Annotated in this window: 54 protein-coding genes and 1 pseudogene (2 of these 55 only partly in view); 21 read left to right on the plus strand and 34 right to left on the minus strand. The window is 63.0% G+C overall.

Translation table 11 applies throughout. The annotated features are described in order from the left end of the window. Positions 1-726: the 5' portion of a lysine-2,3-aminomutase-like protein gene (locus CQ12_RS11680; protein WP_057835452.1), read on the minus strand. It extends 366 nt beyond the left edge of the window; only the first 726 of its 1,092 coding nucleotides appear in the window; its start codon is at positions 724-726; its stop codon lies beyond the left edge, outside the window. After that, positions 723-1,775, minus strand: coding sequence for an EF-P lysine aminoacylase EpmA (epmA, locus tag CQ12_RS11685; protein WP_057835453.1), 1,053 nt, complete (start codon positions 1,773-1,775; stop codon positions 723-725). Before epmA ends, CQ12_RS11680 begins: the two co-directional genes overlap by 4 nt. A gap of 252 nt (positions 1,776-2,027) precedes the next feature. On the opposite strand from epmA, the gene CQ12_RS11695 reads away from it, so the two are divergent. The 4 genes from CQ12_RS11695 to CQ12_RS11710 all read left to right on the plus strand — a co-directional run bounded on the left by CQ12_RS11695 (position 2,028) and on the right by CQ12_RS11710 (position 6,321). Beyond that, complete coding sequence (locus tag CQ12_RS11695) at positions 2,028-2,729, plus strand: hypothetical protein (protein ID WP_057835455.1); 702 nt, start codon at positions 2,028-2,030, stop codon at positions 2,727-2,729. Positions 2,730-2,894: 165 nt separating this feature from the next. After that, complete coding sequence (gene efp, locus CQ12_RS11700; protein ID WP_057835516.1) at positions 2,895-3,461, plus strand: elongation factor P; 567 nt, start codon at positions 2,895-2,897, stop codon at positions 3,459-3,461. A gap of 44 nt (positions 3,462-3,505) precedes the next feature. Further along, positions 3,506-5,092, plus strand: a complete 1,587-nt coding sequence (locus CQ12_RS11705; RefSeq protein ID WP_057835456.1) for a M23 family metallopeptidase — start codon at positions 3,506-3,508, stop codon at positions 5,090-5,092. 92 nt (positions 5,093-5,184) lie between these two features. Further along, positions 5,185-6,321 (plus strand): phage exclusion protein Lit family protein, encoded by a 1,137-nt coding sequence (locus tag CQ12_RS11710; protein ID WP_157088152.1) that lies wholly within the window; start codon positions 5,185-5,187, stop codon positions 6,319-6,321. A gap of 28 nt (positions 6,322-6,349) precedes the next feature. Here CQ12_RS11710 and CQ12_RS11715 read toward each other — a convergent pair whose 3' ends face one another. Continuing rightward, positions 6,350-6,829: a carboxymuconolactone decarboxylase family protein gene (locus CQ12_RS11715; RefSeq protein WP_057835458.1), complete on the minus strand. Its 480-nt coding sequence runs from the start codon at positions 6,827-6,829 to the stop codon at positions 6,350-6,352. A gap of 50 nt (positions 6,830-6,879) precedes the next feature. On the opposite strand from CQ12_RS11715, the gene CQ12_RS11720 reads away from it, so the two are divergent. From CQ12_RS11720 to CQ12_RS11730, 3 genes are all read left to right on the plus strand, one after another. Further along, positions 6,880-7,461 (plus strand): MarR family winged helix-turn-helix transcriptional regulator, encoded by a 582-nt coding sequence (locus tag CQ12_RS11720; protein ID WP_083519241.1) that lies wholly within the window; start codon positions 6,880-6,882, stop codon positions 7,459-7,461. Between the two features lie 67 nt (positions 7,462-7,528). Then, positions 7,529-8,761 (plus strand): lytic murein transglycosylase, encoded by a 1,233-nt coding sequence (locus tag CQ12_RS11725; protein WP_057835459.1) that lies wholly within the window; start codon positions 7,529-7,531, stop codon positions 8,759-8,761. 128 nt (positions 8,762-8,889) lie between these two features. Next, the gene (locus CQ12_RS11730) at positions 8,890-9,615 is read left to right on the plus strand and encodes a CPBP family intramembrane glutamic endopeptidase (protein ID WP_198164127.1); all 726 of its coding nucleotides are present in this window, start codon (positions 8,890-8,892) and stop codon (positions 9,613-9,615) included. Between the two features lie 198 nt (positions 9,616-9,813). On the opposite strand, the gene CQ12_RS11735 is transcribed toward CQ12_RS11730, so the two are convergent. Next, positions 9,814-10,503, minus strand: a complete 690-nt coding sequence (locus CQ12_RS11735) for an FMN-dependent NADH-azoreductase (RefSeq protein ID WP_057835461.1) — start codon at positions 10,501-10,503, stop codon at positions 9,814-9,816. Positions 10,504-10,612: 109 nt separating this feature from the next. Here CQ12_RS11735 and CQ12_RS11740 point away from each other — a divergent pair. Continuing rightward, a pseudogene (locus CQ12_RS11740) lies at positions 10,613-11,502 on the plus strand (LysR substrate-binding domain-containing protein). A 33-nt stretch (positions 11,503-11,535) separates the two neighbouring features. On the opposite strand, the gene CQ12_RS11745 reads toward CQ12_RS11740, so the two are convergent. Then, on the minus strand, positions 11,536-12,345 hold the full coding sequence (locus CQ12_RS11745) for an SDR family NAD(P)-dependent oxidoreductase (RefSeq protein ID WP_057835462.1): 810 nt from the start codon (positions 12,343-12,345) through the stop codon (positions 11,536-11,538). Between the two features lie 33 nt (positions 12,346-12,378). Then, complete coding sequence (gene recJ, locus CQ12_RS11750; RefSeq protein WP_057835463.1) at positions 12,379-14,220, minus strand: single-stranded-DNA-specific exonuclease RecJ; 1,842 nt, start codon at positions 14,218-14,220, stop codon at positions 12,379-12,381. A gap of 314 nt (positions 14,221-14,534) precedes the next feature. Here recJ and CQ12_RS11755 point away from each other — a divergent pair, with 314 nt between their 5' ends. Next, positions 14,535-15,629 (plus strand): methyl-accepting chemotaxis protein, encoded by a 1,095-nt coding sequence (locus CQ12_RS11755; RefSeq protein ID WP_057835464.1) that lies wholly within the window; start codon positions 14,535-14,537, stop codon positions 15,627-15,629. Positions 15,630-15,751: 122 nt separating this feature from the next. Here CQ12_RS11755 and CQ12_RS11760 read toward each other — a convergent pair whose 3' ends face one another. The 5 genes from CQ12_RS11760 to CQ12_RS11780 form a co-directional block, all read right to left on the minus strand. Beyond that, positions 15,752-16,471: a haloacid dehalogenase type II gene (locus CQ12_RS11760; protein ID WP_057835465.1), complete on the minus strand. Its 720-nt coding sequence runs from the start codon at positions 16,469-16,471 to the stop codon at positions 15,752-15,754. Between the two features lie 122 nt (positions 16,472-16,593). Next, positions 16,594-17,592 carry a class II fructose-bisphosphatase gene (glpX, locus tag CQ12_RS11765; protein WP_057835466.1) on the minus strand — a complete coding sequence of 333 codons (999 nt, stop codon included), beginning with the start codon at positions 17,590-17,592 and terminating at the stop codon, positions 16,594-16,596. 78 nt (positions 17,593-17,670) lie between these two features. Next, a complete protein-coding gene (locus CQ12_RS11770) occupies positions 17,671-18,990 on the minus strand; it encodes a homoserine dehydrogenase (RefSeq protein WP_057835467.1) in 1,320 nt (439 codons plus the stop codon). A 27-nt stretch (positions 18,991-19,017) separates the two neighbouring features. Further along, positions 19,018-20,238: an LL-diaminopimelate aminotransferase gene (locus CQ12_RS11775; RefSeq protein WP_057835468.1), complete on the minus strand. Its 1,221-nt coding sequence runs from the start codon at positions 20,236-20,238 to the stop codon at positions 19,018-19,020. Positions 20,239-20,503: 265 nt separating this feature from the next. After that, the gene (locus CQ12_RS11780) at positions 20,504-20,797 is read right to left on the minus strand and encodes a hypothetical protein (RefSeq protein WP_057835469.1); all 294 of its coding nucleotides are present in this window, start codon (positions 20,795-20,797) and stop codon (positions 20,504-20,506) included. A 286-nt stretch (positions 20,798-21,083) separates the two neighbouring features. On the opposite strand from CQ12_RS11780, the gene CQ12_RS11785 reads away from it, so the two are divergent. From CQ12_RS11785 to CQ12_RS11795, 3 genes are all read left to right on the plus strand, one after another. Beyond that, complete coding sequence (locus CQ12_RS11785) at positions 21,084-22,889, plus strand: PHA/PHB synthase family protein (protein ID WP_057835470.1); 1,806 nt, start codon at positions 21,084-21,086, stop codon at positions 22,887-22,889. 70 nt (positions 22,890-22,959) lie between these two features. Continuing rightward, the gene (locus CQ12_RS11790; RefSeq protein ID WP_057835471.1) at positions 22,960-23,358 is read left to right on the plus strand and encodes an MAPEG family protein; all 399 of its coding nucleotides are present in this window, start codon (positions 22,960-22,962) and stop codon (positions 23,356-23,358) included. A gap of 55 nt (positions 23,359-23,413) precedes the next feature. Continuing rightward, positions 23,414-24,472 (plus strand): DMT family transporter, encoded by a 1,059-nt coding sequence (locus CQ12_RS11795; RefSeq protein ID WP_057835472.1) that lies wholly within the window; start codon positions 23,414-23,416, stop codon positions 24,470-24,472. 132 nt (positions 24,473-24,604) lie between these two features. Here CQ12_RS11795 and CQ12_RS11800 read toward each other — a convergent pair whose 3' ends face one another. The 8 genes from CQ12_RS11800 to CQ12_RS11835 form a co-directional block, all read right to left on the minus strand. Beyond that, a complete protein-coding gene (locus tag CQ12_RS11800) occupies positions 24,605-26,011 on the minus strand; it encodes an outer membrane protein (RefSeq protein ID WP_057835518.1) in 1,407 nt (468 codons plus the stop codon). Positions 26,012-26,200: 189 nt separating this feature from the next. Continuing rightward, a complete protein-coding gene (locus tag CQ12_RS11805) occupies positions 26,201-26,794 on the minus strand; it encodes a class I SAM-dependent methyltransferase (RefSeq protein ID WP_057835473.1) in 594 nt (197 codons plus the stop codon). Positions 26,795-26,808: 14 nt separating this feature from the next. Then, a complete protein-coding gene (gene argC / locus CQ12_RS11810) occupies positions 26,809-27,861 on the minus strand; it encodes an N-acetyl-gamma-glutamyl-phosphate reductase (RefSeq protein ID WP_057835474.1) in 1,053 nt (350 codons plus the stop codon). Between the two features lie 12 nt (positions 27,862-27,873). Continuing rightward, positions 27,874-28,866 (minus strand): N-acetyl-gamma-glutamyl-phosphate reductase, encoded by a 993-nt coding sequence (gene argC / locus CQ12_RS11815; protein ID WP_057835475.1) that lies wholly within the window; start codon positions 28,864-28,866, stop codon positions 27,874-27,876. After that, positions 28,863-29,531: an FMN-binding negative transcriptional regulator gene (locus CQ12_RS11820; protein ID WP_057835476.1), complete on the minus strand. Its 669-nt coding sequence runs from the start codon at positions 29,529-29,531 to the stop codon at positions 28,863-28,865. The genes argC (CQ12_RS11815) and CQ12_RS11820 overlap by 4 nt, the downstream gene beginning before the upstream one ends. Positions 29,532-29,848: 317 nt before the next feature. Then, on the minus strand, positions 29,849-30,838 hold the full coding sequence (locus CQ12_RS11825; RefSeq protein ID WP_057835477.1) for an MBL fold metallo-hydrolase: 990 nt from the start codon (positions 30,836-30,838) through the stop codon (positions 29,849-29,851). Positions 30,839-31,201: 363 nt separating this feature from the next. Then, a complete protein-coding gene (locus CQ12_RS11830) occupies positions 31,202-31,732 on the minus strand; it encodes a DedA family protein (protein WP_057835478.1) in 531 nt (176 codons plus the stop codon). A 180-nt stretch (positions 31,733-31,912) separates the two neighbouring features. After that, positions 31,913-32,356, minus strand: coding sequence for a PEGA domain-containing protein (locus tag CQ12_RS11835; protein ID WP_083519244.1), 444 nt, complete (start codon positions 32,354-32,356; stop codon positions 31,913-31,915). 219 nt (positions 32,357-32,575) lie between these two features. On the opposite strand from CQ12_RS11835, the gene parE reads away from it, so the two are divergent. Both parE and CQ12_RS11845 read left to right on the plus strand, forming a co-directional pair. Then, a complete protein-coding gene (parE, locus tag CQ12_RS11840) occupies positions 32,576-34,627 on the plus strand; it encodes a DNA topoisomerase IV subunit B (RefSeq protein WP_057835479.1) in 2,052 nt (683 codons plus the stop codon). A gap of 230 nt (positions 34,628-34,857) precedes the next feature. Next, on the plus strand, positions 34,858-35,658 hold the full coding sequence (locus CQ12_RS11845; RefSeq protein ID WP_057835480.1) for an outer membrane protein: 801 nt from the start codon (positions 34,858-34,860) through the stop codon (positions 35,656-35,658). Between the two features lie 19 nt (positions 35,659-35,677). On the opposite strand, the gene CQ12_RS11850 is transcribed toward CQ12_RS11845, so the two are convergent. Both CQ12_RS11850 and CQ12_RS44995 read right to left on the minus strand, forming a co-directional pair. Then, positions 35,678-36,043, minus strand: coding sequence for a hypothetical protein (locus CQ12_RS11850; RefSeq protein ID WP_157088153.1), 366 nt, complete (start codon positions 36,041-36,043; stop codon positions 35,678-35,680). After that, positions 35,992-36,174, minus strand: coding sequence for a hypothetical protein (locus CQ12_RS44995; RefSeq protein WP_057835482.1), 183 nt, complete (start codon positions 36,172-36,174; stop codon positions 35,992-35,994). Before CQ12_RS44995 ends, CQ12_RS11850 begins: the two co-directional genes overlap by 52 nt. A 171-nt stretch (positions 36,175-36,345) precedes the next feature. Here CQ12_RS44995 and CQ12_RS11860 point away from each other — a divergent pair, with 171 nt between their 5' ends. The 3 genes from CQ12_RS11860 to CQ12_RS11870 all read left to right on the plus strand — a co-directional run bounded on the left by CQ12_RS11860 (position 36,346) and on the right by CQ12_RS11870 (position 38,928). Beyond that, a complete protein-coding gene (locus tag CQ12_RS11860) occupies positions 36,346-36,531 on the plus strand; it encodes a hypothetical protein (protein WP_057835483.1) in 186 nt (61 codons plus the stop codon). Positions 36,532-36,647: 116 nt separating this feature from the next. Continuing rightward, complete coding sequence (locus CQ12_RS11865; RefSeq protein WP_057835484.1) at positions 36,648-37,418, plus strand: SDR family NAD(P)-dependent oxidoreductase; 771 nt, start codon at positions 36,648-36,650, stop codon at positions 37,416-37,418. Positions 37,419-38,199: 781 nt separating this feature from the next. Further along, a complete protein-coding gene (locus tag CQ12_RS11870) occupies positions 38,200-38,928 on the plus strand; it encodes an outer membrane protein (RefSeq protein WP_057835485.1) in 729 nt (242 codons plus the stop codon). Between the two features lie 102 nt (positions 38,929-39,030). Here CQ12_RS11870 and CQ12_RS11875 read toward each other — a convergent pair whose 3' ends face one another. From CQ12_RS11875 to CQ12_RS11885, 3 genes are all read right to left on the minus strand, one after another. Next, complete coding sequence (locus tag CQ12_RS11875) at positions 39,031-40,242, minus strand: FAD-dependent oxidoreductase (protein ID WP_157088154.1); 1,212 nt, start codon at positions 40,240-40,242, stop codon at positions 39,031-39,033. A 97-nt stretch (positions 40,243-40,339) separates the two neighbouring features. Further along, the gene (locus CQ12_RS11880; RefSeq protein WP_063799723.1) at positions 40,340-41,656 is read right to left on the minus strand and encodes an O-antigen ligase family protein; all 1,317 of its coding nucleotides are present in this window, start codon (positions 41,654-41,656) and stop codon (positions 40,340-40,342) included. A gap of 486 nt (positions 41,657-42,142) precedes the next feature. Beyond that, a complete protein-coding gene (locus CQ12_RS11885; protein WP_057835487.1) occupies positions 42,143-43,642 on the minus strand; it encodes a caspase family protein in 1,500 nt (499 codons plus the stop codon). Positions 43,643-44,026: 384 nt separating this feature from the next. Between CQ12_RS11885 and CQ12_RS11890 the strand changes: the two genes are divergently transcribed. Continuing rightward, complete coding sequence (locus CQ12_RS11890; protein WP_057835488.1) at positions 44,027-45,511, plus strand: DEAD/DEAH box helicase; 1,485 nt, start codon at positions 44,027-44,029, stop codon at positions 45,509-45,511. 131 nt (positions 45,512-45,642) lie between these two features. Further along, a complete protein-coding gene (locus CQ12_RS11895; RefSeq protein ID WP_057835489.1) occupies positions 45,643-46,710 on the plus strand; it encodes a GGDEF domain-containing protein in 1,068 nt (355 codons plus the stop codon). A 133-nt stretch (positions 46,711-46,843) separates the two neighbouring features. Here CQ12_RS11895 and CQ12_RS11900 read toward each other — a convergent pair whose 3' ends face one another. After that, on the minus strand, positions 46,844-47,326 hold the full coding sequence (locus CQ12_RS11900; protein WP_057835490.1) for a TfoX/Sxy family protein: 483 nt from the start codon (positions 47,324-47,326) through the stop codon (positions 46,844-46,846). Positions 47,327-47,526: 200 nt separating this feature from the next. Between CQ12_RS11900 and CQ12_RS11905 the strand changes: the two genes are divergently transcribed. Continuing rightward, a complete protein-coding gene (locus tag CQ12_RS11905; protein ID WP_057835491.1) occupies positions 47,527-47,964 on the plus strand; it encodes a hypothetical protein in 438 nt (145 codons plus the stop codon). A gap of 65 nt (positions 47,965-48,029) precedes the next feature. On the opposite strand, the gene CQ12_RS11910 is transcribed toward CQ12_RS11905, so the two are convergent. The 9 genes from CQ12_RS11910 to CQ12_RS11950 form a co-directional block, all read right to left on the minus strand. Then, the gene (locus CQ12_RS11910) at positions 48,030-48,422 is read right to left on the minus strand and encodes a HesB/IscA family protein (protein ID WP_057835492.1); all 393 of its coding nucleotides are present in this window, start codon (positions 48,420-48,422) and stop codon (positions 48,030-48,032) included. A 129-nt stretch (positions 48,423-48,551) separates the two neighbouring features. Further along, positions 48,552-48,965 (minus strand): VOC family protein, encoded by a 414-nt coding sequence (locus tag CQ12_RS11915; protein WP_057835493.1) that lies wholly within the window; start codon positions 48,963-48,965, stop codon positions 48,552-48,554. 9 nt (positions 48,966-48,974) lie between these two features. Beyond that, on the minus strand, positions 48,975-49,346 hold the full coding sequence (locus CQ12_RS11920; protein ID WP_057835494.1) for an SUF system Fe-S cluster assembly protein: 372 nt from the start codon (positions 49,344-49,346) through the stop codon (positions 48,975-48,977). Continuing rightward, positions 49,343-50,590: a cysteine desulfurase gene (locus tag CQ12_RS11925; RefSeq protein WP_057835495.1), complete on the minus strand. Its 1,248-nt coding sequence runs from the start codon at positions 50,588-50,590 to the stop codon at positions 49,343-49,345. The genes CQ12_RS11920 and CQ12_RS11925 overlap by 4 nt, the downstream gene beginning before the upstream one ends. Then, a complete protein-coding gene (sufD, locus tag CQ12_RS11930) occupies positions 50,587-51,912 on the minus strand; it encodes a Fe-S cluster assembly protein SufD (RefSeq protein WP_057835496.1) in 1,326 nt (441 codons plus the stop codon). The genes CQ12_RS11925 and sufD overlap by 4 nt, the downstream gene beginning before the upstream one ends. 17 nt (positions 51,913-51,929) lie before the next feature. Then, a complete protein-coding gene (gene sufC / locus CQ12_RS11935; protein WP_057835497.1) occupies positions 51,930-52,685 on the minus strand; it encodes a Fe-S cluster assembly ATPase SufC in 756 nt (251 codons plus the stop codon). A gap of 16 nt (positions 52,686-52,701) precedes the next feature. After that, entirely contained in the window at positions 52,702-52,905 is a 204-nt protein-coding gene (locus CQ12_RS11940) for a hypothetical protein (protein WP_057835498.1), read from the minus strand. A gap of 5 nt (positions 52,906-52,910) precedes the next feature. Then, positions 52,911-54,407 carry a Fe-S cluster assembly protein SufB gene (gene sufB / locus CQ12_RS11945; protein WP_057835499.1) on the minus strand — a complete coding sequence of 499 codons (1,497 nt, stop codon included), beginning with the start codon at positions 54,405-54,407 and terminating at the stop codon, positions 52,911-52,913. Positions 54,408-54,491: 84 nt separating this feature from the next. Then, positions 54,492-55,646, minus strand: coding sequence for a cysteine desulfurase family protein (locus CQ12_RS11950; protein ID WP_057835500.1), 1,155 nt, complete (start codon positions 55,644-55,646; stop codon positions 54,492-54,494). 262 nt (positions 55,647-55,908) lie between these two features. Between CQ12_RS11950 and CQ12_RS11955 the strand changes: the two genes are divergently transcribed. Further along, on the plus strand, positions 55,909-56,376 hold the 5' portion of the coding sequence (locus CQ12_RS11955; RefSeq protein WP_025589847.1) for an alpha/beta hydrolase. It continues 180 nt past the right edge of the window; the window shows 468 of its 648 coding nt (coding positions 1-468); its start codon is at positions 55,909-55,911; its stop codon lies beyond the right edge, outside the window.

Genomic DNA, 56,376 nt, shown 5'->3' on the forward strand with positions numbered 1-56,376 from the left:
CACCAGCGGAATGCCGGCGTCAGCGAGCCGCGCACAGGCGATTCGCGCCTCGCCCGATAGTTCGCGCGGATGATTGGCGTGAACGGCGATCCAGGTCGTCGCGCCATCAACTTTCAACGCCCTGATCATGTCGCCATCGATACGCGCAGGCGCCGCCACCGGCACGCGGGTGTGGATGCGAACAATTTTAACGTGATCGATGGCGGCGAGGTCAGCCATGATTTCGGCCAGCCGGCGCGGCGACAGCATCAAGGGGTCGCCGCCGGTCAGGATGACTTCCCAGATTTCCGTGTGCTCGCGAATATAGTCCAGCGCGTCGCGATAGGCCGCGTCCGACAGCGCGGTTGCCTTGCCCGGCCCAACCATCTCGCGGCGGAAGCAGAAGCGGCAATACACCGCGCAGACATGCACCAGCTTGAACAGCACGCGGTCGGGATAGCGATGGACGATGCCGCTGACCGGCGAATGCGCATCGTCGCCGATCGGATCGGCATTTTCGCCCGGCGCGCTCACCAGTTCGAGCGCGCTCGGGACGAACTGCCGCGCGATCGGATCATCCGGATTCTCCGTGTCGATCAGGTTGGCGAGTTCGGGCGTCACGGCAATCGCATAGCGCGCGGCGACGCGTTCGAGGTCGGTGAGATCAGCCGCTTTCGCCAGCCCGCGCTCGACGAGATCGGCGGGCTGCCGCAGCGTTGCCGACAATTTCGGATCGATCCTGTTCATGTCTCTCCTGAAGGCGGCGTCCACACCACCTGGTCCACCCGCAGCGCGCCGCTGGCCAGCATCACCAGCCGGTCGAAACCGAGTGCGACGCCGCTCGATGGCGGCATCTCGGCAACGGCTGCGAGAAAATCCTCGTCCAGCGGATAGCGCTCGCCGTAGCGCCGCTGCTTCTCGTCCATGGCTGCGGCGAAACGGCGGCGCTGTTCGTCGGCATCGGTCAGTTCGCCAAATCCATTGGCGAGTTCAACGCCGCAGGCATAGATCTCAAAACGTTCGGCGACGCGCGGATCGGCCGCTTTCGTCCGTGCAAGGGCGGCCTCCGGCGCCGGATATTCGAACAACACGGTCAAACGCCCCTGCCCCAGGTTCGGTTCGACATGTTCGACCAGCACCTTGCTGAAGATGTCCGACCAGGTGTCGTCCTCGGTGACCCGCACCCGCGATCTGGCCGCAGCCGCAAGCGCCGCGCAATCCCCCTCGCCATGGCTGATGGTGGAGAGCAGATCGATCCCGGCAAAGCGTTCGAACGCGGATGCCACCGTCAGCAGCTCCGGCTCGGCAAACGGATCGGCCGTTTTGCCGCGGAACGAAAACCGGCAGATCCCGGTCGCCTGGGCCGCATGGGCGATGACGACGATGGTGTCGGCCATGACGGCATCATAGCTGGCGTCGGCGCGGTACCATTCCAGCATCGTGAATTCGGGCAGATGCAGATCGCCGCGCTCGCGGTCGCGGAACACGCGTGCGAATTCGAATATTTTGGCTTCGCCGGCGGCGAGCAGTTTCTTGGCGGCGAACTCCGGCGACGTCCGCAGATAGCGCGTCGCGCGGCTACCGTCGTTGCCGATGATCTCGGTCTGGGGGGCATGCAGATGCGTCTCGTTGCCCGGCGAGACCTGCAGGATGCCGGTCTCCACCTCGCAAAATCCCTGCTCGTCGAACCAGCCGCGCACCGCCCGCGTGATCGCGCTCCGCGCCATCAGGAACGGCTTCCGGTCCGCGTGCCGCGTGGCCGACCACCATGGCGACGGCTGGTCGGTTCCGGCCATCAGCGACAATCCCGTCCCATCCGGCGCGCAGCAACGCTGACGGAACCCATGCAAGTGTTGAGGGAGTCGTGGAACGTCATTGATATTATTATATTTTCCTTGTGGTACCGCGGCACGACCATATCATCCCGCTCCAAGCGCTTCTTTTCATGTCGAAAGACCCCGCACTTGTCCATTGGCAGGAGCCCGGTGGGCTGAACCATGCGGCCGCCTCCCCCGTCCAATGCCCAGACTCTACAACGGGATACGGATATGTCTGGCAGCAGCCTGCGAACAGCAGTGTTTCTTTTTGCGTGCCTTGCGTCGGTCTCGCCGGCAAGCGCCGCTGGTCCCGGCAGCACATTCAAGCATCTGTCAGACGAGACTTTCACCTCGCCCGATGGTCAGATGCGTGTCGAGCAGTATTCGAGGGAGCGCGGCAACGACGTTCTGCACCAGTTCTGGATCTTCGACCAGAAGCAGCAGGCCGCGTTGCTAAATCCCGGCGAAGGCGCCGATCTCGCGGGATATCGCGCCGGATTCCGCTTCACGCCCGACAGCCAATGGCTGGTCCGCATGCAGAAACTCGGTGCGGGCTATCAGACGCTGTTGCTCTACCGTCGTGACGGCGATCGATTTTCACCGGCGACCACAAAACCGCTCGGCGATTTGGCCTGGGATTATCTGTTCGGACTGCCGGTATCCAAGGGCATGCTGCGGCCCGTCAACCACGCGCAGGTACACCTGCTGAAGGGATTGGACGAGAACTACGCCTGGCTCGGACAGCGCTGGCCCGACAGCCGCTATCTCGTGCTCAGCCTCTCCTTCGATATCCAGGGCCAGAAAAAGCCTTCGCCCTGGGTCGAAGGCTGGCGCTGCGTCTACGACATGAAGACCGGTAAATTTACCGTCCCGCCCGATTTCGCCGACCACAACGCCAAGGCCGTCAAGCGGCGCGACCAGGCCAGCCGTTAGGCCTGCGAAACAGGGTCGTTTGCAGCCCCCGGTAACCTACGGAATGGCCGTAAAACGCTGGCATCGACGGGCAAAATCAGTATGTTGCAGCCCGAAACCGCCTGATTGGCCCTGCGGACGCCCATGTCCGGTGTGGCCGAAGGCCAGAAATTCGGGAAAACAACTTTGAAAGTCATCGCCAGTTCTATCCGCAAGGGCAACGTCATCGAGCAGGACGGCAGGCTCTATGTCGTCCTTTCGGCCGAAAACATCCACCCCGGCAAGGGAACCCCGGTCAGCCAGATCGAAATGCGCCGTATTGGCGACGGCGTGAAGGTATCGGAGCGCTACAAGACCACCGACCAGGTCGAGAAGGCCACCGTCGAGGACCGCAATTTCAACTACCTCTATGAGGACGGCGACGGCTTCCACTTCATGAACGCCGAGACCTATGACCAGGTCCAGGTGTCGAAGGAGATCGTGGGATCGTCCGCGCCCTATCTGCAGGAAAACATGACGGTGAAACTGTCGATGCACGACCTCAATCCGGTCGCCATCCAGTTGCCGCAGCGCGCGACCCTCGAAGTTGTGGAGACCGAGCCGGTCACCAAGGGTCAGACCGCGTCTTCCTCCTACAAGCCTGCTATTCTCTCCAACGGCGTGCGAACCTCGGTGCCGCCGCATATTGGAACGGGAACACGGATTGTAGTGATGACCGAGGACGGCTCCTACGTCGAGCGCGCAAAGGATTAACACCGCGCCATAGGCTACGGGAGCATACGCCGGGGGGCGATGCATTGAATACGAAGGCTGTCAGCTTGCTCTCGCGGTGGCTGGCAGCCTTTTGTTTTTTCCTTGCGGCGGTGACCGGCGTTTCCGCCAGCGAGTTCCGAACGCCATCGATTTCGGCCATTCGCGTCGAATGGCGCGCCGTGCTCGATCAGCTTCGCACCGAGATCAGTTCCCGGCCGGCAATCGCCTCGCGCTTCACCTTCGCAGCCCGGGCGCGGCTCCCAGCGGGGGATCCGCGCGCAACGCCCGCGCTGGTGCAGTTGAACGCGATCAATTCGCCGATGTTCACCGGGATCGGAAGCAGTCCGGTACCGGTGCTGTTGCCGTTCGATACCGCGGCCTATCTCGAGGCCGAGGCCCGTGGCACACGCCATCCGGCGGTGTCGCACTATCAAGCCGACTTCCGGCCCGTCGATGTGTTTCACGCCGGCCCCTCCGGCTACGACGCGGTGTTTTCGCTGGAGCCCGGCGACGGCCTGCCGTCGCGAACCTTCGCCCGCCCGGTCGAGGTGCAGATCACGGGCTCGGTGCTGGTCTACGATCTCGCCGATCCCCTCGGCGGCAGGGGCGAGCCGGTCAGGGCGCTGGCGGCGCAATTCCCTGACATCCGCCGCTTCATCCGCGAAGGCTATGTGCGCTACGCCTTCACCCGCTTCGGCGTGCCCTATGTGGTATCGATCCAGTGTCTCGATTCAGCGCCGCGGCCGCGCAGGCTCGCTTGCCGCGAGGCCTATCCGGTCGCCGAGCGTTTCCTGAAAGCGCTGCGCATCGCCGGCGGCCAGCCGGCACGTCCGCGCTTCGATATTCCCTCCGGCGTCGCCGAGCGGCCAACGGCGACTTCTCCAGACTTCACCTATCGCCCGAGCGGCGACATCATCGCCCGCAGCGGCGCGCGCAGGCGCGGCGGCCACGCCGATCTCGCGGTCTATTCGCAGATCCGCTTTCCGCTGGCGCGAGCCCCGGCCCTGGTCAGCTCGCAGCAGTTCAGCACGCGCAAATCCGGCGAACGTACGGGCGTCTATCCGTGGCGGGACAATTTTTGCGAGGCGCGCAGCTTTCAGGTCGGCCAATGCGCGGCCGGCTTCGGCCATCAAGGCCAGGACATCCGCCCGGCCCCCTGCCCGCCGAACGGCGGCACTGACGGCACCTGCCATCCGCGGAAACAGGCGGTCGTCGCCGTCCGCGACGGCGTCGTCATCCGTTCCCTGAAGCAGCAGGCGGCGACGCTGCAGATCAACACAGGCAATGAGCACATCCGTTTCCGCTACATGCACATGACCCCGTCGGCCATGGATGCCGACGGCGTCCTCAACGGCCGCCGCGTCGCCGAGGGCGAGAAGATCGGCGTCGTCTCCAACTATCTCGATTTCCCCAACGGCACGTCCTACCACCTGCACTTCGACGTGCAGGTGTTCACGCGCGACGGATGGATCTGGGTCAATCCCTACACCACCCTGATCGCGTCCTACGAGCGGCTGATCCGCGGCCGCGGCCGCGAGATCGGCGCCCAACCTCCGGCGGTCGCCGCCGTGGCGCACGCGCTGCCGGAGGATGTGCTCCGTCCCAACACCCGCGAACGCCGGGAGAATTAGGGCGCGGCCTGTTCATTGCAGAGTGGTCGGCCGATGCCCGCCTTCATGGTATTTTCTGGCGCTCCCCTCTCATGACGCAGAAGGCAACGACCATGCTGAAGCTGACTCCCGGGCAAGAGCGTACAGTCAGGCAGATTCAAGAACATTCGTTTAGGGCTTATTGCAAACACGCCGGCTACGAAGAGCAGGAGCATGCGGCACTGCTCTTTTCGTTCGCCCGCAAGAAACTGGACGACATCCTTGCGAACGTCGACTTGAAAGATATCGACGACGACGAACAAAGGCAGCGCCTCGAAGCGATTCTGAAAGCGGACAACTTCCTGGATTTGCGCCAGGCAGAAATGGAGGACAGGCGCAAAGGTTATGCGAAGACCCTGGCAGCCGCCGCCGACCGCCTGCCAATTGCGTATGAGTACACGGCTGGGCTGTGTGAAAAATTCGGACTTGCGAAACCGGAAGCCGAACGCCCGAGCTCGATCCGCGGGTGGGTGGAAGCCGTGCCGCTTCTCATGAGCTGGGACTGGGAGTTCAACGCCTTCATGGGGAAGGCCACTCTTATCGACGATCTTCCTTGCATTTGCATCTACGAATCTCTTCTGAGCGCGTGCGACGCATTTTTGGACTGCATCGCGCCGGTTGCGATCAACTTCGGCTCCAAGACCAGAGCGCGGCCGACGTCAGACTGCGAGGCGATGGGATCCGAGAGCGAATTCATGGAACGATTGCATAGCTGCCTGCGGCTTCTTCTTGGAGAATCCAACTACGGACTGGCGAGCAAGGATGAGATCGAGCGCAAGAGCCGAAATACGATAATGGCGATGACAGAGGGCAGCGTCCAAATGGTCTGGTTCCACGAATTCGGCCACCTGCTGCTGGGTCATCTTGAACAACCGGAATCTCACACCATCGAGTTTGAAGCAGATCGCTTCGCGCTCAGCGTCATCGCGAATGACACAGCCGGCAAACCGCTCGCGGTATGGCCTGGTCTCGGCAGCATGACAATTTTTATCTTGCTCGATATTATCGAGACCATCGAGAAGCATGACGAAACGCCGAGCCATCCATCGGCCAAGCGCCGTATCAAGGCTGCGCTGGATTTTTGGGAGAAGGCGAATCCCCTGGTATTCACGGCTGCGCGTAGTTTTCTTCCCTCCGTCACGGCCACATGCATCCGACGCTGCAGCGCTACTGGAATGTGTCACTCAAGAATATCTAGGGTTCGCAACTGATCGAATGCTTTTTCCACCAGGTCGAGGATTACGAAGCCGCCGCCCCCACCACCGGCTTCCGCGCCGGTGGCGTCCAGCGGAACGCCGCGCCGAACCTGTTCCAGACATTGATCGACGCCACCGCCGACGTGAGGTAGGCAAGCTCCTTCTCCGAAAACTCCGCGCTCGCCTGCGCATAGACCTCGTCGCTGACGCCCTCGCTCAGCAAGGTCAACGCTTCCGTCCAGGCCAGCGCCGCGCGCTCACGCTGCGAGAACTGCGGCGCCTCGCGCCACACAACCACGAGATTGAGCTTGTCCGTGGGCACGCTGAGCTTCTCGCCTTCCAGAATGTGATACTGCACGCAGAAGGCGCAGCCATTGATCTGCGAGGCGCGTAGCTTGATCAGTTCGAGAAGTTGCTTGTCCATGCCCGCCTTGCCGGCGATCTGGCTGAGTTCCAGCACGGCCGCATAGGCATCCGGCGTCAGCGCCATGAAATCCTTGTACTCTTTGCGGGCATGTGACATCGGCCATTCCTCATGTTATCAGTGCTCTTATTTATTATAAGAGCACTGATATGCAGCGCAAGGCATCGCAAAACACGGCGGCGCGATCGCAGAGGACGTCGGCAAAAACGCCGCAAGCGACGCAGAAACCGGCGGCCGGAAAAATCGGGCGACAGTCGCAGCAAGAAAGTCGCGCACCGTTGATGCTGCGGCCGCCACCGCCCGGTGAAGGCAAGCGCGGCGAACAGGGATACCTCGCCTATCTCCTGCGCCAGGCGCAAGGCGCGACGCGGCTGGCGATGGAGCGGTCGCTGGCCGAGCTCGGCGTCACCTCGCCGCAGTTCGTGGTGCTGACGATGCTCAAGGCCTATCCCGGGCTATCAGGCGCGGAGCTCGCGCGGGTCGCGATGCTGACGCCGCAAACCGTCGGCGTCATCATCCGCAACCTCGAGCGTGACGGCGCCATCCGCAAAACACCGCACCCGGTTCACGGCAGGATGCTGCAATGGACGGTGACGCCGCGGGGCGCGGCGTTGCTGGGTCGATGCCGGCGGCATGCCGAGACGGTCGAACGGCGGCTGGCGGCCGGGCTCTCGGCGGATGCACAGCGCACGATCCGGCGTTGGCTTGCCCGAATTGCTACCGATTTGTAAGAAATCGCCCGGTTCCCGCGGCGTCATGGCTTTTGGCCCTGGCGTCCCGTCCCGGTAGAATGGGGGCATGAACCAGCTTGATTCCCTTGTTGACCCGACCCGCCGCGCCCTGCTGAAAGCCGGCCTCGGCGGCGGCATTCTGTTCGCCGCGCCGTCCGTCGCCTTTGCGGCGCCCGCCGGCTTCGACCAATGGCGCGACAATTTTCGCGCGCGCGCATTGGCCAAAGGCATTTCGGACGCGACCTGGACGCGGGTGATGGCGCGCATCGAGCCCGACATGACCGTGTTCCGGCAGATGCAGAAGCAGCCGGAATTTCACGAGCAGATCTGGCAGTACATCAATCGTCGCGCCTCCGACTGGCGCATCATCAACGGCCGCGAAGCCCTGAAGAAGCACGAAGCGTTGTTCACACGCATCGAACAGGATTTCGGCGTCGAGCGCGGCACGCTGCTGGCACTGTGGGGCGTTGAGTCAGCCTATGGCGATCCTCTGGTGCAGCAGAACCATATGCGTCCGATCTTTCCGGCGCTCGCCGCACTCGCATGGAACGAGCCGCGCCGCCGCACCTATTGGGAAACCGAGCTGATCAACGCGCTGAAAATCGTCGACCGCGGCTGGGGCACGCCGGAGGAGATGCGGGGATCCTGGGCTGGCGCGATGGGCCACACGCAATGGATGCCGGAAGTCTGGCTCAATGTCGGCATGGACTACGACAAGGATGGCCGCGTCTCGCCGTTCGGCAAGCCCGACGATGCGCTCGGCTCCAGCGCGCGCTATCTGCTCAACCGCGGCAAGTATCACCGCGGCGAGCATTGGGGCTACGAGGTCCGCAGTTCCGGAGGATCTTCGAGCGGCAGCCGGACCTACGCCGCGTGGGCCAGCGCCGGCGTCACGCGCGCCGACGGCAAGCCGTTCCCGCAGCCGAACGCGTCGGCACAGATGTGGGTGCCAGTCGCCGGCGGCCCTTCGTTCCTGTTGGGTCCGAACTTCTATTCGGTCAAGAGCTACAACCCGTCGATGAACTACGCGCTGGCGATCTGCCATCTCGGCGACCGCATTCTGGGCGCCCCACCCTTCATCAATCCCTTCCCCGGCTCCGAACGCGCGCTCACGCTCCCCGAGGTGCAGGAGCTGCAGACGCGGCTGACAAAAGCCGGCTTCGACACCGGCGGCAACGACGGCCGCGTCGGCAACGACACCATGAAGGCGGTCCGGGACTATCAGACCAAGATGGGGCTGTTGCCGGCCGACGGCTATGGCGGGCTGAAGGTGCTGGCGCGGTTGAGGCAGGGAAACTAGTCCAGGTCAGACATCCACGACCAAGCACGATTGCCACGCACGGGCGTTTGGTGCTCTCAGCCGGCAGTTGTTCGCGCGACCGAAGCGTTTATCGACACAGATCGATAAAGACAAACTGGATGCAGCGCATGCAATCGGAAACGGAAACGAATCCGCCACCGATAGGGCTCGCCGCCTCAGCCTCGATGTTTGGAGCGTTCTCCATACTGCTGTGGCTAACGGTTATGGCCGCAATTCCTTGGCTGCGTGACACGTTCGGCATTTCGCCGATCATCGGCTGGTACATAAGCGGTACGGCGTTCGTACTTATCCCCATGCTGATCTATGGCTGTCTGATGACCTGGCGAGAACTGCCAAACCGTAGCCTGGGCTCACTGAAAAAGCGCGCGAGATTGAGCGCGATGAATCGTGGCGACGTCATTTGGGCCATTGGCGGCACCTTTGCCATTGCGACCGCCACGGCTGCGATTTTGGCGCTGGCGCGCTATCTAGACCCGAATTTCCGTCCCTCGCCCTGGTTTCTGCTGGAGCCCCCCGGCTGGCACGCGTCGGTATTTGCGGCATGGATTCCATTGTTTGTCAGTAACATCCTGGGTGAGGAACTGTGCTGGCGCGGCTACCTTCTGCCTCGCCAAGAGGCAGGATTTGGCCGCATAGCATGGCTGCCAAACGGAATTTTTTGGTGCTTGTTTCATTGGAGCTTTGGCTGGCCGATAATGGTGACGTTGCTGCCGATCACACTGCTCTTGCCCTGGATCGTGCAGCAGCGGCAGAATACATCGGTAGGTATCGTCATTCACGGCGTGTTCAACGCGGCTGGCTTCATCGCCGTGGTAAGCGGCGCCGGCACTTAGAAGTAGTCCCGACGGCGCCGACAAGATCCCAAAACTGCGTCCCCTCCGTCATGCCGTGTCCCCCTGCGCGATGCCGGCCCCCCGTTCATGCGACCGACAGCCATGGCGGGTGCCCGCGCGATTGAGGCAGGGCGTATAGCGATCAGGATCGGAAGCGACAGGATCACCACCCCGTCAAAGCTCCGCGACGAGACACCTTCAGGCCATCTCCCGCTGCTCCGCTTCCTGCATTATCTGATCGACCAGTTCATCGACCGCGCGTTCGGCCGACGCAATGGACGCCTGCAATCGATCACCGCCGAACTCGTCATACTCTACTGCAATGCTGTGGAACGCGGTGACGCCGAGAAAGGCGAACACATCGCGGATTGCGCCTTCCACATGATTGATATGAGCGATGCGGCCGCCCGGATCGTACCCGTAATCGCCGCGCGCCCCGAGCAAGACAAGGCGCTTGCCCATCCCCGCCAGCAGCGGTGTATAGGGATCGTCCGGCCGAGAACGGTCAAAACCGAAGGTGCGACCGACCCGCACGACGTTGTCGATATAGGCCTTGAACTGCGCGGGCATCCCGAAATTGTACATCGGCACGCCGGCGACGACCAAATCGGCGGCGATCAGTTCGTCGATGAGCGCATCGCTTTCAGCCAGCGTCTCGCTCATCCATGCCTCACGTCGCTCGGGCTTGGTGAAGGCGGCGCCGACCCATTTTTCGGCGACGGGATGCGGCGGCGATTGGCCGACATCGCGACTGATCAGCAGATCATCCGGCCGCTGTTGCAGCCAGCGCCGGGTAAACCGATTGGTGAGCCTGCGCGTATGCGATCCGCGCGAACTTTGGTCCGAGGTCTGGGAACGCGCGCTGGAATCTATTCGTAACAGCTTCATGGCATATCTCCGTTCATCTGTAGTTTCTTAGATCGTTGCAGAAGGCCGCATTGACAAACGCAAATTACTCAGCCAATGGCTGATCATAATTCATCTATGGGCCGGAGCGATGAGACGCCTGCCTCCATTGATTGGCCTGCGCGCATTCGAGGCTGCCGCGCGACATCTGAGCTTCAAGCGCGCAGCACACGAACTGCACGTCACGCCAACGGCGATCAGTCATCAGGTGCGGCAGCTCGAGGAAGCGATCGGCGTAAGCTTGTTCGAGCGGCGCACACGCCAGGTGCTGCTCACGGCGGCAGGGCAAGTATTGATGCCGGTGCTGCGCGACGGCTTTGATTCCTTTGCACGCGTTATCGACGGCTTGAGCCGCACGCCGCGGCGCACCGCGGTGACGCTCTCCGCGACGCCGGCTTTCGCGGCCAAGTGGCTGGTGCCGCGCATCGCGGCATTCCGCAAGGCACGACCGGATATCGATCTTACATTGCTCGCAACGCTGGAAGCCGTCGACCTCGGTTCGGGTGTCGCTGATCTCGCCCTGCGCTATGGCCCCGGTCCCTATCCGGATCTGGTCGCCGAGACCCTGACCGTCGATCGCTTTGCGCCGGTGGCAAGTCCGCGTCTCGGTATCAAGAAGACGTCCGACCTGCAGTCAGCAACCTTGCTTCATTTCGACTGGTATCGTCGCGATCCCGTAATCCGACCTGGCGCCGCTGGATGAAAATTGCCGGTATGGACGGCATCGATGCGCGGGCGGGTTTGCGCTTCAGCGATGAGACCCATGCGATCCAGGCAACCGTCGCCGGCGCCGGGATCGCGCTGCATAGCCTGCTGCTGGTTGCAGACGAACTGGCGCAGGGCACGCTGGAGGTCCCGTTCGGACCGGAGCTTGAAGGATTCGCTTTGCACCTGGTGCGCGGCCGCGACCGGCCGCTGAGCGAACCGGTCGAGGCCGTGCAGGCCTGGTTGCGGGCGCAATTCACCGCAGCGCCCCCGTGACAGCGAAGAAGCAAATCCCGCCACGGGTTACGTTCATACCCTCCGTGCAATCCCGCCTGCAAACATCCCGCCGTCGATGACGAGCTCGGTGCCGGTTACGTAGCGCGAGGCATCGGACGCCAGATACAGCACACCTTGCGCGATCTCCTCCGCGTGACCGGCGCGGCCAAGCGGCGTTGCTACTTTCGCGCGCTCCTCGGGATCGATCGGCGCGTTTTGCCCGGCACCTGCCGCCTCCGTCGGAATCTTGCCCCAGATCGGCGTGTCAATGATCCCCGGATGCACCGAGTTGACGCGGATGCCGTCGCCGAATGTGGCGCATTCCATCGCGATTGCCTTGGCGAACAGCCGCACGCCGCCCTTGGTCGCGCAATAGCCGGAAAGGCCGGCAGCGCCGCGCAACCCCGCCAGCGACGACATCATGATGACGGAGCCGCCGCCGGTCTTGCGCATCACGGGCAGGCAGTGCTTCACGGAGAGAAACACGCCGTCGAGATTGATCGCGGTCTGCCGCCGCCAGTCTGAAAGCGACATCTCGGTGATCGACGGCACCGAAATGCCGATGCCGGCATTCGAGACCAGCACGTCGAGCCGGCCGTAACGCTTCATGACCTCGGCCACGACCTCGATCCAGCGCTCCTCGCTGGTGACGTCGTGATGCCAGAAGCTCGCCTCCCCACCTGCCTTCTTGATCCGCGCGACGACTTCGGGGCCCCTCAAATCGTCCACATCGGTCACGGCGACCGAGGTGCCCTCGCGCGCCAGCAATTCCGAAACCGCTTCGCCAATGCCGGATGCACCGCCCGTCACCAGCGCGACCTTGCCCTGAACCTGCCCTGTCATTTCTTCTCCCGTTTGTTGTTCTTGGTTGTTGAACTACCTGATCACGGCCGGCCCCGGATCGGGCACCGCGACGTCGAGCACGCGCATCTGCACGCGTTCCGAACCCTGGAAGCGGTCGACCGCGAGCGAGCCTGCGACATGCAAGGGCTGGCCGCGGTTCTGCGTCAGCGCGTGACCCAGCTTTTGCCCGATCGAGCGAAATGCGATGCCGTTGACGATGGCGCCGTCGCCGGCCTTGAAGCGCACGCGCAAGTGCGCCTGCCCCACTTCGTCGGCATAGACCAGTTGATGCGCCGGCAGCGCGATCACCGGCTCCGGGTTGGCGGCGCCGAACGGCCCGGCGCGGTTCAGCGTGTTGGCGAATTCCACCGTCACGCCGCGCGCGCTGATCGCGCCATCGATGAACAGCTCGTTCTCGTGCCGCGAATTGGCGACATCCTCGGCCAGCGCGCTTTCCATGAAGGCGCGAAACTCCGCGAGCTTCTCTTTGCGCAGCGTCACGCCCGCGGCCATGGCGTGGCCGCCACCCTTCATCAGGATCCGCTCCTTCACCGCCTGCCGCACCGCCTTGCCGAGATCCACGCCCGAGATCGAGCGGCCCGAGCCGGTGCCGATGCCGCCCGGCTCCAGCGCAATGGCAAAGGCGGGACGCGCAAACTTCTCCTTCAGCCGCGAGGCGACCAGGCCAACGATGCCGGGATGCCAGCCTTCCGCGGCGGTGACGATCACAGCGCCCTTGTCTTCGAGGCCGAGCGAGGCGAGCGCTTCGGCTTCCGCTTGCGCTTCGGCCGCCTGCTCGATGACGCGGCGCTCGCTGTTGAGCCGGTCGAGCTCGGCTGCGATCCGCGCGGCCTCGGAAACATCGCCCTCCAGCAGGAGCCGCACCCCGAGATCGGCGCGGCCGATCCGGCCGCCCGCATTGATGCGCGGACCCAGCATGAAGCCGAGATGCCAGGCTTCGGGCGGGCCGTTCAGCCGCGCCACGTCCATCAGCGCGGTATGGCCGACGTGGTCGCGGCGGCGCATCGCGATCAGTCCCTTGGCGACGAAGGCTCGGTTGAGCCCCATCAGCGGCGCGACGTCGGCCACGGTGCCGAGCGCTACATGATGCAGCATGCCGAGCAGGTCCGGCTCCGGCCGCTCGGCATTCCAGAAGCCACGGCCGCGCAGTTCCCGGTTCACCGCGACCAGCGTGATCAGCACGAGACCAACGGCGGCGAGATGGCCGAGGCCGGAAAGATCATCCGGCCGGTTCGGGTTCACCAGCGCGTCCACCTCGGGCAGTTCGTCCCCGGTCTGGTGATGATCGATAACGACCACAGACATGCCGAGCTTCTTCGCCTCCGCCAGCGGCTCGATGCTGGTGGTGCCGCAATCGACGGTGACCAGCAGCGTCGCGCCCCTGGCCGAAAGCGCCCGCACCGCCTCCACATTGGGCCCGTAGCCCTCGAAGATCCGGTCGGGAATGTGGATCAGCGGATCGAGCCCGCAATGGCGCAGGTGCCAGGCCAGCAGCGCCGCCGAAGTCGCGCCGTCGACGTCGTAATCGCCGAAAATCGCGACCTTCTCGCCGCGCATCGCGGCATCGGCAATGCGCTTGGCGGCCACCTCCATCTGCGTCACGGTGTGGGGATCCGGCATCATTTTGCGGATGGTCGGATCAAGGAAATCCTCGACCTCGTCGATCCCGACATCGCGGCCCGCCAGCACGCGCGCCAGCATCTCCGGCAACTGGTAGCGCTGGGTGATCGCCAGCGCCCGCGCCGCCCCCCTGGCGTCGAGCCGGTCGCGCCAGAGCTTGCCGGTCGCCGAGCGCGCCACGCCGAGAAAGGCCGGCGGTGCTTCAACGGGCAGTGCGGATGCGGGGAGGATCATGATGCCTGCGAGAAACTAGGGGCAAAGCGAACTGTCGGCAAACGCAAACGGGTCGATAGCGCTCTCCCTTCCCCGAAGAATCGCGGGCAACGGATTTTCGCGCCATTCAGGAACATCTTGCTGTGGGCTGCTGCCGATAAAAGCAACCTGCACAAAGAAGATGCAGTCTGTTCCACCAAACTACCCGCTGGCCAGCCGAATTTAAACCAATCGTTAGCCATGTTCCCCGACAAATGACCCAACACCGCCCTCGTTGAGTCCAGTCGATCTGCGGAAAGTCGGCGAGAGCACAAAAGACTGAGGAAGTCCCGCCAATGTCCGTCGCGCTTCGCTCCCAGACCGCAACGATCGCAAAACAGCCCACCAACGCGGCTGCTACCGAGGACGAAGCCGACGTTTCCGCGCTGATCGCGAGATTGACCGCCGAGGTCAACCAGGTCGCCTGCGAGAAGACCAAGTCGATCCAGAAGATCACCAACCAGATGAAGATGCTGGCGCTGAACGCGCTGATCGAGAGCTCGCGTGCCGGCGCGCAAGGCGCGGGCTTTGCCGTGGTGGCGCAGGAAGTCCGCAACGTCGGCCAGCAGGTCGAGACCATCGCCCGCGAGCTCGAAAGCCAGCTCACCAACCGGACCGGCAATCTGATGAACTCGATCGCCCAGATGGCCGACCGCTCGCGCGGCGAGCGCATGGTCGATCTATCGCTCAACGCCATCGAGCTGATCGACCGCAACCTCTATGAGCGCACCTGCGACGTGCGCTGGTGGGCGACCGACTCCGCCGTCGTCGATTGCGCGGCATCGCCGCAAGCTGCCGCCGTCAGTCACGTCTCGGAACGGATGGCGGTCATCCTCGGCGCCTACACCGTCTATCTCGATCTCTGGCTCTGCGATCTCGATGGCCATGTGCTGGCCAACGGCCGCGCCGATCGCTTTGGCGTCGTCGGCCAGAACGTGGCCGCAACCAAATGGTTTCGCGCCGCGCGCGCCCTGCGTTCGGGTGACGACTATGCGGTGGGCGACGTCGAGTGCCAGCCCCTTCTCGGCAACGCCCAGGTCGTGACCTATTGCGCCAGCGTTCGCGAAGGCGGCAAGGCCAACGGCAAACCGACCGGCGTGCTGGCGATCCATTTCGACTGGGAGCCGCAGGCCCGAGCCATCGTTCAGGGCGTGCGTGTCGGCGCCGCCGACAAGGCCCGCGTGCTGCTGGTGGATTCAAATTTCCGGGTGATCGCGGCGTCCGACGGCCAGGGCCTGCTCACGGAACGCATCTCGCTTCCACTGGAGGGACGACGCTCCGGCTTCCATCAGGACCGCTCCGGCGCGATGGTCGCCTTCCACGCCACGCCCGGCTACGAGACCTACAGGGGCCTCGGCTGGTTCGGCGTGATCCAGGCTACGGCGGGATAGGCGCAAGTCGTCAGTTACCGCGTAGGATGGGTGGAGCGCAGCGATACCCATCGATGCCTGTGCGCGAAGATGATGGGTATCGCTGCGCTCCACCCATCCTACGTCCGGGCCACGAGCAAGACCTAGCACCCCAACCTGTCGGCGATGCCGCCAAAATCCTTGGCGACGATGTCCCAATCGCCCTTGGCCTCGAAATCGTATTTCTGGTGCGGGCCGTATTCGGTCGGACGTGCGACGAAGGCGGTCTTGAGACCATTCTGCTGCGCGGCTTTCAGATCGTTGTTGTGGGCGGCCACCATCATCACCTGCTCCGGCGGCAGACAGAGCAGCTTGGCAGCGCCGAGATAGGTTTCGGGGTCGGGCTTGTAATGCTCGAACAATTCCGCCGACATGACGAGATCCCACGGCAGGCCGCCGAACTTCGCCATGTTGGTGAGCAGCGCGACGTTGCCGTTGGAGAGCGGCGAGATGATGTATTTTGTCTTCAGCCGCGTCAGCCCCGGCACGCTGTCGGGCCACGGATGCAGGCGATGCCAGCCCATGGTCAGGTAGTGCAGATCGCCGTCGCTCAGTCCCTTGATGGAAAATTCGGCGACCAGTTTTTCCAGCGAGCGCCGGTGCAGCGTGTCGAGTATCTTATAGCCGCGTTCGGGATGCTTGCGCACCTCGTCCATCGAGGCCATGTAGACGCCGCGCCAGCCGTCGACCAAAGCGGTCCAGTCGGCCTTGATGCCCGAGGTCTTCGACCACTCGGTAAAATCATTGATGAGGCTGGTGCGCCAGTCGACGACCGTGCCGAACACGTCGAACACCAGCGCCTTTACGGCTGTTACGTCGGACATGCGAGCCCCTCCCCTGTTTTTTCTTTTTGTTCGTCATTCCGGGGCGCGCAAAGCGCGAATCCGGAATCTCGAGGTTCCGAATTCGATGCTTCGCATCGCTCCGGAACGACGTCATCACCAACTCAATCCAGGTGGAATTTGTCCAACTGCCGGTGCTCGGCCTTGATGGTGCGCACGGTGCCGGTCACCGAACGCATCACCACGGTTTCGGTCTCGATCACATCCTTGCGGAACTTGACGCCCGTGAGCAGCGAACCCGTGGTGACGCCCGTTGCAGCAAACAGGCAGTCGCCCCGCACCATGTCCTCGATGCCGTAGATCATCTTCGGATCGGTTACGCCCATCTTGTGTGCGCGCGCCCGCTTCTCGTCGCTGTCGAGGATCAGCCGGCACTGCATCTGGCCGCCGATGCAGCGCAACGCCGCGGCTGCCAGCACGCCCTCAGGCGCGCCGCCGGTGCCGATATACATGTCGACGCCGGTGTTATCGGGATCTGCGCAATGGATCACGCCGGCGACGTCGCCATCTGTGATCAGCCGCACCGCGGCGCCGGTCGAGCGGACACCGGAGATGATGTCGGCGTGGCGCGGGCGGTCGAGCACCAGCACGGTGATCGCGGCAGGATCGACGCCCTTGGCCTTCGCGAGCCGGCGGACGTTGTCGGCGGGCGATGCGTCGAGCTCGACCACGCCCTTGGCGTAGCCCGGACCGACCGCGAGCTTCTCCATATAGACGTCGGGCGCGTGCAGCAGCGTGCCGCCATCAGCCATCGCCATGGTCGCGATCGCGCCCGGCATGTTCTTGGCGCACAGCGTGGTGCCTTCCAGCGGGTCGACGGCGATATCGACCTGGGGACCAGCGTTCAGCCCGACCTTCTCGCCGATGAACAGCATCGGTGCCTCGTCGCGCTCGCCCTCGCCGATCACGATGGTGCCTTCGATCGGCAGCTTGTTGAGTTCGCGGCGCATCGCATCGACCGCGGCCTGGTCCGCGGCCTTCTCCTGGCCGTGGCCGCGCAACCGCGCGGCGGAAACCGCAGCACGTTCCGTCACGCGCACGATTTCGAGCGTAAGAATGCGCTCAAGCAGCAATTGCGGCGGAACGGAAATATGGGTCGACATCGGCTTACTCCTCTAAACGTGCACAGACCTTTCGGCCTGCATTCAATCGTATAACGCGCGATCGGTTCGGATGGCGCGTCAGTTCTTTTCGATCCGTATCACCTGCGGCCGGCCGCTGATCACCTTGTCGCGCTGCACCGCCTCCAGCGCGCGGTAGACCGCGTCCTCGGACGTGGCATAGGTGATCAGGATGACCGGAACCGGTGAAGCTTTCTTCGCAGAGCCGTTGGCGTCCACGCCTTCGGGATGACGCTGCACGATCGATTCCAGCGAAATCTTCTGCTTGGCGAGGTGGGTGGCGATGGTGGCGGCGGTGCCGGCGAGATCGCGCGCCATCAGGCGGATGTAGTAGCCGCCCTCGTGGCGCTCCATCGGCGCCTTGGTGGTGTCGCGCAGCCGCTCCACCGGGCGCCCGAACGGCTTGGCGCGGATGCCGCGCGCGACGTCGGCGATGTCGGCTACCACCGCTGACGCGGTCGCGGCCCCGCCGGCGCCGGGTCCGACCAGCGTGATCGGGGGAATGCCCTCGCCGTCGATCGTCACGGCGTTGGTGACGCCCATCACCTGCGCGATCGACGACGATTTCGGCACCATGGTCGGATGCACACGCTGCTCGATGCCCTTGGCGGTACGCACCGCCACGCCAAGCAGTTTTACGCGGTATCCCAATTCTTCGGCAGCGCGCAGGTCTTCCGGCGCGATCGAGGAGATGCCTTCGACATAGACCGCGCTCTGCGCCACCTTGGTGCCGAAGGCGAGGCTCGCCAGGATCGCCAGCTTCTGCGCGGTGTCATGGCCGTCGACATCGAAGGACGGATTGGCTTCGGCATAACCGAGCCGCTGGGCGTCCTTCAGGCATTCGGCGAACGACAGGCCCTCCTGCTCCATCCGGGTCAGGATGTAGTTGCAGGTGCCGTTGAGGATGCCATAGACGCGGTTGACGCCGGTGCCGGCAAGGCCTTCACGAAGGGTCTTGATGACGGGAATGGCGGCGCCGACCGCCGCTTCGTAGTTCAGCGCTCCGCCATGCTTCTCGGCGGCCTTCGCCAGCCGCACGCCGTGCTTGGCGATCAGCGCCTTGTTCGCCGTCACCACCGACTTGCCGGCCTTCAGCGCCGCCTCGATCGCCGACAGCGCCGGGTCGCCCGAGCCGCCCATCAGCTCGACGAAGCAATCGACGTTGGGGTCGTTTGCCAGATCAAGCGGGCTCCTGGCCCAGTCGATACCGCGCAGGTCGAGCGAACGCTTTTTCGCCTTCGAGCGCGCGGTGACGGCAACCACGCGCACGCCGCGCCCGCTGCGCTCGGAGAGCGTCCGCGACTGTTCTTCGATGAGGCGGACGACTTCGGCGCCAACAGTGCCGAGCCCCGCAATACCCACTCTCAGGGGTGCGACCATGGATGAGAGAACCTGCAGTAAAAGGAATTAGCGCCGGTTGGCGAGAGGAACCACGTTGTGCAACGTTTCAATGCCGCTTTCAAGGAAACGGCGCACCCCGCGTGCGGCCTGGCGGATACGTTGCTCGTTTTCCACCATGGCGATGCGGACATAGCCTTCGCCATGCTCGCCGAAGGCGACACCGGGCGAAACCACCACGCCTGACTTCTCCACCATCAGGGTCGCGAACTGCATGCTGCCGACGCCCTCGAACACCTTGGGCAGCGGCGCCCAGGCGAACATTGAGGCCTGCGGCGGCGGGATGTCCCAGCCCGCGCGGCCGAACGATTCGACCAGTGCGTCGCGGCGCTTGCGGTAAGTATCGCGCATCTCCTTGATGCAATCTTCCGGCCCGTTCAGCGCGGCGGTCGCCGCCACCTGAATCGGCGTGAATGCGCCGTAATCGAGATAGGACTTCACCCGCGCCAGCGCGGCGATGATCCGCTCATTGCCGACGGCAAAGCCCATGCGCCAGCCCGCCATCGAGAACGTCTTCGACATCGAGGTGAACTCGACGGTGACGTCGAGTGCGCCGGGAACCTGCAGCACCGAGGGCGGCGGATTGTTGTCGTCGAAATAGACCTCGGCATAGGCCAGATCCGACAGGATGAAGATCTCGTGCTTCTTCGCGAACGCCACCAGATCCCGGTAGAAATCGAGGTCGGCAACATAGGCGGTCGGGTTCGAGGGATAGCAGACGATCAGCGCGATCGGCTTCGGGATCGAATGGATGATCGCGCGCTCCACCGCCTCGAAGAATTGCGGCGTCGGTTCCGACGGCACCGAGCGGATCACGCCGCCCGCCATCAGGAAGCCGAAAGCATGAATCGGATAGCTCGGATTGGGGCACAGCACGACGTCGCCGGGCGCGGTGATCGCCTGCGCCACATTGGCAAAGCCTTCCTTCGAACCCAGCGTCGCAACGATCTGGGTGTCAGGATTGAGCTTTACGCCGAACCGTCGCGCGTAATAGGCGGCTTGCGCCTTGCGCAGACCATTGATGCCGCGTGAGGCCGAGTAGCGGTCGGTCCGCGGCTTGCCCAGCGTCTCCTTCAGCTTGTCGAGTACATGGGGCGGCGTCGGCAGATCCGGATTGCCCATGCCCATGTCGATAATATCGGCCCCGGCGTTCCGCGCGGCTGCCTTGGCCTGATTGACCTTCTCGAACACATAAGGCGGCAGACGGCGGATGCGATAAAAATCTTCCATGGGACCCTTGCTCCGACAACCGGCAGGACAGAATCGGGGGAACCTGCGCGTGCAACGAAACCCGATCGGCTTCGTCCAGAAATCGCGCTTAATCAAGGATTTAGAGCGAATTCAGGCGCGAGGTCTTAAGGCTCTGGACCCGCAATGCGGTTGAATTGGGTTCTTTTACCACGGGAGCCCGGCAGCGCCAGTTTTTATGGTGATTTCAGGCGAAACTGGCTCCGGGAGCCGTTTCACGCCGGGGAGACATGTCGGCGACAAACCCTCACTTCTTGGCCGGTTTCGCCGGGTTCGCAGCCGTCGCCTGACGGTCCCGGGCGGCGGTCAATTCTGCCTGGATTTTAGCCAGCTCGGCCGGCTTCATTGCTTCCTCGTTGCGGTCCGGCGGCAGGTCATGAACCGGCAGATAGCCACCGGCTTCCTTCGGACGTTCAGGGGCATCAGCCGGCAGACCGAGGCCCGGCATATCCGCGATCTGCGTCGAGCAGCCGCCGAGCGCGAGCGCTGACGCAAACAGCGCGGCCGTCGACCACAGCCTTATCGTTCGATTGACCGGCATCCGTCCGGAAATCCCCAACTACCTGCGCACCCCCGCATCGCGATGGTATCTATGCGCTGGTACGAGCCTTGCAACGCCAAATCGTCCCGCGGCGTTGAATTCGCTAGAACCGTTCAAACCATTGTCGCCCGAAACGATTAAAGCCCAAAGAGCAAATTCGACGGGTGCGGCTGCAATGTGTCGCAACACGAAAACTTTATCGCAATGCAACAACAGGGTTAACCCAAATCCGCTGACGCAAATCGGCGCGGTGACGAACGGAAAATGAAGCTATAGTGTGCCCGATATGAGCGACGTCAACACCGAATCCCCGGCTTCGACAACATTCAACGCCGAAGCATTCGCCATGAACATCGCGAAAGCGATGGAGACGAGCGGGCAAGCGCTCGCGGCCTATCTCAAACCACGCGAGAACGGAGAACCGAAGGACAAGCCGCCCAGCGAAATCGGTGAAGTCATCAAGACCTTCACCAAGGTCGCGGAGTACTGGCTGTCAGACCGGGAACGCGCCGAGCATCTTCAGACCAAAATGGGCAAGGCCTATCTCGACCTCTGGGGCTCGGCGGCGCGCCGCATGGCCGGAGAACAAGCCAAGCCCGCGATCGAGCCGTCGCCGCGCGACAAGCGCTTCAAGGATCCCGAGTGGAAATCGAACCAGTTCTTCGATTTCGTCCTGCAGCTCTATCTGCTCACCGCGCAGTGGGCGCAGGAGCTGGTGAAGAATGCCGAAGGCGTCGATCCGCACACGCGCAAGAAGGCCGAATTCTACGTTCAGCAGATCACCAACGCCATCGCGCCGTCGAATTTCGTGCTGACCAATCCGGAAGTGCTGCGCGAGACGCTGGCCTCGAACGGCGGCAACCTCGTGCGCGGCATGAAGATGCTGGCGGAAGACATCGAGGCCGGCCGCGGCACGCTGCGCATCCGCCAGTCCGACCCATCGAATCTCATCGTCGGCGTCAACATGGCGACGACGCCCGGCAAGGTGATCTACCAGAACGAGCTGATGCAGCTCATCCAGTACACGCCGGCGACGGAGACGGTGCTGCGCACGCCGCTTCTGATCGTTCCGCCCTGGATCAACAAGTTCTACATTCTCGATCTCAAGCCGGAAAAATCCTACATCAAATGGTGCGTCGACCAGGGCATCACCGTGTTCGTGATCTCCTGGGTCAATCCGGACAAGGAGCTCGGCAAGAAGACCTTCGACGATTACATGAAGGAAGGCCCGCTCACCGCGATGGACGTCATCGAAAAGGTGACGGGCGAGATGAAGGTCCATACCGCCGGCTACTGCGTCGGCGGCACCCTGCTCGCCTCGACGCTGGCCTGGCTTGCCGAGAAGCGGCGCCAGCGCGTCACCTCGGCGACGTTCTTTGCGGCACAGGTCGATTTCACCCATGCCGGCGATCTGCTCGTGTTCGTCGACGAGGACCAGATCTCGACGCTGGAGCGGGAGATGGAAGAACGGGGCGTCCTGGAGGGCAGCAAGATGGCGATGGCCTTCAACATGCTGCGCTCCAACGACCTGATATGGTCCTATGTCGTCAGCAATTACCTGAAGGGCCAGCCGCCCACCGCCTTCGACCTCCTGCACTGGAATTCCGACGCCACGCGGATGCCGGCGGCCAATCATTCGTATTACCTGCGCAACTGCTATCTGGAGAACCGGCTTTCTTCCGGCAGCATGGTGCTCGACAACACGCTGCTCGATCTCGCGAAGGTCAAGGTGCCCGTCTACAATCTGGCGACCCGCGAGGACCACATCGCGCCGGCGGATTCGGTGCTCTACGGTTCGCAGTTCTTCGGCGGCCCGGTCAGATATGTGCTGTCCGGCTCCGGCCATATCGCCGGCGTGGTCAACCCGCCGGCCGGCGGCAAGTACCAGTACTGGACCAACGACAACATCAAGGATGTCACGCTCGCCGACTGGATGAAGAACGCCAGTGAGCACAAGGGCTCGTGGTGGCCCGACTGGCTGCAATGGCTGGATGGCCTGGACCCCGAGCGGGTGCCCGCGCGCGCCGTCGGCTCCGAGGCGATGCCGCCGATCGAGGATGCGCCCGGCAGCTACGTCAAGGTCCGCGCATAGCGTCGACTCGCGTTGTCCGGTATAATCGGCCATCCCACGCCGGGATTTGAAATCAGTTGAGGGGGAAACAATGACCCGCGAATTGTTCTGGCTGACGCTGACCGTAATTTTGACCGGGCTGCTGTGGGTCCCCTACATCATCAACCGCTGCCAGGTGCGCGGCCTTTCCGGCGCGATGGCCAACCCATCGCGCAACGACAAGCCGCATGCGGAATGGGCCAATCGGCTGATGTTCGCCCACGACAACGCGATCGAGAATTTGATCATCTTCGCGCCGCTGGTCCTGATCCTCAATGCCATCGACTATTCCGACAGATGGACCGTGATGGCCTGTGCCGTCTATTTCTGGGCCCGCGTCGCGCACCTGATCGTCTATACGCTCGGCCTGCCGGTGTTCCGCACGCTGGCCTTCACCGTTGGCTTCCTGGCGCAAGCCGTGCTGGCGCTGGCGATCTTCAAGGTGGTTTGAGGGGGCCGCCTCCCCAAGCCTGGCCACATAGCATGGCATCTCAAGGCCCACGCCCATGCAGCGTGATCAGTCAGCGATCCAGCTACCGGGAGTTCCGCTAGCGCTCGGTTCGGCCGTTCTGTTTGGCGCTGCAGCGCCGCTGTCCAAATTGCTGCTCGCCAGTGTCGACCCGCAAATGCTCGCAGGTCTGCTCTATGTCGGCGCTGGACTGGGCCTTGCTGTCGTGCATACCGCGCGCGCGACCTTGGGGCTCGCGGCGCCCGAGGCACCTCTAAGACGACATGACCTGCCGTGGCTCGTCATCATCGTCCTTTTCGGAGGCATCCTCGGCCCGGTGTTGTTGATGCTCGGGCTTGGCCGGACGGCTGCCTCATCAGGATCATTGCTGTTAAATCTCGAGAGCCTCGCAACCATGGGAATTGCGTGGCTGGTATTTCGCGAAAACGTCGATAGGCGCCTCTTGTTGGGCGCATTCGCCATCGTCCTTGGTGCTATCGTGTTGTCGTGGGAGGGGAAGCGCTTTTCATTCGATGTAGGCGCAGCATTGATTGCCGGCGCGTGCATGTGTTGGGGTATCGACAACAACCTGACGCGCAAATTGTCATCGGCCGATCCCGTGACCATTGCGATGATCAAAGGCCTCATCGCCGGAGCGGTGAACATGGCAAGCGGATTTTGGCTCGGCGATGCCGTCCCGCCGGCTGCTATCGCGACCTTGGCCGCCCTCCTCGGATTCTTCGTGATCGGTGTCAGCCTTGTTCTTTTCGTGCTGGCCCTTCGTCATCTCGGCACCGCTCGTACCGGCGCCTATTTTTCGCTAGCCCCGTTTATTGGCGCATTGATCGCTTTGAGCCTTGGGGAGCCGTTGACGGCAAAACTGGTTGTTGCAGCATTGCTCATGGGCTTGGGCCTCTGGCTGCATCTCACCGAACGGCATGAGCACGAACATTCTCACGAAGCGCTCTCACACGAACACCGGCACGTGCATGACGAGCATCACCAGCATCGCCATGACGGCCTCGTGACCGAGCCCCATTCGCATTGGCATGAGCACGAGCCGATGCGGCACAAGCACCCTCACTACCCCGATCTGCATCATCGGCACGGGCACTGAGAAGCCCAGGCCATGCTTGGCGCAGCCATCTCGGTGACTGGAGGCGTACACGCAATCTAAACACGCAATCAAAAAACAAAAACCCCGGAGCTGGCTCCGGGGTTTTTCATTGGCGCCTCTGAAACGGCGCGCTCAGTACTTCGCAACAACCGGCGAATTGAAGTGGTAGTTGATGCCGGTGCGGAACACGTGCTCGGTCACCGATCGGGTCGCCGTCGCTGGAACAGCGCCGAAGACGAAGCTGTCCGAGTTCGAACCGAGGTCGATGTAGAGATACTCGGTCTTGGTGGTCCAGTTCGGGCCCAGCAATCCAAGCAGCGTAAAAGGCGTCTCGATGCCCGCACCCGCGGTCCAGCCGGTATTGGTGTGCGAGAACGATTGCGTCACCGGGCCGACGAACGACGTCGTGTTGATCTTGGTCTTGACGCTGCCATACGCAAGACCGCCCGTGGCATAGAAAAGGGTCGATCCGACCGAATAGCCAAGCCGGCCGCGCACCGTGCCGAACCACGGCAGCGTGGCGTCGTACGCCGCCGTCAACGCCGGCGAGCAGCTAAGAATACAAGTCTTGTTGTCCTGCTGCGTGCTGCCCTGAATGTCGGCCTCGACACCGAACACCCAGTTGGCGGCCTGCCAGTTGTAACCCGCCTGAATGCCGCCATTGATGCCGTCGGGCGCGAGGTTGAAATTCTGCAGGATCGGAACCGCAGGGACGCTCAACGTGCTGCGATCCCGTCCGGTGCCGGAACCGAAATTGCCGCCGAGATAGAAGCCGGCCCAGTTGGCCGCCGCGACCGGTGCATAAGCCCTGCCACCGATCCGGTAGTTCAGACCGACGCGAAAGATGTTCTCGCGAATTTCAGTATTGAGCGGGGCCGCCAATCCGATCGCGGCAATGTCGGTCTTGTTGCCGAGATTGAGGTAGAGATACTCGATCTTTCCGGTCCAGTTGCCGCCCAACGCGGCTTCAACGCCACTGCCGACCACCCATCCGCCCTGCGTGCGATCGGTCGAGAACGTGTTTGTGACGCCGCCGAACGACGCACTCGCGTTGGTCTTGACGTTTGCGACCGCGTAGCCGGCGGTTACATAGCTCAGGACCGGACCATTCGAGATGCCGATGCGCCCACGCGCGGTCCCGAACCAATCCAGTCTCTGACGGTAATTTCTTATGATGCCGCCCTCGTTGAACGTAGTGCCGTCATCGCTCAGGCCGGCGCCCTGAATATCCGCCTCGACGCCGAACACGATCGGTCCGAGAAACGAGCCCGTCTGCCAATTGTAACCGATCTGGCCACCGCCGAAGCCGCCCTGCGGCGCGACGTAGAAAGAATAGGGCGATGCGCCGCCGAGCCAGTCGTGCTGGAAACGATCACGGCCGATACCGACGCCGGCGTTGACGCCGATGTAGAAGCCGGTCCAGTCGTAGACGGCTGCCAGTGCTGGGGCTTTGGTGTAGGGCCTTGCGGCGAGGTCTGCGGCGATTGTCGGAGCGGAACCAAGGCCAACGAGTGCGGTGGCCAGCAGATACGTCTTCAATTTCATTTACAGCATTCCCAGTCCGGCATTCCCAGAACTTCCCGACGCGAGAGCGATCGGCACTTGGGAGTGTTTCTACTGGATTCGCATTTGATTGCTGTAGCCCGGCAGCCACATCCCCCGAGGATCGGCTGTGCCAGGCTCTGCAGGGCAATTTCCTACTGAGTTCATCGGGTTGGAGGCCCGATCTTAACGGCTTTTTTGAGCCACCACGAACAGCATCGGCGCCATCTTGTCGTCGAATCCCCGGACGTCGCCGCGCTCGATAGCGAGCGAGTTCCAGCTTCCTGCACTGGCATAGGTCGCACGCAGCCAGTCCTGCGAGGGATAGTTGTAGTAGCGATGGAGCGTGTCGCGGCCGCCGGTATCGCCTTCCTTGTAGCTGGCGAAGAACACGCCGCCCGGTTTCAACGCGCGCCAGATCAGCGCAAGAATGCTTGCAAGCTGGTCGCGCGGCACATGCAGCAGACAGGCGTTGGCCCAGACGCCATCAAACGCCTCGACCTCGTCGAGTTCGTGGAACAGCAACGTCTCGACCGGACGGCCGAGGCGCCTTGATGCCACCTCGGCCATCTCCGGCGATCCGTCTGAAGCACGAACGTCAAAACCCCGCGCCAGCATTTCCGCGGTGTCGCCGCCTGCCCCGCATCCGAGTTCTAGAATGACGGCGTCCGGCGGCAACAGCGCCAGAAACGCCGTCAGCCGCGCCTGGCGCGAGGTGATCTCGCGCCCGGCATAGGCTTCCGCGTTACGGCGATAGAATTGCAGCGTCTCCTCATCCATCGCGGCACCTCGCGTTAAGGGAACAACGCGATTTGCTCCAGCCCGGCCGTCTCGGGCAGCCCGAACATCAGGTTCATGTTCTGGATCGCCTGACCGGCCGAGCCCTTCACCAGATTGTCGAGCGTGGAAATCACGATCGCCCGGTTCTTGATGCGGTCGGCGATGACGCCGATCTGCACATAGTTGGAGCCACGCACGTTCTGGGTCTGCGGCAGCACGCCCTTCTTCGCGACATGCACGAAGGGCTCGTTGGCATACGCCTTCTCCAGCGCGCCTCGCAGATCGTCCGGCGTCGCGCCACCCGCGAGCTTGACATAGGACGTGCATAGTTCGCCCCGCGCCATCGGGATCAGGTGCGGCGTGAAGTTCACGGTCACCGCCGTCCCCGCGGCGACGCCGATCTCCTGCTCGATCTCGGGCGCATGCCGATGGGTGCCGACCGAATAGGGCGACAGCCCCTCACCCGCCTCGCTGAACAGCGTGTTCTGCTTCAGCCCGCGCCCGGCGCCGGTGACGCCCGATTTCGCATCGATGACGATGTCGTCGACGTCGATCAGCTTTGCCCTCGCCAACGGTACAAGCGCCAGCAGCACCGCGGTCGGATAGCAGCCGGGACAGGCGACGAGGCGCGCCGCGGCGATCTTCTCCCGGTAGAATTCGGTCAGGCCGTAGACTGCCTCGCTTTGCAATTCGAGCGCCCGGTGCTCGTGGCCGTACCATTGCGCATAGGTGTTCTTGTCGCGCAGCCGGAAGTCGGCGGACATGTCGAGGACCTTGATCGTCGGATTGGCCTTGAGGACGGCGGCGATGATCTCCTGCGTGGTGCCGTGCGGCAACCCGCAAAAGACGGCGTCGAGCGTGGTCCAGTCGACCTTTTCCCATTCGACGAGCTTTGGCAGATCAAGCATGAAGAAATGCGGAAACACGTCGCCCATGGCCTTGCCGGCATGGGTATTGGCGGTGAGCGCCGTAATCTCGGCATTCGGATGCCGCGCCAACAGGCGCACCGCGTCTGCGCCGGTGTAGCCGGAGGCACCGAGAATGCCGATCTTCTTCTTCGAGCTCATCACGCGTTCCTTTTATTTGTCGGCAAGGCCCAGCATCAGCCGCATGTTCTGCACCGCCGCGCCTGAGGCACCCTTGCCGAGATTGTCGAGCCGCGCGACCAGAACCGCCTGACCATGCTTGTCGCTGGCGAAGACGTAGAGCTCGAGCTTGTTGGTCTCGTTGAGCGCCTCGGGCTCGAGCCGGCCGCCCTTGGTCGCGGCATTCTCGAGCGGCATGACCGAAACGTACTTGCTTCCCGCGTAACGTTTCGCAAGCGCCGCGTGCAGATCGGCTCCGCCGGGTTTGCCCGTCAGCGTGTCCAGATGCAGCGGCACCGAGACCAGCATGCCCTGCCGGTAATTGCCGACCGACGGCACGAAGATCGGCCGCCGCGTCAGTTTTGAGTAAAGCTGCGTCTCCGGCAGATGCTTGTGCTCGAAGCCGAGGCCATACAATTCGAAGGACGGCGCGCTGCCGTCCTCAAAACTCGCGATCATCGACTTGCCGCCGCCCGAATAGCCCGAGACCGCATTGATGGTCACGGGATAGTCCGCCGGCAACAGCCCGGCGTCGACCAGCGGCCGCAGCAGCGCAATCCCGCCGGTCGGATAGCAGCCGGGGTTCGAGACTTTTCGCGCCGCCCTGATCTTGTCGGCCTGGTCAGGCGTCAGCTCCGGAAAACCATAGGTCCAGTCGCCGGCGACCCGAAACGCGGTCGAGGCGTCGAGCACCTTGGGCGCCGATGCTCCCATGCTGTCGATCAGCGCAACGGTTTCCTTCGCCGCATCGTCAGGCAGGCAGAGGATGACGAGATCGACCTCCTCCATCAGCGCCCGCTTGGCGCCCGCATCCTTGCGCTTGTCTTCGGCGATGCTTTTCACGACGACGTCGTTCTGCAGCCGCAGGCGCTCCTGAATGCCAAGGCCCGTGGTTCCGGACGCACCGTCGACGAACACGGCGGGTTTTGCCGCAGCGCCAGTGGTCTTGCCCGAGGTCTTGGGCTGGTGGCTGTCGGTGAGGGTCATGGCACGGTCCTTTCGATCTGGTTCGTTTCGTCGGCAAAGGCTTGCGGCCGCGCCTCTTTCATCAACTGCGCAATCTCCTGCGCGCCCGCATCAGCCTGCATGCCGAGCGCCCCGGCAATCGCGGCATAGTCGGTCTCGGACTTGTGCTGGTTCAGCTTAAAACTGCCTTCAACCTCTTCAACCGTCATCTCAAGTCCCACGATCGCCTTCTTCATCGCTTCCAGCCGCCCGGCCGTCATCTTCGACGACAACCACGGCTTTTTCGGCAGCAGCCGCGCTTCGAACTTGGCGCTGAGCGCCTCGATCTGCGCGGCGAGTTCGTCGTCGGACATCGCCCGCACCGGCCCGGTCAGGTGCACCGCCTGATAGAGCCAGGTCGGCACCTGATCCGGCGAAACGTACCAGTCCGGCGACACATAGGCATCCGCGCCGTTGACGGCCAACAGCCAGGATTTGGTTCCGTCCGCGAGCTTTACCAGCGGATTGTGACGCGCGACATGAAACGCCACGCGCGGCGTGCCGTCATTGGCTGACGTCAGATAGAACGGCAGCGACGAGGCGACCGGCTTTGCGCCATCCCACGCGCAGGCCAACCCAAAGCCGCGCGCTTCCGCGAACGCGAGGCTCGCGGCGCGGTCGGACTTGAACGGTGGTGGCGTATACATCTCAAACTCCTGCTTGACGTAGGAGCCGCCAGTTCATTCCGCGATTTCTGGAAAAGGAAGAAGCCGCGGGACCGGATCCGGCGGCAGGGGCGATGATCTTAAACGCAGACGACCGCCCGAACCGCGATGGCGCGGCGGCGGCGAGCGATGGCGATGGTCGAGGCGTTGATCATGGGCGCGGCTATAAGGCCGCGCCCGCCAAACGTCAAGGCATACCGGTCATTCCGGGGCGCACGCGAAACGCGTGAACCCGGAATCTCATGCCACAACCTCCAGAGGGTTCGATGCTGCGCATCGCCCCGGAATGACGCTTCCCGTCAGATCACCGGATTCCACGGCGCCGGGATCAGCCGGTAACCATTGCCGTCCTTCTCGACAAAGCCGTTGGCCGGGAACGGATAGTGGAAGCCCTGCACCCGCATCTTGTCGGCGACCAGCATGTCGTAGACCCGGCGGCGGGTTTTTTCCGCCAGTGCCGGATCCTGGTCGAACATCAGGTGCCAGCCCGGATTGGCGACGAACAGCGCCGGCAGGTTGGTGACGTCGGACTGGATGAACACCTTGTCGGAGCCGGAGGCGAGAACATAGGAAGTGTGGCCCGGCGTATGGCCGATGGTTTCAACCGCCGTCAGTCCGGGGGCAACTTCCTTGCCCCATTCATAGGGCGTGGCCTTCTTGTTCAGCCCCGCCTCGAACACGCGGCGGGCGTTCTTGAACACGGTCTGCATCCGCCCTTCCGGCGCCCGGCTCATCTCGCCGTCATCCATGAAGTATTTCCATTCAGCCGCCGGCACCAGCACCTCGGCATTGGGGAATGCCGGCTTGTTATCGGCGGTCAAAAGGCCGTTGATGTGGTCGCCGTGGAAGTGCGAGATGACAACCATGTCGACGGCACCGGGATCGAAGCCGGCGGCGACCATGTTGGCGGCGAACTGTCCGACATTGCCCTTGCTCGATGCAAAGGCGGCGGCGCCGTTGCCGGTGTCGACCACCACCAGCTTGCCACCGGTGTTGATCACCAGCGGCGCGAACTGGATCGACATCTTGTCCTTCGGCATGAAGTTCTTTTCGAGCGCCGCGTTGACCTCATCCTTCTTGACGTTGAGCACGAACGTATCGGGCAACGCGAAATTGTTGACGCCGTCCGAGATCGCCGTCACCTGGGCATCGCCCACCTTGTAGCGATAGAAACTCGGCGCCTGCTTCTCCGCGACAGGAGCTGCCGCCGTGGCGGGCGCTTGCGGCAAGAGCGGCGTGGCGGCGAGCGCTGCGGCGCCTGCGAGTGCGTGACGACGTGTCAATTCCATGGTGATGTCCTCCCAGTTGAGACGATGGATGCGGTTCGCGGGGTTGACCCGCTTTGATGCGTGCCCTCGGTTCAGTTGTCGCCGCTTCTACCAGCGTCCTTGCAATAACGCGACGACGGCGACACGACGATGAACCTTATCGTGGGAGCTAACACTCCCTCCATCCGCTTATTCCACAAGCCTCACGCCACCCACGCGATGATGCTGTCAGCCGGAAGCGTGCGGAAGATGAGAATCAGTCGCATTAAAAAATCGAAGATCGAGAGATCAGCAACAACGGCAAGCCGAACTGATGCGCGAGTTCATCTTGCTGAAGCCCTGCGGCTGTCGTTGCGTTGGCCGTTCAGCTAGCACCGCCAGGAATCACGCCAGCCGCCACAGCCATTCGGCGATCTTTCCCATCACGTCGCCGACCAGCAGGAGGACGGCCGACCACACCAGCGCGGAAACGAAATTGGCGATCTGGAACGGCCAGTAGGACATTTCAAAAATGCCGGCGGCGAGCGGCACCGAGGCGCGCAGCGGCCCGAAGAACCGGCCGATGAAGATCGAGGGCACGCCCCATTTTTTTACGAACGCCTCGCCGCGCGGCAGTATCTCGGGATAGCGCGACAGCGGCCACATCTCGGCGACGTGCTCCTTGTATCGGTAGCCGAACCAGTAGGAGACCCAGTCGCCGAGCGCAGCCCCAATGCCGCCGGCGAGCCAGACCGGCCAGAAGCTGATGCCGCTGACGCCGATCAGCGCGCCGATCGCGACCAGCGCGCCCCAGGCCGGCACCAGCAGCGAAACGAAGGCAAGCGATTCGCCGAATGCCAGCAACAGGACGATTGGAGCGGCCCAGGCCTGATTGTCGCGCACGAAATCAGCCAGCGCGCGCACATAGTCTTCCATGTCTTGAGTGCCTTCCCAGCCCCGTTTGTGCCATTGAACTCCTCCGATTCAAGGCTCATGACAGCTAAGCCAGCCGCTTGCGTGACTTCAAGTCACAAAGCCGGGCATGGGTTGTGATTAAAGGCCGCTCATTCCCTTCCTTGGCGTCGTTCCATGTCGTGCCGCCCTTTCGGATGCCGATCAGCTCTGCGGCTGCGGCGGCCGTCTTGGGGGGCGCGGCCTGGCCGCACGGGGCGAGACCGGCTGCAGGGTCACAATGACCGGATTTGGCTTGTGATCCAGCGCCGCGCCGGTCGCAGCATCGACGCCCATTCCAACCAGGCCGCCGAGTAGAACATTACCGGCGAACCCGGCCGCCCCGGATCCGGGGATCTCCTTGGTCAACGGAATGATCTGCGGCTCGTAGCCTTCCTTGCTCACCGTTACAGTGATGTCGGCGTTGCGCTTGGCCTGAACCACGCATGGCGTCACGCAAGCCGTTGGAATATCCAGGCCGGTAATATCGGCTGTCGCACCTGCCGGCGTGCTCGAAATGGAAATGTTCTCTGTCGTTCCCCGTGTCACCGAGGCGCACCCAACACACGGCGCCGCGATTGCGACGGCCAGCACCAGTCTGATAATCATTTGAACGGATCCCCCTGCCCACCGGGACATTCCGACAACCGAAAAGCGAATGCAAGGGCCAGTTCGCGCTGGCGTTGCCATATCGTTATTTGCAAGCCGGGCGCGACAGCCTTAAGAGCGCGAAGCGTCCTTGCCCACCGTCACCTTTTGAGCCCATCCGTGGCATAGTCAGACAGACCGATTCGCTCGCGCGAGATCGCGCGCAACACCTAAAGAGCCATGTCCAAGCCATTGAAATCAGCTGCAAAACCCAAATCCGCCAACGACCTCTTCGGCGCCGAAAAGGGCCGCACAGCGACCAGAGCCGCCCCGCGCGGAACCAGCGCCGAGGCCGGCTATACCGCGGCCGACATCGAGGTGCTGGAGGGACTGGAGCCGGTGCGCCGGCGTCCCGGCATGTATATCGGCGGCACCGATGAAAAGGCGCTGCACCATCTGTTTGCCGAAGTCATCGACAACGCCATGGACGAAGCCCTGGCGGGGCACGCCTCCTTCATCGAGGTGGAGCTGAGCGCCGACGGATTCCTGACGGTCACCGACAACGGCCGCGGCATCCCGGTCGATCCGCATCCGAAATTTCCGAAGAAGTCCGCGCTCGAAGTCATCATGTGCACGCTGCACTCGGGCGGCAAATTCGACTCCAAGGTCTATGAGACCTCGGGCGGCCTGCACGGGGTCGGCGTCTCGGTGGTCAACGCCCTCTCCTCGCTGCTCGAGGTCGAGGTGGCGCGCGAGCAGAAGCTCTACAAGATGTCGTTCGAGCGCGGTCATCCCAAGGGCAAACTCCAGGATCTCGGCAAGATCAACAACCGCCGCGGCACCCGGATTCGCTTCAAGCCCGACACCGATATTTTCGGCGCCAAGGCCGCGTTCAAGCCGCAGCGCCTGTTCAAGATGGCGCGTTCGAAGGCCTATCTGTTCGGCGGCGTGAAAATCCGCTGGCGCTGCGATCCCGCACTGTTGAAGGGCATCGAAGAGGTGCCCGCCGAGGACGAATTCCACTTCGCCGGCGGCCTGAAGGACTATCTCGCCGCCGCTGTTCACGCCGACACGCTGGTGCATCCGGATATCTTCTCCGGCAAGTCGGGCCGCAACGGCGCCCATGGCGCTTGTGAATGGGCGGTGGCCTGGACGGCGGACGCCGACGGCTTCCTGTCCTCGTACTGCAACACCGTGCCGACGCCCGATGGCGGCACGCACGAATCCGGCCTGCGCAGCGCGATGCTGCGCGGCCTGAAAGACCACGCCGAGCGCATCGGCCAGGGCAAGCGCGCTGCGCCCGTGACGTCGGAAGACGTCATGGTGGGCGCTGCCGTGATGCTCAGCGTGTTCGTGCGCGAGCCGGAATTCCAGGGTCAGACCAAGGACCGTCTTGCCACGGCGGAAGCACAGAAGATCGTCGAACAGGCGATCAAGGATCCGTTCGATCACTGGCTGTCGGGCAATCCGCTGCAGGCCAACAAGCTCCTGGATTTCGTCGTCGAGCGCGCCGACGAGCGGCTGCGCCGCCGCGCCGAGAAGGAAACCTCGCGCAAGACCGCGGTGAAGAAGCTGCGCCTGCCCGGCAAGCTCGCCGATTGCACCAATACGGCAACCGAAGGCTCCGAGCTCTTCATCGTCGAAGGCGACTCGGCCGGCGGCAGCGCCAAACAGGCGCGCGACCGCAAGACCCAGGCGATATTGCCCCTGCGCGGAAAAATCCTCAACGTTGCCTCCGCCGGCAAGGACAAGCTGATGCAGAACGCGCAGCTCTCAGACTTGATGCAGGCGATCGGCTGCGGCACGCTCGCGCATTACCGCGAAGAGGATTTGCGCTATTCCCGCATCATCATCATGACCGACGCCGACGTCGACGGCGCGCATATCGCGTCACTGCTGATCACGTTCTTCTACCGCCAGACGCCGCGCCTGATCGATGAGGGCCACCTCTTTCTGGCGGTGCCACCGCTTTATCGTCTCACCCATGGCAGCAAGACGGTTTATGCCCGTGACGATGCACATAAGGACGCGCTCTTGAAGAGCGAGTTCAACGCCAACGCCAAGGTCGAGGTCGGCCGCTTCAAAGGCCTCGGCGAGATGATGCCGGCGCAGCTCAAGGAAACCACCATGGATCCGGCCAAGCGCACCCTGCTGCGCGTAAAACTTCTGGCCGACGACCGCGAAGGCACCGCCGATTCTGTCGAACGGCTGATGGGGACCAAGGCCGAGGCCCGGTTCGCCTTCATCTCCGACAAGGCGGAATTCGCCAGCGACGACCTGCTGGACGTCTGAATCGCTGATTTCGGGCTCTTTTCGGGCGGTTTCCGGCCAGTATGGCCGGACAACGTCGGTTTTTGCCTGTTTTCTGGGCGGTTTCGCAACCGCCGATTTCGGGCACCTGTGTTCCTCCCGCAACAGCAATTTCGGCGGAACTGCGTATAGTCACGCTACTGGATTTTGGGAATCGGCGCTCGCGCACCCCAGCGGGGTCAACTGGGGCACTTAAGGTGAGGGATTTGAAAATGAAGAAATTGGTGATCGCGCTGGCTGCGGCAGCGACTTTCTCGGCCCCGGCCGTCGCAGCTGATCTCGGAGCTCGCCCCTATGCCAAGGCTCCGGTCCCTGTGGCCGCCGTTTACAACTGGACCGGCTTCTACATCTTCGGTGGTGGCGGCGGCGGTCTGTGGAGCGCCGATAGCAACGTGCAGACGTTCCCCGGCGCTATTGCCCTCACCCGCGATCATCGGAATGGCGGCAGCGGCTGGTTCGGAACGGTCGGCGCCGGCTATGACTGGCAGTTCGGCGGCCGATGGGTGGCCGGTATTTTCGGTGACGCGCAGTTCGGAGACATCCGCGGCTCTCTCAGCGATCCTCTCTTCCTGACCGAAGGCCGCATGAAGCTTGAGACCAGCTATGCTGCAGGTGTGCGATTGGGCTATCTGGTTGCTCCTAACGTGTTGTCTTACGTCAACGCTGGCTACTCGGGTTCAGAATGGTCGGGCACGACCCAGACCACGCTCATCGCTGGCGGCGGCCCCGGATTCTACACCACGCCTTCCTTCGATCGGAATGGATGGTTCATTGGTGGCGGCGTCGAGAACAACCTGGATCTTTTCGGCATCTCGGCTCCCGGCTGGTTCATGAAGACAGAGTATCGCTCTGCGTTCTATGACCGCGTCACCTTGCCGGGGACGGTCACGCCTGCCTTCGGCGGCGGTCCGACCGGTACCGCTGTGACCTTCAAGCCCTGGACGCAGACCATCAGCACCTCGCTGGTCTATCGCTTCAACTGGGGTGGCGCTCCGGTCCAGGCCAAATACTGATCTCTGCTAAGTCAGCAGCTCAAAAGCCCCGGCTTCGCCCGGGGCTTTTTTGTACCTGTGGCAAGCCACCGGCCCGCGTCCGGATGTGTGCATTACCCGGCTTGATTTGCGAGTTGCGGTCCGCAACGGCTGCCCTCAGCGACCGGTACGCGCGGCGTAGCCGGCACTCGACCTCCAACCAATCCGAATCTGTCATTCCCTGCCCGCGGCTGTCACGATAGGCCATCGCCTCGGCGCGACCGATGCCTGACAACACCAGCGACGGCTCGTCGGCTCGTTTGCCGTAGGTGATGGCGGCGACGCGAGCGACCGTCAGGCCGTACTGCTCCGGGCTCACAGCCTCGCGCCGCGCCTGCCACCAGTCGAGTTCGAGGCGGCGCGCCACATCGCCGTCTCCAGCCGGGCGATTTCAGCTGGCTCGAAGCGGCGCAGATCCGCGTTCCGTGGCCACGACGCGTAGACGCCGATGGCGCCCAACACCAGCGCGAGCGTAAGAATGCTGGTACGGCGGTTCATGATGTCCCTTGAGACGGCGCCGCGACGTCCGACCTTGCGGAGCCGGCCGGCCTTCTATTCGATCGGAAGCTACGGCCGCCGGCGGCAACGGTTTCCTCCGGCGGCCCGGGAGAACGCACGATAAGCTCCGGGGCGCGTGGCAACCGGGGCGGCAATCAGGGAGAAAAGCCCATGGCCAGATCGCTTTCGATCATCGGCTTTCTGGCGCTTGCGATCGGCCTGTTGTGGATCGGTCAGGGCACCGGCGCCATTCGCTGGCCGCCATCGAGCTTCATGATCAATCAACTGCAATGGGCCGGATATGGCGCGCTGCTCGGCGCCGTCGGCCTGATCCTGATCTGGCAAGGCAATCGCTAGATTCGTAGCTTCGTAGGATGGGTGGAGCGCAGCGATACCCATCAACTTCGTGCTGCATCTGATTGATGATGGGTATCGCTGCGCTCCACCCATCCTACAGAAACTGGACAACGCACATGACAACAAAACTCTTCGACCTCGCCGGCAAGGTAGCCATCGTCACCGGCGGCAATGGCGGCATCGGGCTCGGCATGGCCCGCGGCCTCGCACAGGCAGGCGCCGCGGTCGCCATCGTCGGCCGCAACGAGGCCAAGTCGGCGGCTGCGGTCGCGGAGCTTACGCAAGGCGGCGCCAAAGCGATTGCAGTCGCGACCGACGTCACCGACAAGGCAGCGGTCGCCGCGATGGCCGAGCGCGTCCTGAGCGAGCTCGGCCGCATCGATATCCTCGTCAACAATGCCGGCATCAACATTCGCAAGCCGCCACATGCGCTCGACATTGCCGAGTGGAACAGCGTGGTCCAGACCAACCTCACCAGCGCCTTCCTGTGCTCGCAGGCGGTCTATCCCGCGATGAAGGCGGCGGGCGGCGGCAAGATCATCAATATCGGCTCGATGATGTCGATCTTCGGCGCCAGCTTCACGCCGGCCTATGCCGCGAGCAAGGGCGGCATCGTGCAGTTCACGCGCTCCTGTGCCTGCGCCTGGGCGGCCGACAACATCCAGGCCAATGCCGTGCTGCCGGGCTGGATCGACACCGACCTCACCAAGCGGGCCCGCCAGGAGATCGACGGCCTGCACGACCGGGTGCTGGCGCGAACGCCGGCGGCGCGCTGGGGCGCGATCGGCGACTTTGCCGGCATCGCCGTGTTCCTCGCCTCGCCTGCCTCCGACTTCGTCACGGGCACGGCGATTCCCATTGATGGCGGCTTCTCGATCATGGGCTGAAATTATAAGGAAAGCCCCAGACGGCATCCGGAGCTTTCTTCATTCAAGTCGTAAATCTCGGTATTCGCGAAGCGGTTGGCCACGGGTTGAACCTGAAGCTCACACGGCCCATGACAGACTCAGCATCCGCAGTGACGTTCCGGAAGTTCCCGGGAGCGGCGCAAGCGGAAAAGCAGCTGTGCAATCGTGCTGCCTGCTGTCTCGAATTTGTATGCTTGTAGTCGATGCCGAGGATCAGAACCGCGAGCCAGGTTCCTGCCCGCTGACTGTTACCTTGCAGCGACAGTGCCAGCGATTCAAAGCACGCCAGAGGGCACACGGTCCCACTCGACCAGGGTCGATGCCGCTATTCAATGATGGGCTGTCACCCGAATCCTACAGTCGCAACCGCCTTTGATGAAACTGTGGGGAATTCCTGCGGTCAGTTCCAAAAAGTCGTCCCTCCGGATGGTCCGTCAAACGCGATTCGCGCGGACAGCGCCAATAATCGGTAATATGCTACGGGTAAGGCCCATTGATTCATAGAATTCCTTAAGCGTCCCGCGCAATCGGCTCCGATTGAAGCTCACCTCCAAGCGCCGTCCGGGCGGTCAAATCATCGAAATTCCGGCGTTTTGCCCTCTTCCCAACCGAATGTCGGCTTCCGTTCGGCAATGCCTTGGTTCTGACGTGTCGAAGCTTTGCGACTGTGGCGTGCAGGTGACAGCTTTGGTGCGACTCCTGGGATATGTTGGGTCAGGATCAATTACTCACATTACTTGTCAGTGAACTGGGGAAAATAATGAAAAAGCTCGCTATCGCCGCCGCCGCTCTGGTCATCGGCACCGCCAGCGCCTCGGCCGCCGATCTGGCTGCCCGGCCCTACACCAAGGCACCCGCGCCTGTCGTCGCCGTCTACAACTGGACCGGGTTCTACATCGGTGCACAGGTCGGTTACGCTTGGGGTGACAACAGCACCACTGAGTTCGTCACCGCAACGGGCGTGCCCACTGGCTTCACTCGCGGCTTCAACACTGATGGCTTCGTTGGCGGTGGTCACATTGGCTACAACTGGCAGTTCGGTCAGTTCGTCTTCGGTCTCGAAGGCGACATTGAAGGCGCCGACATCAAGGGCGGTTACCGCCTGGCAAACCTGAACGGCACGGACTTCCGGATCGATGCGCAGGCCTCTATCCGTGGCCGCCTCGGTGTAGCCTTCAACAACTCGCTGCTCTACGTAACCGGTGGTGCGGCCTGGGCTGATATGGACCACACTTACGTCTTCGCGAACACCCTCTTTGAAACCCACTCCAGCACCCGTACCGGCTGGACCGTGGGCGCAGGCTGGGAATACGGCTTCACGCCGAACTGGTCGGCCCGTCTGGAGTATCGCTACACCGATTTCGGCAGCTTCCGGAACAACTCTATCTTCTCGTTCCCCGGCTTCACGTACGAGCATGATCCGGTGTTCCACACGGTGCGTGGCGGTATCAGCTATCGCTTCGGCGGTCCGGTCGTCGCCAAGTACTGATCCGGCTACCTGCTAGCCTTCAACAGCTCAAAGCCCCGGCATCGTCCGGGGCTTTTTGTTGCGTTCTGCTCGCTGGAATGCTTTTCGCGCCCGCGTCGTCCGTTAAGCTCGGACCGGCGACTGCACATGTTCAGGCCGCACGCCCAGGCCCACAAACCGCGCCGTGATACCTTGCAGCCAGGGCACCGCGGTGACCAGCCGCATCACGAACGGAACTTTCAGCGGCTGGTTCCCTGGCTTCAGCGCGGCGTTGACGATGTTGTTCTGCACCACCACCTGCATCCGCTGCGTCATCCGCACTGGAAAGGCCCGGCGCCGGCGCACCGCGTCCAGTTCATCCTCCGATGGACAGCCGCCCACCAGCTTCGATGCCAGCAGGTTCGCGGTCGCGACCGCATCCTGCACCGCGAGGTTGACGCCGACGCCGCCGATCGGCGACATCGCGTGCGCCGCGTCGCCGATGCACAACAGCCCCGGCCGCGTCCAGCGCGGCAACCGATTGACAGCAACGGTCAACAGCTTGACGTCGTTCCAGCTCTTCACCTCGGCTAGCCCCGGTTTGAGGATCGGCGCCATCCGCGCGACCTCGTCGAGCAGCGCGGGCAATCCCCTCGCCTTCACCGCATCATGCTGCCCCTTGGGAATGACGAACGCGCACTGCCAATAGTCGCCGCGGTCGAAGGTCACCATCATCTTGCCGGGCTCGACCCGCGCAAACAGGTTCTCGCTTTCGCCCTCCCGCTTGCCGGCGCGAAACCACAGCACATCCATGGGCGCGCCGATTTCCTCGACCTTGAGGCCTGCGCGCTCGCGCAGCAGCGAATGGCGACCGTCGCAGGCAATGGTGAGATCCGCCTCGATATCGATCACGCCATCTGGCGTCTTCGCCTTGACGCCCGTGATACGGTTGCCGTCACGGAGCAGATCGATCGCTTCGGTCGACATCATCACCTTGAGCGAAGCGAAACGCTTGCCGCTCTCGCGCAGGAAGTTGAGAAAGTCCCACTGCGGCATGAAAGCGATGAAGGGGTATTTGACGTGGAGCCGGCTCAGATCGGCGATCCGCACCGACTCGCCCCCGAACATGCCTTCCATCTTCTGCAGGCGCTGGTGCGGCAACTTCAGGAAGCCGTCAATCAGCCCAAGCTCGTCCATCACCTGCAGCGTGGATGGATGCACGGTGTCGCCGCGAAAATCGCGGAAGAAGTCGGCGTGCTTCTCCAGCACCACGACCTCGATGCCGGCGCGTCCGAGCAGATATCCGAGCATCATGCCGGCCGGCCCGCCGCCGACGATGCAGCACCGTACTTTCATCGCGCCACCCATCAGTCGAGTCACGCGAACTGTAGGGTATCTTCCGGCCCGGGGGAATTGGTCGCCGCCGCCGTGGCGCCTCGGCGGTCGATATCGCTCAAGGCCGGGTCGTTCCGGCCAGCCCTGATCCGCGCCCTGAAGCAAATTGCGACTGCCCGCGCGCGACCATGCCGCCCACGACCCCGACGCCGAGAACGTAGATCCAGCCTTCGTGGAAGTCGAACAAATGGGAGTTGAACAGCGAACTGACGAAGTTCTGGACCACGATCACCAGCCCGACCCACGCCGCAAATGTCGATCCTCGAAAGAGTTGCAGATGAAAGTACCACATCGCATACAGGACGAGGCAGCCGAGCGCCCCCCACTGGATGGCGGCATAAAGCGTCTGGTTGTGCGGATTGCGGATGGACCAGCCCCACTCACCGGTCTTGCCCTCGGCTTCGCGTTCAAACAGCTGCTTGGTCGATCCGGTGCCGTGTCCGAAAATCGGCGCCTCCGATATCGATCTGGTGGACGTGCGCCAATAGGCCAGCCGCAAGCCGTTCGAGGTCGCCGCCGGAGTTGCGGTATTGGAATCCACAGTCACCTGCGAGTCCTGCACCGTGCGCTCGACGCGGTCGCGCAGATAGGGTGACGAAAGCATAACAGCGCCCTCGACGATCGCGGCGAATACGAGCAGATAGATCGCGTGCCGCCGATTCAGAAATTTGAAGGCAAAAAGCGCCAACAGCACGGGAAAGCAGACCAGCGTGGTGCGCGACGTCGCGACGAACCGCATGTCGCAATAGAAGCCCAGCATGATGGCCGCGAGCGCGATAGCCCAGGCGCGATGGCCGTTCGCAGCAAATGACAGCAGCAGCGGCGCGACGGCAAACAGGCACAACGCGAATTCGTGGCTTTGGTCGATGTAGTTTCTGACGGGGACACCGGCCATGCCGTTCGGCGAAGGCTTCCAGTCCGCAAAATACGTCGCCCATGACACGCCCATGAGGAGAACGCAGGAAGCCAGGAAAGCGATCAGCACCCAGTGCCCGCGCTCGGAGCGCTCGTAGTGATAGATGAGAAGCGGAATGGCCAAGAGCTTTGCGACAGGACTTAGCCCCAGCAATTTCACCGCAGCGGTATCGCTCGCCCAGAGCACGCCGATAAGCGCCAGTGCAAAGAAGGCCAGAGGCAAGGACCGCGCCGGCGCACGCAAGGACTCGAAGAACGCCGGCCAGTGAATCGTGGGCAGCACGATGGCCAGCCACACCGCCGTAAATATTGAGACCGCGCTCGTCGACCATGGCAGCGCGGCTGCGGCCAGTGCCGGATAAACATCAACGCAAAGCAACCAGAACCGGGACTGCGGCCAGGCCGCGACGAACCCTGGAATTCCCGGTCTCACGACTGGAGTGACGACGAACTCTGACATACGCAACACAACTCAAAACAGATATTACAAACGAAGCTGCAACTGCAGCGCTTCCGGACGCAAGAAGTAGTCGGTTCTTCGAGGCGTCAGCTAATCCATTTGGATGCAGGCACATGATGGCCAAAAGAGGAGCCATTTCGGCCGGCGGTATGGTGAACATCCGGCCTTTTATCGCGCTGTTGTGCGGCCTCCCTGCACTCGCCCGCTCTGCGCCCACGCAGTGCCCTGCTCCACACGCCCTGGTTGACACGACATTGGGGACAAACGGATCGAAAACCCGCCGCGCGAGAACTGAAATTTGCGCAGCATCCGCGCGGTATGACAGACATGGGACGCTTCGACATCTCACCGTCATTGCGAGCGAAGCGAAGCAATCCATCTATCGCCGCGTTGAGGTATGGATTGCTTCGCTTCGCTCGCAATGACGTGGATGGCCCAGACTACTGGATACCCGTGCGTGCGCGGGCTGTGACGGAAGTGAAAGTTCTACCGCCGGAAACTCTTGATCTCCGACACGCTGCCGTCGCGGTACGTCAACTCCACCGACACCGACCTGGTCTGTGGCGCAAGCTTCAGATAAGGCGTCGCATCATGCGGAATGACGCTGGGATCGCGGGGATCGCAGGGCGGCAGTTTCAAAACCTTGTCCGGCACCGCCGAGTCGATGCCGACGCGCACCTCGCGGATCGCGCAGCGATACGACATCAGGTGCGTGTAATAAACCAGCAGCCCGTTGAAGTCGCGGAACGACAGCCAGCTCGTCGCCGTCATGTCGAGGATCTTGCGCTGGTCGCGGATCAGCGCCGCTTCAGGGTCGAACCGGATCGGGAACGGCCCCTGCAACTCGCCATTGGTGTCGACATAACGCACCTGGATCACGGCAGCCGGTGCATCGGCCGGCAGTTCGACCGACGGGTTGGGCATCCGCTTGCGGGTGCGCGGATCGAGCGTGTCCATGAAACCGGTCTCGCGGAAATTGCCGCTATCGCCGATCCGCCAGGAGATGCCGAGCGTCGGATCGGCGATCGAGAACACAACCGTCCATCCGCCATTGTGGCGCGAGAACATCGCGATCGGCGCGTTGACGGAATCGTTCTGTGGCTTGAGCTGCTGCACCGGCGGCAACGCCGCAAGCTTCTGCAGCGGCTCGGCGGACTGCGCTGCAGCCTCGGGCTGCACCTTCGCAAGACCGTTCAAAAAAACGTCGTCGACCATCTGGTCGAAATAGACCGGGATCTGCTTGTGACGAACGGTCTCGGCCAGTTCGCTGACCGCGCGCCGCGTGCGCTGCGCGACCTGAACGAGGTTGGCGCCGGGCTGCGTCAGCTCCTTGGCGAAGGTGCGCGTGAACACCGAATTGGGATTGGCGTCGTCGTTGGAGAGCCGGTCGAGCGCGGTCTGCCGCGGCCCGGCGGAGAAGATCGAGAACACACCTTCCGGCAATTGCGTCATCGGTGCGAGACCGCCACCGCCGGCCACCGCGCGCGTGCCAGGACGCTCGAACGGATTGTTGCGGCAGGCATCGAACACCAGGATGGCAGTGCGCACCTTGCGGTTCTGCATCCGCTCGATGATGCGGTCGGCCAGGATCGAGGCGTCGCGCACCAGCTCCTCCTGCCCTTCGGTTGCCGCCGGCACGTCGGTCGGCAGCAGGAAATTCTGCCCCGCGATTTCAAAACCGTGGCCGGCGAAGAAGAAGAACGCGGTGTCGCCGGCGTTGACCGCCTTGTCGAAGGCCAGCAGCGTCTGGCTGAACGCCTGCCGGTTCTGGTTCTCCGCCACCATCACGGTGAAGCCGAGCTGCTTGAGCGTATCGCCCATGGTGCGGGCGTCGTTGACCGCCTTCTGCAGCTTCGGCACGTTCCGGTAGTCGTTGTTGCCGACCACCAGCGCCACGCGCTTTTCCGCCTGCGCAGGCGCGGCGAAGGCAGCGATACACGTTGCGAGGCCCGCCACCGCGAGCAGTCTGGTAAGCCAACCCTTCATGGAATTCCCCATCCGCACGATTTGGTCCTTTGGGCCGTGCGATACCGCTTCATGCCATAGTCGGTGGCCCGTTGCCCACGGTTCAACAGCTTCTCTTGATCGGAATGGGATGGCCCGGTTTAAGGGCCAAATGACGGTTTTCGCCGTTATTTGTGCGAAAACATTAAGCTTTTTGGGCTTCAATGGGGGTTCCTAGATTGACTTTGGCCATTTCGACCCTATGTTCGCGCTCAAAGCGGCCTTGGATCGAAACGCGATTCCTTAGGTTAGCCGCTGGTCTGCGTAAGTCAGAGCCCCCAGCTTTTCAAAAGCGCGCCGTTTCGGGGCAAAACGCGACAGCCTTTTTACCCTCGATTCCGAACGGCGGTGTCGACTAGAGGCTCAATGTCTTTTTCCAATCTCGGACTTTCCGATAAGGTCCTCGCCGCAGTTGCGGCCACCGGGTACACCACCCCCACCCCCATCCAGGAACAGGCAATCCCGCACGTTCTGGCCCGCCGCGACGTCCTCGGCATAGCCCAGACCGGCACCGGCAAGACCGCCGCCTTCGTCCTGCCCATGCTCACACTTCTGGAAAAGGGCCGCGCCCGGGCACGAATGCCCCGCACCCTGATCCTCGAACCGACCCGCGAACTCGCCGCCCAGGTCAAAGAGAACTTCGATAAATACGGCGCAGGCCAGAAACTCAACGTCGCGCTCCTGATCGGCGGCGTCTCGTTCGGCGACCAGGACTCCAAGCTGACCCGCGGCGTCGACGTCCTGATCGCAACCCCGGGCCGCCTGCTCGACCACACCGAGCGCGGCGGTCTCCTGCTCACCGGCGTCGAACTGCTGGTCATCGACGAAGCCGACCGCATGCTGGACATGGGCTTCATCCCCGACATCGAACGCATCTGCAAGCTGGTGCCGTTCACGCGCCAGACCCTGTTCTTCACCGCGACGATGCCGCCGGAAATCAGCCGCATCAGTGAAACCTTCCTGCACAATCCTGAAAGAGTTGAAGTCTCGAGGCCGGCCACGACCGCGACCGGCGTGTCGCAATTCAAGGTCAATGGCGGCCGTGAGCCGCATGAGAAGCGCGAACTGCTTCGACGCTTGCTGCGCGACGCCAAGGACCTCAACAACGCGATCATCTTCTGCAACCGCAAGCGCGAAGTCGCCGTCGTTCACAAATCGCTGCAGAAGCACGGCTTCAGCGTCGGCGCCCTGCATGGCGACATGGACCAGTCGGCGCGCACCGCGGCGCTGGATCAATTCCGCAAGGGCGAGATTCCGCTCCTGGTAGCGTCCGACGTCGCCGCCCGCGGCCTCGACATTCCCGCTGTCAGCCACGTCTTCAATTTCGACGTGCCGCATCATGCCGACGACTACGTGCACCGCATCGGCCGCACGGGCCGCGCCGGGCGTGCCGGCACCGCAATCTCGATCGTCAGCCCGCTCGACAGCAAATCACTCGCTGCAATCGAACGCCTGATCGGGCAAACCATTCCCACCGCCGAGGGCGATTACGCCGTTCACACGGAGACGTCCGAGGACAGCGATCAGCCGCGCGAACATCGTTCACGCGAAGGCTCGCGTGGCGGCCGCAAGCCGCGTCGCGAACGTGAGCCGCGAGCCGCCAGGGATTCCGATAAGCGCGGCGACAAGAGCGCCGAGCGCGAACCGCGGCACGCCAAGGGCACGGGCCGCGGCGCCAGACCGCAGCCGGAGGCCGGAGCCTTTACGCCGCCCGCCGCTGCGCAGCCTTCGCGCGTGCCTTCGATCGGACGGCCCGAACCGCGGCGCGCCCATCGCGAGATCGAATCGGAGCCCGCCGATCACTCGCACCTTCCCGCATTTCTTTTGCGGCCCGTTCGCGCCCGCGTCTGATCGGCGTCGATTCCTGCACGGCCGGAAGCATTTACCGGCCGTTCATCCTCCTCCGTTAACTTGCCAGCGATAATTTAGTCATTGCTGCTGCCCGGCAACAACCGGCGCTGCTCGTTATTGGGGACGGATCAGTGGTCAAACTGCTGGACGAACACGAACGCACGATGGCGTTTGCCGAAGTAGCGTTGGGCCAGATCAGATCCCTCCGGCAAACCGCCGTCCCGCGCAACTATGAAATCTGGTACGTCTACGCGACCGGATACAACGCTTCCCTCAACAAGATCATCAACGAGACGCTGGCGCGCAACGGCAAACTCAGCGAAGCCGATCTCGAACAGATCTACGAGACCTATCTCTCCCACATCAAGGCGTCCGATCGCATCGACAAGGTCGGCGCGCGCGTGATCGGCGAGATCGACGACGTGATGACGCTCATCACCGAAGCGCTCGGCATGTCGCAGAGCTACGACTCCAGGCTGAGCGGCGCGACCGAGAAACTCAAGGCAGCCAAGAACCGCGATCAGATCAAGGCGGTCGTCGACGGCCTGATGAAATCGACGCGCGAGATGCAGGAAACCAACAAGGCGCTGGAAAACCGGCTGGTGCTGTCGAAGACCGAGATCAGCAATCTTCAGCACAGCCTGGAGGCGATCCGCGCCGAAAGCCTGACCGATCCGCTGACTGGCCTTGGCAACCGCAAATATTTCGACCGCTCGATCGAGATGGCAGTGCGGACGGCGCTGGCGAACGGCGAGCCGCTGTCACTCCTGATGTTCGACATCGACCATTTCAAGTCGTTCAACGATTCCTATGGCCATCTCACCGGCGATCAGGTGCTGCGGCTGGTTGCGATGTCGCTGAAGCAGACCATCAAGGGCCAGGACATCACCGCCCGTTACGGCGGCGAGGAATTCGCGGTCGTGCTGCCCAATACCGGGCTGCGCCAGGCATTGACGGTTGCCGACCACATCCGCCGCGCGGTGATGGCCAAGGAATTGAAAAAGAAATCCACCGGCGAGATTCTCGGCCGCGTCACCATCTCGGTCGGCGTTTCCATGCTGAAGCCGGACGACGACACGGATTCACTGATCGAACGCGCCGACGGCTGTCTCTACGCCGCCAAACGCAACGGCCGCAACCGCGTGATCTGCGAAGTCGACCCCGAATACACCGACGAGACCCGCAGCCAAGTCGCCTAAGCGCCAGTCCTCACGGTGAAGGAGAGCGAAAGCCGGCTCTCTCCACGTCATTGCGAGCGCAGCGAAGCAATCCACGTCTCAGCGCGGGGATAGATGGATTGCTTCGCTGCGCTCGCAATGACGGGTGGATGTACTATCTGCGAGGCGTCCGCTTCGTCCGCGCCGCTGGTTTCGTTGCCGGCTTACGACTTGCCGCCGGCCTGCCCGCAGCCCGCGTCGTAACCTTCCGCTTCGCGGCCGGCTTCGCCTTCGCAGCCTTGCTCGCCTTTGAAGCCTTGCTCGCCTTCGGCCGCTTGCGCACGGCCGCGCGCTGCGCCGCGGCCAATGCCGCCCTCGCCCACTCGGCCAGCTCCTCGGAATCGTCGAACAGCCGCGCCGGCAACTGCCAGTACGAGTTCACGGTGACCGTCTTGGCCCGCGTCTGATACTGAAACGGCTGCGATCCTTCCGCCTCGAACTGCGGAATGGTCTGGTCATCCGCGCGGAAATAGAGACCGGCGCGCAGCGAGAGCGCAAAGTTGGTGCCGTCCGCGGAAATGCCGTAGCCGGAAAACATCTTGCGGATGGTGACGGGGCCGAAATCGGCAAACAAGTCGATCAGGAACTCGCGATCCATTCTCAAGCATCCTCAATGCTCAACCAAAGGAACGGCTGCTTGGCTCCATCTCCCGATCGGTCGGCAGTTGCCATTATGCACTGAACATGCAGAGATTGTAGTGTCACAAGTGCAGAGCGAAAGATCGCTAGAAAGGACCAATGAACACCGCAGCCACCAGTTTGGACCCGGCACTGACTGGACTCGCAGAGTTTGCCGGAATGCAGCTAAGGATTGCGTTCAGTCACCTGTCCAAGCAGGGATTTTCGCTAACCGCGCTCGGGACCACCATGATGGCTGGATGGTGGAACGGTACGCGCTATAAGACCCATGTGCTGCAGACGGACGATGCCGCCTTCGTTGAGACCATGGCGATGAACTGGCTCGTGTCGGATCACAAGAAATCGAAATTCGTCGGCGTCGTGATGAACGGCAACATTGCAGTCGAAGGCAAAACGCACGACGCACTCATCTTGAGGTCGCGAACCGCCGATCAATCGATCAGGATGATGGCATACGCATCCTACTGTTCGGATTCGAACAAGGACGAGCCATGGCAAACGCCGATCGTGGACTTCCCGGCGGATCAGGCCGTTCCGCCCGACGCCCGCAAAGCCGCGCTGGAAATCATGTTGAGAAGCCTCTTCGGCCGGAACTAGTTCCGCCGATCTGAAGTCCCGAACTCTGTCGCCGCAGCATCTCCCAAGGCCTCAGCTTTCCAATATCACCCTGGAATTTTCGCCGGCGTCAGTTGCACCGACTCGCCGCAGCCGCAGGCGGAGACCTGGTTCGGATTGTTGAAGATGAACTGGGCCTGCATCTTGTCGGCCTTGTAGTCCATCTCGGTGCCGAGCAGGAACAGCACTGCCTTGGGATCGACCAGGATCTTCACGCCCTTGTCCTCGACCACTTCGTCGGTCGGACGGACCTCATGGGCGTATTCCACCGTATAGGACTGACCGGCGCAGCCGCCGTTCTTGATGCCGACGCGCAGGCCGACGATCTCCGAATCGGCGCGCTTGGTCAGCTCCGTGATCCGGGCAGCGGCAGCCTCGGTCAGCTTCATGACCTGCGGGCGGGGCCGCGGCTTCGGCTTGGACTGGACGGTGGTATCCATTGCAGTCGATCTCCGGCGTCGCCTCATGGCGACGAGCTATCATGGCATTAAAATAACAACGAAATTCCCGCTGTGAAGGTCCCTCGTCGTGAACTCGATCAGAACCCGTCGAAACGCTCCGCGGATCCGCTAGTAAATCCTCCAGATTCCTGGCGTCGCCAGCTCCAGCAGGTGGTCGTCCGGATCGCGGAAGTAGATGCTCTTGCCGCCGCGCGGCCAATCCGTCCTGCCTTCGATCGCAACTTGGTGCTCGCCAAGCGACTTTTCCCAGACCGGCAGCTCGGTCGCCGCAATGGCAAAGGCCATGTGGATCGGGCCGCTACCGTCATGCGGCGGAATGGTCCCGCCGGGTAGCTGGATCGTCTCGGGCGTCGAGCCGCGGAGAAACAGCAGCAACACGCTCCGGCCACCGACATCATAGGCAAGAAAGCGCGAATCGGCCGTCAGCGGCACAAGCCCGAGCACCTTCTCGTAAAACGCGCGGGCGCGATCGAGGTCGTCAACGTAAAGCGCAGTCTCGAGGACACCGGACAGTTTCGGCAACGGATCCCTTCACCACATATTCAGGACGAGGCGCGCCTCGTCGGACATCCGATCCGGCGTCCAGGCCGGATCCCACACCAGATTGACACTCACGACACCGACGCCGGGCACGCTGGCGATGGCGTTCTCCACCATGGTCGGCAGTTCGCCGGCCGCCGGACAGTTCGGCGTGGTCAGCGTCATCGTCACGTCGACGGCGCGGTCGTCCTTGAGGTCGACCTTGTAGATCAGGCCGAGTTCATAAATGTCAGCCGGGATTTCCGGGTCGAACACCGTCTTTAGCGCGGCAACGATCTCGGTGCCCAGCCGCTCGGTCTCCTCCGGCGGCAGCGCCGAATTGGTTTCCATATTGGCTGACTTCACTTCGGCCGTATCACTCATGCGAACAAATCCCGCGCCTTGATCAGCGCCTGTGCCAGATGGTCGACTTCTTCCCGGGTATTATACATGCCGAACGATGCCCGGCAGGTGGCTGTGACATTGAACCGCTCTAAAAGCGGCATCACGCAATGGGTGCCGGCGCGCACCGCGATGCCCTGCCGGTCGATCACGGTCGCGACGTCGTGGGCGTGCGCCCCCTTCATCTCGAAGGAAATCACCGGCCCCTTGCCGCACGCAGTCCCGATCAGGCGCAGCGAATTGATTTCGCGCAGCCGTTCCTGGGCATAGGTCAGGAGATCGTGCTCGTGGGCGGCGATACGCTCCTTGCCGATCGATGTGACGTAATCGATCGCGGCGCCCAGCCCGATCGATTCCACGATGGCCGGCGTGCCGGCCTCGAATTTGTGCGGGGGATCGCCGTAGGTGATCCAGTCGCGGGCGACTTCGCGGATCATCTCGCCGCCACCGTTGAAAGGGCGCATCGCCACGAGGTGTTCGTGCTTGGCATAGAGGACGCCGATGCCGGTCGGCCCGTACAGCTTGTGGCCGGTGAAAACGTAGAAATCAGCGTCGATATCCTGCACGTCGACCGCCAGATGCACGGCGGCCTGGCTGCCGTCGATCAGCACCGGAATGCCGCGGGCGTGCGCCAGCTTCACCACGTCCTTGACCGGCACGAGCGTGCCGAGCGCGTTCGACATCTGGGTGATCGCGACGATCTTGGTGCGATCGGTCAGGAGCTTTTCGAACTCGTCGATCAGGAAGTTGCCTTCGTCATCGACCGGCGCCCATTTGATCACGGCACCATGGCGCTCCCTGAGGAAATGCCAGGGCACGATATTCGAGTGATGCTCCATGATGGAGATCACGATCTCGTCGCCCGCCTTGATGTTGGGCTCGCCCCAGGACGACGCCACGAGGTTGATTGCCTCGGTGGCGTTGCGGGTGAAGATGATCTCTTCGGTGCGCGCAGCGTTGAGGAACTTCGCCACCTTGGCGCGGCCGCCCTCATAGGCTTCGGTGGCAGCATTGGCGAGATAATGCAGGCCGCGATGCACGTTGGCGTACTCGCTCTTGTAGGCTTCCGTCATGCGGTCGAGCACGGCGGTCGGCTTCTGCGCGGAGGCGGCGTTGTCGAGATAGACCAGCGGCTTGCCATAGACCTTCATCGCCAGCGCCGGGAAATCCTCGCGCACGCGGTGGACGTCATAGGCCCCGTTTTTGACCGCTGGATGCTGACTCATGAACGCGCCTCCAGCCAACGCTGCGCGGCGGCGATCGCAAGCTCGCGCAGGTCGTCATTGACGATGGATTCAATGGCCTCGCCCACGAAAGCCTGGATCAGCAGCGCCTGCGCTTCCTTTTCGGACAGGCCGCGGGCGCGCAAATAGAACAGCAGGCTCTCGTCGAGCGCGCCGGTGGTGGCGCCATGGCCGCAGGTGACATCGTCGGCGAAGATTTCCAGCTCCGGCTTGTTGTCGGCCTCGGCGTCGTCGGACAGCAGAAGCGCACGCGTCATCATCTTGGCGTCGGTCTTCTGCGCATCCGGGCGCACGATGATGCGGCCCTGGAACACCGAATGGGCGCGGTCGTCGGCAACGGCGCGGAATACCTCGCGGCTGACGCAATGCGGCACCGCGTGATCCATGAACAGCGTGGTGTCGGCGTGCTGGCGGCCATTCAGTAGGTTCACGCCATTGGTCTCGACGCGGGAATGCTCGCCGGCAAACGCAATGGTCGCCTGGTAGCGGCTGACGGCCGCGCCCGAGGTCATGCCGAACGTGTTGAAGTGGGCGTGCGCGCCCAGCGTCAGCACGGCAGAGGAAATGTTGACGGCCTCGCGGGCGTCCTCAACCAGGCGGACATGGTCGAGCCGCGAATTGTCACCGATCGCGACAACCAACGAATCGTGAGCCTGATAGACTTTCGCGCCGTCAGCCGCGATGTAGCTCTCAACCAGCGTTGCGCCGGCATCCTTGCCGAGACGCAGCAGCGAGCGGGTGAACATCGCAGCCGGCGTAGCGCCGGTCGCGACATGAATGACCTGCAGCGGCTGCTTCAGCACGACGCCATTGGCGATCTCGATCACCACGCCATCGGTCATCATCGCGCTGTTGAGCGCGACCAAGGGGTTGGCGCTGTCGGGGGTGAACAGTTGGGTCTGCAGCGCGGCGTCGCCGCCCTCCAGCACCTCCCGCAGGGTGCGGATGGCAAGGCCCTTCTCCAACCCGTCCAGTTCGGAGAGCTTCGGCGCGAACGCGCCGTCGACCAGCACCAGCCGGCGGGCTCCCTTGATCGCCTGCAGCTTGACGGCGGCCGCAGCCCGCTTGAGTGCGGCCGCATCCGGCGCGGGCGCCAGCGGCAGCACCTCGCGCATCAGCGCGCGCAGATCGGTGTATTTCCAGTCTTCGATACGCCGGTGCGGCAGGCCTACGCGATCATAGGCGTCGAACGCGGCGCTTCGCGCCTCGGCGACCTTGCCTGTGCCCGGCAGCCGATCGCGCGCGACGGCAAAGCTGTCGCTCAGCGGGCGTCCGGTCTCGTTCTTTGCCAAAGCCAAATTCATCACAAATCCGTTTCGCGTCAGGCTGCGTCTTCGAACTGGGCGTAGCCGGAAGCCTCGAGCTCCAACGCCAGATCCTTGCCGCCGCTTTTCACCACCCGGCCCTTCGACATCACGTGCACGAAGTCGGGCACGATGTAGTTGAGCAGGCGCTGATAGTGGGTGATGACGACCATGGCGCGCTCCGGCGAACGCAGCGCATTGACGCCGTCGGCGGCGACGCGCAGCGCGTCGATGTCGAGGCCGGAATCCATTTCATCGAGAATGCAGACGGCCGGCTCGAACAGCGCCATCTGCAGGATCTCGTTGCGCTTCTTTTCGCCGCCGGAGAAGCCGACATTGACGCCGCGCTTGAGCATGTCCTGCGGAATGTTGAGCGACTTCGCGACCGCGCGGACCTTCTTGAGAAACTCCGGAGACGTAAGCGGGCTCTCGCCGCGCGCTTTGCGCTGGGCGTTCAATGCGGTGTGCAGGAAATTCCAGGTGGTCACGCCGGGGATTTCGACCGGGTACTGGAACGCCAGGAACACGCCCTTGGCAGCGCGCTCGTCCGGGTCCATCTCCAGCAAGTCTTCGCCCCTGAACAGGATCTGGCCGTCGGTGACTTCATAGCCCGGCTTGCCGGCGATGACATGAGAGAGCGTCGATTTGCCGGAGCCGTTCGGCCCCATGATCGCATGCACCTCGCCCGGGTTCACGGTCAGCGTCAGCCCGTGGAGAATCTCACGCTCCTCAACGCGGACCTTCAGGTCTTTCACTTCAAGCAACGCAGTCATTTTGTTTCCTTGTGGCCTACAACGCCCGAATTAAAGCCGGAAGGCAAAGCCAGGCAAAGAAACCCAGCGCTCCACCACCGGCAGCCAACTTGCCGAATTCGGTAACATCACTCCACCCCGCCAAGCCGCCGATCAGGGCAGCGAACGCGCCAACGATTGCAATGAACAAAAAGATCGCAAATGGCGCAAACCGGACGAAAGCGATGACGTTACCGATCATCTGACCTACCCGACGCTTCCCTCCAGCGAGATCGAGATCAGCTTCTGCGCCTCAACTGCGAACTCCATCGGCAGTTGCTGCAACACGTCCTTCACGAAGCCGTTGACCACGAGACCAACAGCTTCTTCCTGCGAGAGCCCGCGCTGGATGCAATAGAACAGCACGTCCTCGGAAATCTTCGACGTCGTCGCCTCATGCTCGAAGGTCGCCGACGAGTTCTTCGCCTCGACATAGGGCACGGTATGCGCGCCGCACTTGTCGCCGATCAGAAGCGAGTCGCAGGCCGTAAAGTTGCGCGCGCCGGTCGCCTTGCGGTGCGCGGTGACGAGGCCGCGATAGGTGTTCTGCGAGACGCCTGCCGCGATTCCCTTGGAGATGATTCGGCTCGACGTGTTCTTGCCGAGATGGATCATCTTGGTGCCGCTATCGACCTGCTGGTGACCGTTCGAGATCGCGATCGAGTAGAACTCGCCACGCGAATTGTCGCCGCGCAGGATGCAGCTCGGATATTTCCAGGTGATCGCCGAACCGGTCTCGACCTGGGTCCATGAAATCTTCGAGTGGTTGCCGCGGCAGTCGCCACGCTTGGTGACGAAATTGTAGATGCCGCCGACGCCTTCGGAATTGCCGGGGTACCAGTTCTGCACCGTCGAATACTTGATCTCGGCATCGTCGAGGGCAACGAGTTCAACGACGGCGGCATGAAGCTGGTTCTCGTCACGCTGCGGTGCGGTACAGCCTTCGAGATAGCTGACGTAAGAACCCTTGTCGGCGATGATCAGCGTGCGCTCGAACTGGCCGGTGTTGCGCTCGTTGATGCGGAAATAGGTCGACAGCTCCATCGGGCAGCGCACGCCCGGCGGCACATAGACGAACGAGCCGTCGGAGAACACCGCCGAGTTCAGCGTCGCAAAGTAATTGTCCGAGGTCGGAACGACTGAGCCGAGATACTGCTTCACCAGCTCGGGATGCTCGCGGATCGCCTCCGAGATCGGCATGAAGATCACGCCGGCGGCCTTCAGCTCCTTCTGGAACGTGGTCGCCACTGAAACCGAGTCGAATACCGCGTCGACCGCAATCTTGCGGTTGGCCGACGGCTCGCTACCGGGCGGCGGCTCGACGCCTTCGAGAATGGCGACTTCGCGCAGGGGAATGCCGAGCTTCTCGTAGGTCTTGAGAATCTCCGGATCGATTTCGTCGATCGAGGACAGCGTCTTCTTCGGCTTCGGCGCCGCGTAGTAGTGAATGTCCTGGTAGTCGATCTTCGGATAGTTGACGCGCGCCCAGGTCGGCTCGGTCATGGTCAGCCAGCGGCGATAGGCCTCCAGGCGCCATTCCAGCATCCAGGCTGGTTCGTTCTTTTTTGCAGAGATGAAGCGGACGGTGTCTTCCGAGAGACCCTTGGGGGCCTTCTCCGACTCGATAAGTGTCTCAAACCCATATCGATACTGGTCGACGTCGATGCGCTTCACGCGCTCGACCGTCTCTTGTACGGCTGGCATTCCATCCTCCGCTCGCGGTTTCAAGGACCGCGGTGGAACAAAATCTGTGACGAAGCCTGTCCGGCGAAACGCTCTTAGAACGGTTCAAGCCGTGTTTCGTCGCCCTCTAAGTAAGGCATCGGCAAGCTTTCGCCAAGCCTTGAGGGCCAAATCTATGTCTGTCTCAGAGGTAGACCAGCCCAGACTGATCCGCACCGCTCCCTGGGCCAGATCCTTGCCAAATCCCATCGCAGCCAGGACGTGCGACGGTTGCACCTTGCCGGAGGAACAGGCAGAGCCCGAAGATACCGCAATACCGCCGAGATCGAAGCCGATCACGGCCGTTTCAGCCTTCAGCCCTGGAACCGTAAACAGAGTGGTATTGGGTAACCGCGGCGTGCTTTCGGAAAACACAATTATATCAGCGGTTTGCTTGAGCCCCTTCTCAAAGCGCGCGCGCAGGGTCTGAAGCCGGTCGGCATTGTCAGCCAGTTGCGCCGTCGCGGCTCCGGCCGCAGCGCCAAAGGCTGCGATGCCGGCCACATTCTCAGTGCCCGCCCGGCGTCCGAGTTCCTGCCCGCCGCCGCGCAACAGCGGCTCGCTCCCCTGCACGCCCTCGGCCAGAACCAACGCGCCAACGCCCTTGGGGCCGCCAATCTTGTGCGCAGACAGCGTGACCAGATCGGCCTGCATCGCCTTGATATCGATCGGTATTTTTCCCAGTGCCTGGATCGCGTCGACATGCACCACCCCGCCGGCTTGATGCGCGATCTCAGCGACTTCGGCGACTGGTTGAATGGCGCCGGTCTCGTTATTGGCTGACATCACCGACACCAGCGCCGGCGGCCCGTCCGCCAGCACAGCGCGCAGATGATCGAGATCCACCACGCCGGCGCTGGAGACATTGATGGACGCGATCGCGTCGGCCGGAAACCGTCCCCCTGACATCACCGATGGATGCTCGATGGCCGAGACCAGCAGACGCTGGACCGGCCAGCCTGAGCCGCAGCGCAATCCCGGCGTCAGCGCCATGGCATTGGCTTCGGTACCGCCGGAGCAAAACACCACGTCCTGCGGCCGGACTGACACGGCCGCCGCCACGGCGGCCCGCGCATCCTCGACCAGTCGGCGCGCCTGCCGGCCTTCGGCATGAACCGAGGACGGATTGCCGGCCATGTCCCAGGCAGCCGCCAACGCCTGCCGCGCCTCCGGGCGAAGCGGCGTGGTTGCATTCCAGTCGAGATAGACCCGATCAGCCATCTGTATTATATTACCTATATTGGCAGGGATCTTTCGCGCGCGAGCGCCAGACGCCTTATTGCAATTGGCGATCGCGCCGTCTGCAGGCAATCGCAAACTAGCATCTTGAACCGCCTTCTAGATGTTCAAGATGCTTGCTTTTTGCCCCTCGCCTCATGTTAGAACGCCGCCACCAGTTCACGGGAGCGTCGTTCGCGCATCGCCCAGCGACGCCTGATCACATTCTCTCCGCCGGATCACATCCGTTGCCCAGGGATCATCAATGCCTGAAGTAATCTTCACCGGCCCCGCAGGCCGCCTCGAAGGCCGTTATCATCCGGCCAAGCAGAAGAACGCGCCGATCGCGATGATCCTGCATCCGCATCCGCAGTTTCACGGCACGATGAATCACCAGATCGTCTACCAGTGCTACTACGCGTTTGCGCATCGCGGCTTCTCGGTCTTGCGTTTCAATTTCCGCGGCGTCGGCCGCAGCCAGGGCTCGTTCGATCACGGCACCGGCGAATTGTCAGACGCCGCCTCCGCGCTCGACTGGGCGCAGACCATCAATCCCGAAGCGCGCGCCTGCTGGGTCGCGGGCTTCTCGTTCGGCGCCTGGATCGGCATGCAGCTTCTGATGCGCCGGCCCGAGGTCGAAGGATTCATTTCGATCGCGCCGCCCGCCAACCTCTATGACTTCTCGTTCCTCGCGCCCTGCCCGTCCTCGGGCCTGATCGTGCATGGCGAGAAG

The sequence above is a fragment of the Bradyrhizobium jicamae genome, from assembly GCF_001440395.1.
Taxonomy (GTDB): domain Bacteria; phylum Pseudomonadota; class Alphaproteobacteria; order Rhizobiales; family Xanthobacteraceae; genus Bradyrhizobium; species Bradyrhizobium jicamae.

Bases quoted from the DNA above. Each gene is read 5' to 3' on its own strand.
- epmA (WP_057835453.1), bottom strand. From the start codon at position 1,775: ATGGCCGGAACCGACCAGCCGTCGCCATGGTGGTCGGCCACGCGGCAC.
- CQ12_RS11695 (WP_057835455.1), top strand. From the start codon at position 2,028: ATGTCTGGCAGCAGCCTGCGAACAGCAGTGTTTCTTTTTGCGTGCCTT.
- CQ12_RS11710 (WP_157088152.1), top strand. From the start codon at position 5,185: ATGCTGAAGCTGACTCCCGGGCAAGAGCGTACAGTCAGGCAGATTCAA.
- CQ12_RS11715 (WP_057835458.1), bottom strand. From the start codon at position 6,829: ATGTCACATGCCCGCAAAGAGTACAAGGATTTCATGGCGCTGACGCCG.
- CQ12_RS11720 (WP_083519241.1), top strand. From the start codon at position 6,880: ATGCAGCGCAAGGCATCGCAAAACACGGCGGCGCGATCGCAGAGGACG.
- CQ12_RS11725 (WP_057835459.1), top strand. From the start codon at position 7,529: ATGAACCAGCTTGATTCCCTTGTTGACCCGACCCGCCGCGCCCTGCTG.
- CQ12_RS11730 (WP_198164127.1), top strand. From the start codon at position 8,890: ATGCAATCGGAAACGGAAACGAATCCGCCACCGATAGGGCTCGCCGCC.
- CQ12_RS11735 (WP_057835461.1), bottom strand. From the start codon at position 10,503: ATGAAGCTGTTACGAATAGATTCCAGCGCGCGTTCCCAGACCTCGGAC.
- CQ12_RS11745 (WP_057835462.1), bottom strand. From the start codon at position 12,345: ATGACAGGGCAGGTTCAGGGCAAGGTCGCGCTGGTGACGGGCGGTGCA.
- recJ (WP_057835463.1), bottom strand. From the start codon at position 14,220: ATGATCCTCCCCGCATCCGCACTGCCCGTTGAAGCACCGCCGGCCTTT.
- CQ12_RS11755 (WP_057835464.1), top strand. From the start codon at position 14,535: ATGTCCGTCGCGCTTCGCTCCCAGACCGCAACGATCGCAAAACAGCCC.
- CQ12_RS11760 (WP_057835465.1), bottom strand. From the start codon at position 16,471: ATGTCCGACGTAACAGCCGTAAAGGCGCTGGTGTTCGACGTGTTCGGC.
- glpX (WP_057835466.1), bottom strand. From the start codon at position 17,592: ATGTCGACCCATATTTCCGTTCCGCCGCAATTGCTGCTTGAGCGCATT.
- CQ12_RS11770 (WP_057835467.1), bottom strand. From the start codon at position 18,990: ATGGTCGCACCCCTGAGAGTGGGTATTGCGGGGCTCGGCACTGTTGGC.
- CQ12_RS11775 (WP_057835468.1), bottom strand. From the start codon at position 20,238: ATGGAAGATTTTTATCGCATCCGCCGTCTGCCGCCTTATGTGTTCGAG.
- CQ12_RS11780 (WP_057835469.1), bottom strand. From the start codon at position 20,797: ATGCCGGTCAATCGAACGATAAGGCTGTGGTCGACGGCCGCGCTGTTT.
- CQ12_RS11785 (WP_057835470.1), top strand. From the start codon at position 21,084: ATGAGCGACGTCAACACCGAATCCCCGGCTTCGACAACATTCAACGCC.
- CQ12_RS11790 (WP_057835471.1), top strand. From the start codon at position 22,960: ATGACCCGCGAATTGTTCTGGCTGACGCTGACCGTAATTTTGACCGGG.
- CQ12_RS11795 (WP_057835472.1), top strand. From the start codon at position 23,414: ATGCAGCGTGATCAGTCAGCGATCCAGCTACCGGGAGTTCCGCTAGCG.
- CQ12_RS11805 (WP_057835473.1), bottom strand. From the start codon at position 26,794: ATGGATGAGGAGACGCTGCAATTCTATCGCCGTAACGCGGAAGCCTAT.
- argC (WP_057835474.1), bottom strand. From the start codon at position 27,861: ATGAGCTCGAAGAAGAAGATCGGCATTCTCGGTGCCTCCGGCTACACC.
- argC (WP_057835475.1), bottom strand. From the start codon at position 28,866: ATGACCCTCACCGACAGCCACCAGCCCAAGACCTCGGGCAAGACCACT.
- CQ12_RS11820 (WP_057835476.1), bottom strand. From the start codon at position 29,531: ATGTATACGCCACCACCGTTCAAGTCCGACCGCGCCGCGAGCCTCGCG.
- CQ12_RS11825 (WP_057835477.1), bottom strand. From the start codon at position 30,838: ATGGAATTGACACGTCGTCACGCACTCGCAGGCGCCGCAGCGCTCGCC.
- CQ12_RS11830 (WP_057835478.1), bottom strand. From the start codon at position 31,732: ATGGAAGACTATGTGCGCGCGCTGGCTGATTTCGTGCGCGACAATCAG.
- CQ12_RS11835 (WP_083519244.1), bottom strand. From the start codon at position 32,356: ATGATTATCAGACTGGTGCTGGCCGTCGCAATCGCGGCGCCGTGTGTT.
- parE (WP_057835479.1), top strand. From the start codon at position 32,576: ATGTCCAAGCCATTGAAATCAGCTGCAAAACCCAAATCCGCCAACGAC.
- CQ12_RS11845 (WP_057835480.1), top strand. From the start codon at position 34,858: ATGAAGAAATTGGTGATCGCGCTGGCTGCGGCAGCGACTTTCTCGGCC.
- CQ12_RS44995 (WP_057835482.1), bottom strand. From the start codon at position 36,174: ATGAACCGCCGTACCAGCATTCTTACGCTCGCGCTGGTGTTGGGCGCC.
- CQ12_RS11860 (WP_057835483.1), top strand. From the start codon at position 36,346: ATGGCCAGATCGCTTTCGATCATCGGCTTTCTGGCGCTTGCGATCGGC.
- CQ12_RS11865 (WP_057835484.1), top strand. From the start codon at position 36,648: ATGACAACAAAACTCTTCGACCTCGCCGGCAAGGTAGCCATCGTCACC.
- CQ12_RS11870 (WP_057835485.1), top strand. From the start codon at position 38,200: ATGAAAAAGCTCGCTATCGCCGCCGCCGCTCTGGTCATCGGCACCGCC.
- CQ12_RS11875 (WP_157088154.1), bottom strand. From the start codon at position 40,242: ATGAAAGTACGGTGCTGCATCGTCGGCGGCGGGCCGGCCGGCATGATG.
- CQ12_RS11880 (WP_063799723.1), bottom strand. From the start codon at position 41,656: ATGTCAGAGTTCGTCGTCACTCCAGTCGTGAGACCGGGAATTCCAGGG.
- CQ12_RS11885 (WP_057835487.1), bottom strand. From the start codon at position 43,642: ATGAAGGGTTGGCTTACCAGACTGCTCGCGGTGGCGGGCCTCGCAACG.
- CQ12_RS11890 (WP_057835488.1), top strand. From the start codon at position 44,027: ATGTCTTTTTCCAATCTCGGACTTTCCGATAAGGTCCTCGCCGCAGTT.
- CQ12_RS11900 (WP_057835490.1), bottom strand. From the start codon at position 47,326: ATGGATCGCGAGTTCCTGATCGACTTGTTTGCCGATTTCGGCCCCGTC.
- CQ12_RS11905 (WP_057835491.1), top strand. From the start codon at position 47,527: ATGCAGCTAAGGATTGCGTTCAGTCACCTGTCCAAGCAGGGATTTTCG.
- CQ12_RS11910 (WP_057835492.1), bottom strand. From the start codon at position 48,422: ATGGATACCACCGTCCAGTCCAAGCCGAAGCCGCGGCCCCGCCCGCAG.
- CQ12_RS11920 (WP_057835494.1), bottom strand. From the start codon at position 49,346: ATGAGTGATACGGCCGAAGTGAAGTCAGCCAATATGGAAACCAATTCG.
- CQ12_RS11925 (WP_057835495.1), bottom strand. From the start codon at position 50,590: ATGAGTCAGCATCCAGCGGTCAAAAACGGGGCCTATGACGTCCACCGC.
- sufD (WP_057835496.1), bottom strand. From the start codon at position 51,912: ATGAATTTGGCTTTGGCAAAGAACGAGACCGGACGCCCGCTGAGCGAC.
- sufC (WP_057835497.1), bottom strand. From the start codon at position 52,685: ATGACTGCGTTGCTTGAAGTGAAAGACCTGAAGGTCCGCGTTGAGGAG.
- CQ12_RS11940 (WP_057835498.1), bottom strand. From the start codon at position 52,905: ATGATCGGTAACGTCATCGCTTTCGTCCGGTTTGCGCCATTTGCGATC.
- sufB (WP_057835499.1), bottom strand. From the start codon at position 54,407: ATGCCAGCCGTACAAGAGACGGTCGAGCGCGTGAAGCGCATCGACGTC.
- CQ12_RS11950 (WP_057835500.1), bottom strand. From the start codon at position 55,646: ATGGCTGATCGGGTCTATCTCGACTGGAATGCAACCACGCCGCTTCGC.